Consider the following 57671-nt stretch of genomic DNA (forward strand, 5'->3'; position numbering starts at 1 on the left):
GAGGCTACGGCCTGGCAATATCGTTTCTTTACCCCGCATGACGTATATGGATTGACCCAGTTGTCCGGAGGCCGGGAGGCGTTCATCGCTGATCTGGATAGCTTATTTATGGTTACCTCCGAGGTAGTCGGCGATCTGGTAGACGTTACAGGATTGGTTGGTCAATATGCGCATGGCAACGAGCCTAGCCACCACATGGCTTACCTATATAGCTATGTGGGCCAGCCCTGGAAGACACAGGAATGGACCCGTCGCTTGCTGGACGAGATGTACCAGCCCACGCCGGAAGGTATCATCGGCAATGAGGATTGCGGCCAGATGTCCGCTTGGTATATCTTGAGCAGCCTCGGCTTCTACTCCGTATGTCCGGGTAGCAACCAGTTTATCCTAACGACCCCGTTGTTCGATAAGGCGAACATGAAGCTGGGCAATGGCAAGACATTGGTCATTACCGCCAACCAGCCGGATAAGAACAAGTATATCACGAAGGTTACCTTAAACGGCGAGGAGATATCGCATTGCTACATCACCTACGACCAGTTGATGCAAGGAGGCACACTGGACTTTACGCTCTCGGCGACACCGGACAAGCGTTGGGGAACCGCTCCCGAGTACGCTCCCTATTCCTATACGGAGCAACCTACCGTCTCTATCCCTTACATAGCGAATGATCTGGATTTATTTGAAGGAGAGATTACGGCGGAACTAAAATCCACGACACCCGAGGCGGTTATCCATTACACGCTTGACGGATCGGAACCGGATGAGAACGCTCCGGTATACAGCGAGCCATTCGTCTTAAAAGAGACCACGATTATCAAGGCCAAAGGATATAAAAAGGGATTCGTACCCAGCCGTACGTACTCGATCCAAGCGACAAAAGCCGTATTACGCCCCGCGTTATCCATACAGCCTACGAAGCATGGGGTAGCTTATACTTATTACGAAGGAGAGTTCCAATGGGTAGCCGATCTGCAAAAGGCGAAGGAGGTCGAGAGCGGAACAATACCTGAGCCTTCTATCCTGAACGCTAAATTGCCGGATCATTTCGGTTATATCTTCACCGGATATATATACGCCCCGGAAGATGGAGTCTATGAGTTCAGTACCCGCTCGGATGACGGTAGCGTCCTCTATATCGGCAAAGAAAAGGTAGTGGACAATGATGCCTCCCACGCCGCCATCGACGCGATGGGACGCATCCCCTTACAAAAAGGCTACCACCCCTTCGCCTTGCATTATTTCGAGGATTACGAGGGTGAGTACCTAGGCTGGAGCTGGCGTACGCCAAGCATGTCCAAACTAGACGCGATCCCAACAGAGAACCTTTATATAAATTGATAATATTAAATACTGAATCATATGAGAAGAACAACTCTATCCGTGCTATCCGCCTTAGCCATCCTGCTATCCGGCATGATCGTTCCAGAGGCTGCGGCACAAAGTCGCCGAGACAAAGAACAAACGTATGTATTAGAGAAACCTTACGAGGTCAAGAAACTAGTCCCCCCTACCGGAAAGAAAATAAAGAACGTGATCCTCATGATCGGCGACGGCATGAGCCTTATGCACATGTATTCCGCTTGGACCGCCAACCGGGGCAAGCTCTGGCTGGACAACTCCCAATACACCGGCCTCTCGAAAACCTATTGCGCCAACCGCCTCATCACCGACTCCGGAGCCGGAGGTACCGCACTGGCCACCGGCCATAAAACGAACTACCATATGGTAGGCGTAGATCCGGAAGGCAAGCCCTTGGAATCTTTGGCTACCTTGGCGAATAAGAAAGGCCTGTCAAGCGGCATCGCCGTTACCTGTCGCCTATGGGACGCTACGCCCGCCGACTTCTGCTGCCACAATACGGATCGCGACGCCGAGGCCGAGATCGTAGCGGATTACGTGAACTGTGGCGTCGATTACGTATTCGGCGGCGGCTCCAAGCTATTCGAGAACCGTGCGGACGGTCGCGATTTGTTCAAGGAATTAAGGGAGAAAGGTTACCAAACTCCCCGTAGCTGGGAGGAACTGGCGAAGATTCAAAAAGGCAAGGTATTCTGCGTTACCGATACCGTAGACACCCCGCTTCCCGCCGAGCGAGGCGATCTCTTGGCTCGTGCCTCAATGAAAGCGATCGATCTGCTGGGACAAAACCCGGAAGGTTTCTTCCTGATGGTAGAAGGTTCCCAATTGGATGATTACGGGCATTTCAACGATATCGACCTGTTGATGCAAGAGACACATGATTTCGACCGTACGATCGGACGTATCTTCGAATGGGCCGCCCAAGACGGTGAGACATTGGTTGTCGTAACCGCCGATCACGAGACCGGTGGCCTTACCTTGGTGGACGGGGATCTGAACGAGGGCCGTATCGTTTGTAAATTCTCCACCGGAGGGCATAGCGGCGTGATGGTTCCCGTTTACGCTTTCGGCCCGGGTGCCGAGAACTTCACGGGTATTTTCGAGAATACGGATATCTTCTGGAAGATCAAAAAGCTCCTGAATCTATAATCAAACAGTATTCATCCGATGGAGAGTATAACAGACCGCTATCCCGCTAGTCAAGTACCGCAGTACCCCTGCCCAAGTACCGCAGTACTTTGGCTGAGAGGACAGCGGTACTTGACTAGCAGGACAGCAGTACTTGACTAGCAGTACTACGGTACCCGACTGGGAGGACTGTGTTCACCGACTGAGACGCACCTTCTCCCTCTCTCCCCCAATAAATATCATAAAGAATGACAACAAGACGAAACTTCTTAAAGCAATCCCTTCTTGCGGCAGGCGCGGCCTCCGTTCCCGCCGGGAACCTTTTAGCGCAAGAGAAAATGGAAGAGAAACGACCCAAGTACAATCTTCCTTACAAGAACACCTACCTGAAGGAACCCTTCGTGACCGAGAACGAGTTCCGGACAGCGAAACCGGAGACCATCACGCCCGGAACCTTCGAGGAGGCCAAGCAAATCCTCCCGGACCCGACTTGGAGCGGACACGAGAAGGAAATCGAGATGTACTGGAAGGCTTGGCAAATCGGCATCGGCAACATCAAGGCCCCGGAACCGGATTCCGGTTTCGTATGCAGTTACCTCGATGTCGCCTACAACGGCAATATCTTCATGTGGGACTCCGCCTTCATGATGATGTTCGCCCGTTTCGGTACCCGTTTCTTCCCTTTCCAGCGTACGTTAGATAATTTCTACGCCAAACAACATCCGGACGGTTTCATCTGCCGGGAGATCAAGGCGGACGGAGCGGATTGTTTCGAGCGTTACGACCCGACCAGTACCGGACCGAACATCCTCCCTTGGAGCGAGATCGTCTATTATAAGCAGTTCGGCGATATAGACCGCCTACACAAGATATTCCCCGCCCTTTGCGCTTATTATAAATGGTTGAAGCTAAACCATACGTGGCGTAACGGTACGTATTGGACCTGCGGTTGGGGTACCGGCATGGACAACATGCCCCGGGTGGAACCGAAATACAATCCGATATACAGCCACGGCCATATGATCTGGCTGGACGTTTGCTTGCAACAATACTTCACCGCCGGGCATCTGCTTGAGATGGGTTTCTATCTGGAGCGTTGGCAGGAGATCGAGGAGTTCGAGGACGAGCAGAAGATGCTAAAGAAGTATATCAACGAGAACCTATGGGACGAGAAGGAGCATTTCCTTTTCGATCAATACGCCGACGGAAGCCTTTCCTCCACCAAGGGAATCTACGCGTACTGGGCCTTATTGACCGATGTCCTGTCCAAGGAACGCATGGATGCTTTCGTGGCCGAGCTGGATAACAAGGAGACATTCAACCGCCTGCACCGCGTCCCTTCCCTTGCCGCCAACCATCCTAAATACAAGGATAACGGCCGCTACTGGCAGGGTGGCGTATGGCCGGGAGCGAACTATATGGTGATTACCGGCCTATTGCAACAAGGCTATCGTAAATTGGCTTACGAGATCGCACGCAACCATTACGATAACGTCCTAAAGGTGTATAAGAATACCGGTACGTTCTGGGAATACTACGCTCCGGAACATGAGGAGCCGGGCTTCATGGCTCGCCCGAATTTCGTGGGCTGGGGCGGACTGGCACCGATCTCCGGCTTGATCGAGCAAATCTTCGGCATCCGCTCCAATGTGTACGAGAAGAAATTGACCGTAGACGTGAACTTGACGGAGGCTTATGGTATCGACCGTTATCCTTTCGGCCTCGACGGTCTGGTAGCGATCAAAGTCAAGTCCCGTTCTTCCGCTACCCAAGAGCCGCAGGTAGAAATTACCAGCGACGTCCCCTTGGAACTAACCGTCCTTTGGGGCGACAAACAGAAGACGGCTAACGTAAAACCCGGCACGCAAACCGTATAAAACAGTAAATCCATCAAACATCCAGTTGTAGAGACGGGGCACGCCCCGTCTCTACAACTAGACTCAAAAAACAATTAGTATATGAAACAGATTCTATCCTTATTTATCACCTCCCTCGCCCTCTGTACGGCTTGCTCCTCCCCGAAGGGATCGGACACAGTTCAAGTGGCGGAGACAACCACGGAGCAGACGATTCAGAAAGCCTCCTCCGCAATTCATTACAACGCCTTCTCGCACAATGATTACTGGCGGGAGAGACCTCTGCTGGACGCCTTGTCCTTCCGCTTCAACTGCGTGGAGGCCGATCTGTGGCTGATCGATGACGAGCTATACGTTTCCCATGACCGCCCGGAACCCAATCCGGCAATTACCTTCGAGAACCTATACCTCAAGCCGCTCGTGGCCCGCATACAAGCGAATGGAGGTAAGGTCTATCCCGGTAGCGATCGTCCTTTCTACCTGATGGTGGATTGCAAGGCACAAGGCGAAGAGATGTACAAGCTATTAAAGAAACAGATGGAACCTTACAAGGAATATTTCTGTTCCGTCGATAACGGCGAATATAAAGAAGGTGCCGTCCTCTTCTTCCTTTCCGGCGACCGTCCGAAGAACAGCCTGCCGAAAGAGAACAGCCGCTTCACCTTCCTCGACGGACAAATAAAGGATCTGGGACAGGGCATCCCTGCTTCCCTCGCTCCGGTCATAAGCGATAATTACTCCGATTTCTTCACATGGAAAGGCGAAGGTGAGATGCCCGCCGACCAACTACAGAAGATGCGTGAGATCATCCGGAAAGTCCACGATGAGGGAAAACTATTCCGTTGGTGGGGCGCCCCGGATACCGAGCAGTTCAAACGCTTCTTCATCAAAGAAGGCGTAGACTTGGTAGGTGCCGATGACCTGAATGGGTTATACAACGTATTGAACGAGCGTTAAACGAGAAAATTACAATAGGCATTATAAGGTTGTTACAATGGGCATTCTAGCATCTTTACAACAGGCATCGTAACAGCCTTATAATGCCCATCATAGTTTTAACATATCACAACCGCTTTTATTCCAACCAAGGCTGCGGATTCAGCTTCGTCTTTTCCTTCCACAATTGGAAATGGAGGATCGTGGAATTACCGTCCTCCGGATCCGAATAGATCCTTCCGATCGCTTGACGGGTAGAGACCCGGTCGCCCGCTTTTACATATACCTGACTCAAATTGCTATAAACCGTCAAGTAGTTACCATGACGAACGATTACGGAATTATTATACCCCGGCACCACGAACACACGCGTCACCTCCCCATTGAATACCGCACGGGCATCCGCCCCGGGTGAGGTCTGGATATCGATACCACTATTACTGGTACGAACATATTTCAACTCCTGATGCTGTTGCTCGCCGAATGTAGCGACGATCGTATGTCTTCCGGCCACCGGATACGGCAAACGTCCCCGGTTATTGGCGAAGTTATCGGACAATTGCTTCTCCGCCTTTGTCATCGCATAGCCCCCTTTCGTATCCGCCACACGTTCCTCACGGATCGGCTCTTTTTTACTTTCCGGTACGGGTTTACCCTTAGCGGCAGCTTGTTCACGAGCACGACGCTCACGTTCCGCACGTTCACGGGCGGCTTTCGCCTCGGCCTCGGCACGGGCGATCTCCTCGGCGATCTGCTTCTCTATCTGTCGGTTTAAAGCCTCGGCTTGACGACGCTTCTTTTGGAGATCCGCCTTCAAATCCTTTTGTCTCTTATTCAATAGCTGGACTTCCTCTTTCTGAGAAGCTTCCTCACTTTCTAGCTTCTTACTCTCTTCTTGACGAGTTCCTAAAAGGGCACGTTTCTCGGCACGGGTCTTCTCCATCTCAGCTTGCTTACGGCTGATCTCGGCCTGCTTTTCAACGATGTCATTCGCTTGCCGCTTCTGCCAATCCGCATATTCCCGCAAATACCGCATACGCCGCATGGATTGAGAGAAACTCTCGGCGGATAGGATAAACAACAATTTATCTTGCGAGCTATGGCGTTTATAAAGCCCTCGCATCGATTTACCGTAATTCGTCTGCTTATCGCCCAGTTCCCGTTTTAAGGTGCGCAACTGGCCTTGGATATTCAAGATATCTTTCTCGATCTCATCCAGCTCTTGATTCAATAAACTGATGACTTTCTTACGGGAAAGAATTTGTTTGGAGAGTAGATTCAAACGGTTCAGGGAAGTTTTAGCAGTCTGGGCCGTCTCTTGCAATAATTTATTCGTCTCCTCGATATCGGCCAACGCCTCCTTGCGCTGCTGCTCCAACTGACGGACAGCGGCGGATTTCTGACCGTAAACCACGGTAGATAAAGACAATGCCAATAGAACGATCCAGACGTGCCTCATGATAGATTATTGATTCAGATTCGTAATCGTTTTCAATACTTGCGCAAAGGTAATACGCTTATATTTAGAAGGAACCGAAAAATCCAACTTGAGCGGCTCGTCCAGTTGGATACGGGAGTAATGGATCTTCACCCCACCCTCGGGATTCCCGTTCTTCAACACCTGCACATCCATCAACATCGGGAACGGCTGCCGATCCACCAAGCGAAAATCCTCGTACAGCCATTGCAAGGCATAACGATCGGAAGGATCCGCTACATAGGTAGAGAGAAGTTTCTCCTCGCCATCCGCCTTAAAGGTATAGAAAAGCCCCATGGCATCCTTGGTCTTGATCTCGGCTACCGGGCCTTCTTGATTCAGCTTAAAACGATTATAATGCTTACGGGAAACGCCCTGCTCCCCCGGGATAAACAGATGATTCGTGAAAAGAGCCTGCAAATTGTAGAAGTTGAACTCGATCGGAGTCTGCCCTTGCAAATTGGAATAATTCTCGATCATATAGCGTTTATTCATGCGGTCTACCACCTTGATCGTATCCCGGCTCAACTCGATACGGAAGATCTCGATCCCGAGAAAAGGTTGTACCGACAGTTGGAAAGCACTATCCTTGACCATCTTCATATCCACCCGAGAGCTCATTTGCTTACCAGGGATATCCAGATCCACGTTCAACCGGGCCGTCAAGGTACGGAACTGGAAGGATTGATCCTCCACCGACTGGAAGAACTCATTATGAGCCTTCACGCTAGCGGATTCCACCGTCCCGACTTTCTTGGACGATTTACAGCCTGTCAACATCGAAAGTAAAAGACCTCCACATAACAGGAAGGTCAAGAAATAGTCTCTTTTCATTTCGCGTTCTCGTCTTCTATATATTGTTGCTCGGCGATCTTACGGTTCAAGATCTCGGAATCCTTCCCCATCTCTTTCGCCTTTTTCCATTGCTCCACCGCTTTTTCCTTATCACCGTTCATGAAAAGGATGTCCCCATAATGATCCACGAGTTCGGCGCTCTTTGTCTTATCTTTCTCCAAAGCGCTCTCGATATAGATTTTCGCCAAGGTATAGTTTCCTTGTACGAAGAAGATCCAAGCGTAGGTATCCAGATACGTGGCGTTGTCCGGTTCCAGCTTGATACATTGGGCGCTCATACGTTCCGCCTTTTTCAAGTCTTTCTTCTCCAAAGAAAGGAAGTAACTGTAGTTGTTCAGTACGACCACGTTCTTGTCATTATACTTCAACGCCTCATCGTACGCTTTATACGCTTGATCCAATTGCCCCATCTGGTAATAAATATCACCGATCTGACCGTAGAAATCCGATTTCAGCGGCAGGTTCTCCTTCGGAATGATATTCAAGCCCGCATAATAGGTATTCAAGGCTTCTTGATATTTCTGTTGTTGGTAGTAAGCGATACCCAGATAGAAGTAATATTCCGGCGACTCGGGGAAAAGCTCCATACAAGCCGTACAGATACGGATGACCTCCGGGATATCCTCCCCTTTCAAAGCCAGATTCAGCAATTGCTGCCAAGCCCCGGCGTTACCCGGTTCCATCTCTGTTACCAACTGGAACTGGAATTTCGCCTCCTCTGTCTTTCCTTGGGCCATCAAGAGACCGCCATACATCAGTTTTAAGTCGATATCCTCCGGATGTTGCTCCAAAAGAGTTTGGAATAAATGGTTCGCATTCTCAGTTCCTTGCTTCGTTTGTTGCAGTTTCAAGATATACCGGGAAAGGATGTTCACTTTCGTCTCCACGTCCAGCTTCTCGTTTACCAAAGCGCTGCGGATTTGTTGCTCGGCGGCCTCCTTATCCCCTTTCGCCTCGTAGTAATTGGCCATAGAGACGATATAATAAGGGTCGGTCGGATCAATCTCATTCGCTTTTTGATAGCAAGCCAAAGCCTTGTCCATCTCCCCGTTTTCCAAATGAAGATCGCCCAATACGATCTGGTAACGGGCCTCCATAGGATATTTAGCCGCTAGCTTCTCGATCTCCTTGAAAGCCTCTTCCGGTTTCTCCAACTGGACGTACAGTTTGTATTTCTGCATGGAGATCGCCTCGTTCATACCCATAACCGACTCCAACGCATCATAAGCCTCGATCGCCTTCCCGATCTCGCCGGCTTGCGTCAAGGCATCGGCCAGATAATAATTCAGCTCCTCCTTCTCCGGATAATCACGAACCAATTCCTCGTACTCCTCGGCGGCTTCGCCATACATGCCCAGATTCCGGGTGATAGACGCCAATGCCATTTTATACGTGAAATTATCCTTGCTGTTGGCCACGGCTCTTTTCAACATCTCGACCGCTTTCTCCGGACGGTTCAACTGTACATAAAAAGAAGAAAGCTCATACAAGACCGGAGCCGCCGTAGAGTCAATCTCCAAGCAATGGTTGAAGGCATCATAAGCGGCGTCGAATTTCCCGGCGTTCTTCAAGTTCAAGCCCTCATAAAAGAAGTAATCGAACTTACGTTGATCCTTCTCCGTTTCTGTAGCACCAGCCGGGAGCACAGCGACCAACGAGAGGAAAGAGATGAGATATATCAGTTGCTTAAACATCCTATTATTCTTGTTAACCTTATTATTCTTATTCTTTTCCGGTATGACCGAATCCCCCGGCTCCCCGCTCCGTATCATCCAACGTCTCCACGGGTTCCCAATCCACATGGCTATGAGCGGCTATAACCATTTGGCAGATACGCTCACCATCATTCACCGTAAAAGGCTCGGAAGATAGATTCACGAGAATGATACCGATCTCCCCCCGATAATCGGCGTCGATCGTACCCGGCGTATTCAGCAGGGTTATCCCATGCTTTAAAGCCAGCCCGCTACGCGGACGCATCTGGGCCTCATAGCCTTCCGGCAGCGAGATATAAAGTCCGGTCGGGATTAATTTACGTTCCAACGGTTTCAACACAACCGATTCCGACAAATTCGCCCGGATATCCATCCCGGCAGATAAAGGAGTCGCATAACCCGGCAGCGGGTGATGCGATTTATTGATAATTCTTACTTTCATACTTGCAAAGATAAACAAATTGTCAATAGTCAATCAATTAACCCAATCCCCGTTCTCTTTTATTAACTGAACTAAACGTTCTACAGCGTCTTCCTCGGGGATATTCTTGAGGACACATTCCTTACCTTTATACAGGCTGATTTGTCCACGTCCGGCACCCACATAACCATAGTCGGCATCGGCCATCTCGCCGGGACCATTCACGATACAGCCCATGATACCGATCTTCAAGCCTTTTAAATGGGAAGTAGCCTCCTTGATACGGGCGATCGTTGTTTGCAGGTCGTACAAGGTACGTCCGCAACTCGGACAAGAGATATATTCCGTCTTACTGATACGGGTTCTTGTAGCCTGCAAGATCCCGAACATACAGCGATCCGAGACAACCGCCTCGCATCCCTCATTGTGCAGCATCAAGCCATCCCCGAAACCATCCAGCAAAAGCGTTCCGAAATCGGCGGCGGATTTCAGTTGCAACAACTCCACATCCGTCTCCCGGAAATCACGATGCAAGACAACCGGCACGTCACAACCCGCCATCAGCAATTTATGCATAGCCGCACGTTGCGAGCCAACCCCATTCCGATGATGTGTACTTAATAAGACCACCACGGTCTTATCCGCTTTCAAGATCTCCAACATACGATCCGTAAGATCCATATACGTCAGACGGATAAACTTAAGCGGACAATCGTAATCCTTTAACTCCTCCGCCTCCGAGGCGATGAAGCAAGGAAAAGCATTCGGACGCTCTTTCCAAAAATGAGCGTCTACCAATAAACGGAAATTATCCGGCAAATTATCCGGATCTTCCTTTCCTATATATATATAGTCCGGCAAGGACAAATAATCAAACTCAAAATCCCCGCTACTACGATCGGAGATCACGACTGGCGAGAAAGTACCTCCGATACCTTCCACCACACGGCTTATACGACGGCTTGTCGCCACCGTATCGAAACCGGGAGCCATCGAAGCCTCGATAGGACGATGATTTTCCCGTTCCCTAATATAATCCACCAATTTACGCGCTACCGGCATTTCCGCCTCGGGGTCCTCACTCAAGGAAACCCGGATCGTATCACCGATACCGTCACATAGAAGCGTACCGATTCCAACAGCGCTCTTGATACGCCCGTCCTCACCGTCACCCGCCTCCGTTACCCCAAGGTGCAAGGGGTAATGCATATTCTCGGCCTCCATCGTACGAACCAACAACCGCACGGTCCTTACCATGACAACGGTATTGGAAGCCTTAATCGAAATAACCACATCCGGGAAATTCTCCTCCCGGCAAATGCGAAGAAACTCCATACAACTCGCTACCATCCCCTCGGGCGTATCACCATAACGGCTCATGATACGATCGGAGAGCGAGCCATGATTCACACCGATACGAATAGCGGTGCCATGTGCCTTACAAATATTCAAGAAAGGGACGAACCGCTCGCGGATCTTCTCGATCTCGGCGGCATATTCCTCATCCGTATATTCAAGATGGCTGAATGTCTTTACCTTATCTACATAGTTTCCCGGATTGATACGTACCTTTTCCACCTCACCGGCGGCGGCATCAGCCGCTCTAGGATTAAAATGGATATCAGCGACCAAAGGAGTCGTATACCCTTGCTCATTCAATTGTTTACGAATCTCGCCCAAGTTTCGGGCTTCCCGTTCCCCCTGTGCCGTAAAACGCACATACTCAGCTCCCGCCTCGATCATACGGATCGCTTGAGCTACCGCCGCCTCCGTATCCATCGTTGATACATTAGCCATGGATTGAATACGGATAGGATTCTCACCTCCCATGGGTGTGTCACCGATTTGGGCAACGGATGATTTACGGCGGTTGTAATTAAAGTAAGCCATTGTTCATTGAAAATTGAGAATTGAAAATTGAGAATGAGTGTTGAGAACTGAAAACCTAAAGAGAGACTTTCTCCTTAATTTTCAATTCTCAACTTTCAACTTTCAATTAATTAGTTTTGTATTTAAAAGAAACCTTAGCCAACTCCTCGTTAGCCTTCACGATTTTCTTCTTCAAATCCTCCTTATAAGCGGATAGCTTCTCCTGAAGTTGCTCGTCGCCGACGGCAAGCATCTGCACCGCAAGGATACCAGCGTTCAAAGCGCCATTGATGCCGACAGTAGCCACAGGGATTCCCGGAGGCATCTGTACGATAGCCAACAAGGCATCCATACCGTCCAGCGTAGAGTTAATAGGCACGCCGATCACGGGAACCGTCGTCATGGAAGCGATCACACCGCAAAGATGAGCGGCCATTCCGGCAGCGGCGATGATAACCTTGATTCCACGTCCTTTAGCTCCTTTGGCGAAAGCCTCCACCTCAGCGGGAGTACGGTGTGCGGATAGAGCATGCATCTCGAACGGGATCTCCATCTCATCCAAGAACTTAGCCGCCTTCTCCATAACGGGTAGATCCGAGGTACTACCCATGATAATACTTACAACAGGTGTCATTCTTATTTAGCGATTAATTTTTGATAGTCTTCAGCGGATAATAGTTCCTCCAACTCAGAAGCGTCCGTAAGAGAAATCTTGATTAACCAACCTTTACCATAAGCGTCTTCATTAACCAATTCAGGAGTGTCTTCCAATTCAGCGTTTACTTCCAAAACCTCTCCGCTAACCGGCATGAAAAGATCGGAAACAGTCTTAACAGCTTCAATCGTACCGAACACCTCTTCTTTAGCGACGGTCTCCCCCTCTGTCGTAATGTCTACATAAACGATCTCACCTAGCTCGCCTTGAGCGTAATCAGTAATACCAACATAAGCTACGTCACCTTCTACACGAATCCACTCATGGTCTTTTGTGTACTTTAAATCTGCAGGAAAATTCATAATTTTAGTGTTTTTATTAGATGAATAAATAGATATAACTCATTAATGAGGCTACAAAGGTACATATAAATCCCAGACAAAACCCCGCATATACCTGCATTGGTGTATGTCTTTTTAAAAAGATGCGCGAGGTACCTAATAAACCGGCCACGATCAACACGACTATAAAAGCCCAGTAGGGATTTATCATATGGATACGCGCCACTCCCATAATAGCGCCCAGTAACCCGCCGATACCAATAGCATGCGCGCTAATCTTCCAAGCGAAATTGACGCATAAGGCGATTACCAAGGCTACGCAAGCCCCGATCAGCATCGCCAACAACCAAAACGGCATCAGCATCTTATACAGGAAAAAGATACAGACCAAGATGGAAGTGATAAAAATCAGATAAGGAACCACTCGTTCCTTCCGGTCGGAAAGCTCTATATCGCCGGCCGCGCCATTTTTCACCAATAAGAAAATGAAAAGTCCGGGAACTATCGCTGTCGAAATAAAGGTGCCTCCGGCAATCAGCAGCTTCACAGGTAACGGGTAAATGGCGAGGAATGTAAACATCAACGCCAACACGATCCCATAGGTCACCATAAGCAACGGATGGAACACGAAGGATATTATATTCGAGAATAGCTTCATACGCTTTTATATTTCTTTTCTCAGACGAGCTACCGGAATCCCCAGTTGCTCCCTGTATTTCGCTACCGTACGCCGGGCGATGACATATCCTTTTTCTTTCAGGATCGTAGCCAACTCCTCATCGGTCAACGGTTTTCGTTTATCTTCGGCATCTACATGCTCTTTCATGATCTTTTTCACCTCACGGGTCGAGATCTCCTCGCCGGTATCGGTCTGCATAGACTCGGAGAAAAAGTATTTCAACGGATAAATACCGAAATTCGTTTGCACATATTTACTGTTACTTACCCGGGAAATAGTGGAGATATCATATCCCGCACGCTCCGCTACGTCTTTCAAGATCATGGGATGGAGGGTAGCCTCATCGCCTGTCAAGAAAAAGTCCCGTTGTAAATAGATAATCGCCTCCATGGTACGCTGCAAGGTCTCATTACGTTGCTTGATAGCGTCGATGAACCACTGGGCGGAATCCAACTTTTGTTTCACGAACTGTACGGCATCCCGCCTCTCAGCGGTTTGGTTCGCCTTATTCGCCGTATAATCCTGAAACATCTCGGCATACTCCCGGTTGATACGCATATCCGGTACCCCCCGGTTATTCATGCTCAAGATAAGCTCTCCATTATGCGCTTCCACCACGAAATCCGGGATGATCTGGCTCATCGCCACTTCCATAGAACCACCCCAACTACTTCCGGGTTTCGGATTTAACATAGTAATCTCGTGAATGACCTTCTTTAACGTTTCCTCATCGATATCGAGACCTCGTAAGATCTTATCGTAATGTTTGCGGGTGAACTCCTCGAAATATTCGGTCAAAACACGAATCGCCAAATTTGTAACCGGAGTATTCTCCTTCTTATCCAGCTGGATCAACAGACATTCTTTCAAGTCACGGGCACCTACCCCGGCAGGCTCAAAATCTTGGATGATATTCAAGATAGACTCGATCTCCTTCTCATCTACCTCTTGTCCGGCTTGGAAGATCAAATCGTCTGCTATCGCCGAAAGGTCCCGTCTCAAATAACCGTCATCATCGATATTTCCAATGATATACTCCGCTATTTTCATTTGCTTATCCGGTAAATCCCTTAACCCGAGCTGCTGTAACAGAAACTCATTCAAGGATTGGCTTACGGAGAAGGGGACATCCTCTTTCCGTTCCGCACGCTCGGTCATTTCCCGTAGCTTATAATCAGGTATATCGTCTTCCGTTAAATAATCTCCCAAAGAAAGGTCGGTCTCAGTATCAACAGAAGGGATCTCTTCTCCCCCCTCCTCGCTTTCAGTTCGTTCAAAATCATCAACAGGCTCTTTTCCTTCCTCCAAGGCTGGGTTATCTTCCAGCTCATGCTTCACACGTTCTTCCAACTCGATCGCGGGAAGCTCCAGAAGCCGTATCAACTGTATCTGCTGAGGGGATAGCTTTTGCTGTAACTTTTGTTGTAACTGTTGCTTTAACATAATCTAAATCATTGCACTGTAAGGGCAGGACAATCACCCGCCCTCTTATTTATCAACATGCAAATATAAGTTTTTAGTTTTAACAGTACAGCTATTAAACTATAATAGTTCTAAACAAGGTGCATGATGGACCCTAGCGACTTTAAAATCCTTCCTTCACGATCCGTTTTATCGGCAGGAAGAATCGTTCGATCAGGCGTAATTCTTCCGTTACGATCTCTGCGGAGGCTTGCGTCTCGGGCGAGACGGGCAGGTCGATACCGTAATTGGTTCTCAGCCCCTCTGGAAAATCGATATCCGCCGTATAGTACTCGTCGGTGGGGACCAATGAGATATTCGATACCACGCCGTTTACCACTCCAAACTCCTGATCCGGGAAATTGGAGAAACGGACGATCGCCCGCTGGCCTCTCCGGACTTTTCCCGAGCGTGCTATCGGTATGCGCACCTTCCCCACCAGCCGGCCCTCGCCTTGCGGCACGACGGTGAAAGCCACCTCTCCGGATGGGATATATTGGTTCTCATTCCAGTACTTGGTGAAAGTCACGACACCCCCTACCGGGGCGATGAGGCAATAACGCAACCTCCACTCGTTCATGCTGTTCAGCAATTGTTCCCGGGCGGTCTGTAATTCCTGCCGTAGCGTAAATTCTTTCTCGCTCCGCTCCAGCGTCAGATCCAGCAAGGATTGCTCTTGCTCCCCGATCTGTATCCGGAGATTCTCGGCCGAGGCTGACGCCCCTTCCAGCGAATAACGGCTTTGCAGCAGGGAAGCCCGTGCGGTCTCATGCTCGTAGGAGGAAATCACGGACCGGCTATACAATAATGAATCCCGGGCGTATTGCCGCCTTGTCAAGGCGAATTGCTCCGAGAGGGTCTTCCGCTGCCGTTCGGTCTCGTTATAGTAAGCCTTATACAACGCTATCTGTTTGCGGATGGAGGCCATTTTTTGCGGATAATAATCGATCTCCCTGTAATTGACGCAGGCATGGAGCGCCGACAGTAGTCCCGAGTAAGCCGCTTGCATATCACCCAGTGACAGTTCCTTATATCGCAATAATGCCTTGTCTAGGCTATCCACGTCCATCCCGGATCGTTCCAACGCCTTCTCTAGGTATATAGCATCCTCCATGCTGGCGTGGTTCTCTATGACCGCCAACCAATCCCCCTCCTTTACCGGACGATTATCCCTCACGAGCAGCTCCTGTATCTTTCCCGCCGCCCGTGTCACCACCGCCGTGGCGGGATGTTGCCCCGTCAATGTCATGTCAGCCGTGATCACGTCAGGATATTTGAAGAAACAGCTCCCCACCAGCAACGCCACTACCACGAGGAACAACAGCGTTATCCCCCACCGTACGATCCAGGCCGGGATTTGCCCCATCACCTCCTGTACCTCCTCGCTACGCAGCTCTATATCTTTCCTTTCATTTTCCATCTCTAATACTATCTTTTCCCCTCTCTGAGAGGGGGTAGGGGGTGTGTTACCCTCTTAGCTTCCCAATTCCAGCTGGTTTTTCACCAACTTATAATAAGTTCCCCGCAAGGCCGTGAGTTCCTGATGCGTCCCTTCCTCCACGATGCGTCCCTTGTCCAGCACCACGATCTTGTCCGCGTCACGTACCGTGCTTAGCCGATGCGCCACGACCACCACCGTCCGTCCTTTGTAGAAGGCGTGCAACTGCTCCATGATCTCCCGCTCGTTGTTGGCGTCCAAGGCGTTCGTGGCCTCGTCCAGGAAGATGAAGTCGGGATTCTTGTACACCGCCCGGGCGATCAGGATACGCTGTCTCTGCCCTTGGCTCACTCCGTTCCCCTCCATGCCGATCTTCGTATTATATCCCAGCGGGAGAGAATCGATGAAATCCCGGATATTCGCCACCCTCACGGCATGGAGCAGGCGTTCCTTGTCCACCATCTCTTCGCCGGGGGCTATATTGTTAGCTATCGTATCCGAGAAGATAAAACCATCCTGCATAACCGAACCCGTCTTGCTACGCCATACGTGCGGGTTCAGGTTCTTTAGGGAGGTATCGCCGATCCTCACATCCCCCTTGTTGGGGTTATAAAAACCGAGCAGGAGTTTTACTATAGTCGTTTTTCCGCTTCCGCTGGCCCCCACGATGGCGGTCACCCTGTTATGGGGTATCGTCAGGTTTATATCCTCCAGCACGTAATCCCGGTCCGCGCCGTCATAGCTGAAGCTGAGGTTTTCCAGCCGTAGCGTCCTGTCATCGGGGAGAACATTCAGCCTTATCCCGCCTGTCTGTTCCTCGTCCTCCTTCCCGTGTATCTCGCCGAGCCGCTCCAAACTGATCTTCGCGTCCTGCAAGGATCGTGAGAAATCGATCAATTGCTCGATCGGTGAGGAGAGCTGCCCCACGATGTAGGTCACCGACATCATCATACCCAGCGTCATATCCCCTTGCACGACGGCCCGTGCTGCGATGAAGGAGATGAGTATGTTGGTGGTCTGGTTGAAAAAGACCGCCCCGAGTTGCTGATATTGTTGTAGCGCCAACCCCTTGATCCCTATCTTGAAAAGTTTTACCTGTATCCGTTCCCATTTCCATCGCATCTTGGTCTCGCAATTATTCAGCTTGATCTCCTGCATTCCGGTGATGAGCTGGAAGAGGTTGCTCTGCTCCCCGGCGGCCTGGTTGAAACGTTTGATGTCCAGCTCCCTCCTCCATCTCATGAAGGCGAGTACCCACGCCACGTATAACCCGTTACCTACCAAGAAGAGTCCCAGTATCGTCCAGTCGTAATAGGCCAGCACGAACCCGAACACGATGAAGTTAACGAAAGAGAAGAGCGTATTGATGGATGTCCCGGTCATGAAAGCCTCGATGCGGTCATGGTCTCCGATGCGCTGCATGATATCGCCCACCATCTTGGTATCGAAGAAATGCAGGGGCAGGCGCATCAGCTTGGCGAGGAAATCGGAGATCAAGGCGATATTGATCCTCGTGTTTACGTGCAGCAATATCCAGCTCCGTATGAAGTCCACGGATAGCTTGGCGATAAAGATCACCAATTGCGATATAAGGATCAAGGTTATGAAACTTAGGTTGTTGTCCCGTATTCCGGTATCCACCAGGCTCTGCGTGAGGAAAGGCAGGATGAGTTGCAGTATGCTGGCGGTCAGCATGCCCAGCACGAGCTGTGCCATCTCACGCCTGTAGGGCGATATATATCGGAAAAAGAATCCGAGGTTACGTTTCCTGTCTCTCCCCTCGTCCTCCATCCCGTAGAACTCCGGCCCCGGTTCCAGCAAGAGCGCCGTCCCGGTATCCTGCCCGTCCACCTTGGTACTGACCCAGCACCGCTTGAATTCCTCCTTAGTATAGGTGATAAGTCCCGCCGCCGGGTCCGCTATGTAGAACTTCCCTTTCCTTATCTTGTAGCAAACCACGAAATGCCATTGGTTCCAGTGCAGTATGCAGGGTAGGGGACATTCCTTTTCCAATTCCTCCACCGTGATCCGCACGCCCTGTGTTCGGAACCCGATCGCCTCCGCCGCCTCGCTGATACCGAGCATAGAGACCCCTTCCCGTGTGATGAAGGCTTTCTCCCGTAAGTTCTGGATCGAGTACACACGACCATAGAACTTGGCGATCATACGGAGGCAGCTAGGACCACAGTCCTTTGCGTCTAGTTGACGATATATAGGGAACTCTAAAATCACAAAACAAATCTATTATAAAATTCTTGCATACAAGAACTAAATATTTCAGACGTATAATATCTCTCATAGCGTAGACGAGAATTTTTAGCCATTTCTTTTCGCATAGAAGAATCTTTTAATAATATTAAAAGTTTAGATTGTAATTCATAGGTATTTAAATCTGTGTGATTCTCATATTCAATGATTGGTATATGATATCCTGAAACTCCATCCTCTATCATTTCTGATAAACCTGTAGATGTACTTGCAACAAGAGGTATCCCATACATCATCATTTCAATTGCCACATAACTACATTGTTCATGGAATGATGGTAATACACCAATATCTGCGATTTGGTATAATTTGTATAAGTCTTCTTTATTTAGTTTTCCAGTAAATGTAATCTTATTCCATGTTGGATTGCAAGAATTTAAATAGTAAGAATAAAACCCATCTCCTACAATAACTAAATGGCAATAAGGGTCAATTTGCAGTAGTTTTTTGAAAGTAAAAATTAATTCTCCCAGCCCTTTTATTTCATCTAAACGACCAACAAAAAGAATAATTTTTTCTTCTTTACTAAAAAGAAAATTCTTTTTAAGATTCAATCGTTTATCGCTATTCAATAATATAGATTCATCTTTAAGACCATTATATAAAATACAAAATTTGTTTATAGGTAAATCATATATTTTACTCAATAGATTTTGTGTACTATTTGACAAGCAAATAATCTTATCAACTTGTTCAAATACATTTTTTTCTTTTTCGCATATTTCTTTGATATTTTTTTCAAAAGGATTTTTGATACTGTCTAATTCTTTGTAAAGAATACTTTTTAAATAAGAATAATTTCCTTTTATTTTAAAGCACCAATCCATATAATGAATAGTAAAGCAACATCGTCCTTTAGAAAAAAAAGCACGAAATGTATTTAACAGATGAATGTGCTGATAATAATTGATATGTAATATGATATTCTCTTTACTATGCGAGCTAAAGTAAGGAAATATTAGATACCATATATTCTTATAATAAGTTTTTATTCTAATTTCTGGATCATTATTTTGTATCGTATCAGGTATATGATAATAATCTATATCTCCTTTGCGTTCTATATAAAAATCATTTTTTGTTGAACGACAACATATCACGCTAAGATGAATCCCTTGCTTCTGTGAAAGAATTAAACAAAGTTGCTTTATATATGTGCCAATTCCATATTGGGATGCTCTGGATTCTTCATTAACAAGAATAATCTGTATCATATGCTTGTCCTATTTTATTTTGTTTTCAACTTCCCTATAAAAACGATACAATTGTCATCATCAGTAATTTGATTATTCAACTTCTTCACTTTACTCAATACTTCTGGGAATAATTTTTGAGTGGAAGTCAGAACCTTTTCCAATTGCTCTTTTAATGCGTAAGGTTCCATGATCGCAGTGAAATAACCTCGATTGAAGGACGGATTGGTAGGCCCATCTATATTCCCTAGCATATTCCATTTCAAATTCACGAAACAACCTTTAAGGCTTTGTTTGTCTACTAGGATTTTCGGGAAACGGGGTAACTCATTATTCCAAGAGGTTTGCGTATACCAAGTGACTAGAAAGTGATTGGGCAGCTCCGTGAAATAATGGCAGATCGGCTCATGACCCGTATGCATCGTAAAAGCAGGGTGTAGCGTATTTGAGTCTATGTCATAATGATAAAGTGTGTCTTGCGAGGCTATACAATTATGAAGATAGAAGTCGGAAGCGGTGGTATTCAAAGATTCTCGTACCTCATAATCGTAAGTGCTTGGGATCAACATGAATTGGTCGGAGACCGGATATTCTTGGATGATATTGCCTTCGAAATCCTGCGTCCAGATCAATGCGGTGGGAGTTCCCTGAAAAGGTATGCACATGACGGTTACTGTTTTTTTCTCGGCATTGATGACGAACCGGCCTTTATGGGTTATATAGGCCAGAGGAATGTGTTTTTGTGGCTGCCCGTCGAAGTCAAACACTAATATCTTAGAGGCACGAATCTCCATTAGATAGATTTTATTATTACTTTCATCTAAATACTGATCATAAATAAATAGGTTATATTCATCCGGCCCTTGTCCTTGGGAGGAGATCTTTCTGATGAAATCCCCATTACGGTTATAGAGCTTACATGAAGAGCCTGCCCTAAAAGATTTCACTAAAATATAATGGTCACTCACGGCTATATGGGTATCTTGCCCTGCGGCGGTCAATGCGTCTTCCGAGTTTTCTAGGCGAATAACTTGAAAGGAAGAAAGCAAGGAGCTTAGCGATAAATTGAATGTATCCTTTACGGAAGAAAAGTCTAAACTAGTCACCGGATCTCCTTGCAGATTAATAACCTGTGCTATGACTGGGCAATTATCCAAGGTCAACTTTCTGGATACATTTGTCTCTTTATTTCCGCATGAGGAAACAACCGTTAGTAACGTGATCGATACGTAATATATGATTCTATTCATGACCTTATTGATTTAAATAACACATATTATATTCATTGGCTACTATTTCATAATTAGATATAGAAGGACATAGATACTTGTTTACGCAGTTTTTGCATGAAACATAATCTCTTGTAAAGAACCAAGGTTTAAAATAGTTTTCTATTTCAGAATAAACAATTTCAGACAATTTTTGATCTTGAATATTTCCAATCGTAGGAAAGTTTACGTTAGAATACACTTCTCCTGTAGGGAAAATGGTTAATTTGCCAAAAAGATTATCATTCAGTATTTGTTTTCTGAAAATATGCTGTTTTGTGTTTTTTTGTTCTATAATATCTTTAAAATCATTATAAATATATTCTTTGAAGAAATCCATGTTATCTCCTGTATACCAAGGTATATAATCAACATTTGTGAATTTCCCGAGGTTGTTTTTAGATAAAAAAATAACGTCATTCTTATTAGAAGCGATTAGACTCCAAGTGATATTATATTCATTAAATAAGTTTATATAACTATTTAACTCTTCATAATCTACAGGTAAATGAACCATTATCATTATTGAAAATTGCGGATTTATTAACAATTGTTTCAAATCTTCTTTGTTGTATTTTTTATATGGTAATATTATCTGTGTTTTAATACTGTACTGGCGGGAGAGTGATAACAGATAGGAAAAAAGCTCTTTTTTTTCTATTGTAGCTGGTATGATATTTATTTTATCTATTTGACAAATAGATAATTGTTCTATTATCTCTAGATATTTTGCATGTGATAATTTTTGTTTTTCTGTATATGTGGGATATAAGAATTGCTTATAGCAATCTTTATACATTGGATTTAAATCAAAACCTTGATTTTCTAAATAAAAGGTCACTTCATGGAGATGAAATAGTGCATTTTCTCCCAGTAAATTGTATTCTTTTGTCTTTGGATTATTAGGATGATGAAGAATCCGTAAAATAGGCTTAGAGATAAAAGGTGGAATACCTCTAATGTTTTTGATTATATCACCTGAAAATGTATTCCTTATCTTTTTTATGAATTCTGTAAATTGCGAATCTCTTAATTGATACTCATAAATACCTACACAATAGGTTTTATTTGTATTATGAAGAATTGATAAGACTGTATTTATTGTCTTTCCATATAGGGAACAATCAATATAAGTTGAATTTAATGTATTGTATATTACATATTGATTTTTACTGTAAAAAAGAAATGTGTAAGATTCTAAATAGAACCAATGAGTATAATTTTCCATGTTCAATCTATTAATATTTCGTTTTCTATTCTATCTAATAAATCAGGATGCTTTTCTAAAGCGTATATGTAGGTGGAAAAATATCGATTGACATCTTCATTTCCAAGATAATAAGGACATACGGTTTGACCTTCCTCATCTTTGGGTAAATAAAACACGCAGATCTCACAATTTTTCCACAACAAGCATTTTTTGCATTTATCAACTATAGGAGTATAAAGTTTCAAATACAGTTGTTTAACTTCCTTGCTATCCAAATTTATTTTACCATCTCTCACATAGCCTAGCGGATACTGTTGTCCAACCTTCTCGCAAGGTAATATTTTCCCTTGTACTGTCAAAAATATCTTTTTAGAAAAAGGTACACAGGTGCTTGTTGGAAAATATTTGATATCTTTATCTTGGAAAAATAGGTCTGGGATGGTTTTGTAAGTATTGCCAAAATACGATTGCATGAAAATATCTAATTGCACAATATGGGAATCATCTGCAATCTCCTTCAAATAGCTACTTCCACAGTTTACCGCTTGCTTTATGCTGTCTTCTTTAGAATGAAACATTCTATTAAATTCTTCTTTCTTGTCTTCAGCAATTCCATTTCTATTCAATTCAGATATATAAGGTGTTTTGTCAAAGTTAGTCTTTATGTAGCTATAAATTTGATCAACAGAGTTTTTATCGTGCAATACAGAGTTGAAATTTACATTGGAATCAAAATAATTAGGATGATTATCTTTTAATTTTTTGATATTAGCAAATACAATATCGAAAGACTCTTTCCCTTCCTTTTTTACCCGATATATATTATTCTGTTTGGATCCATCAATGCTTATCAATAAATGCACATCATTCTCGACAAGATAATTCATATATTTAGGCAATAATATCGCATTTGTCGTTAAATTATATACAAATGTTATCCCCTTTATCTTCACTGCATTTAAGTAGTTAATTATTTTTTCAATTAATATCATATTGACTAAAGGTTCTCCTCCAAAAAATCCTATGTTTATGGTATTATTGAATGATATATTACGATATGATTTCCATAGTGATATTAAATAGTCAATTAGAATTTTAACATTATTAAATTCTTGTTTGCCTCTATTGCGTTCATCTTGATTTGAATATAAGTCTCCATAACTACAGTATTTGCAAGATAAATTACATTCATCCGTTACCTCAATAAGTAATTGATTTAGGTTTGCTAACTCTGATTCTATACAAGAGGTATCATATTCAATCTCCATATTGGGGATTTTTTTCTCGAAAAAATTATTCTCTCTCAAGAAGAAATCTTTTTGTTTATAATATTCATATGCATTCTTGTCCATATCTATATCAACATATTCATTTTCAGAGGGAGACAATAATATGCTATTTATATATGAACTATAAATATATGTATATCCGGATTTTGATATAACTGGTTGTATCATAATTTATTATTTAATTAGCTTTTGATATCACTAGCATTTCGCACATATTGAAATTGGTATAATAGTTAATTGACATTCAATATCTATCTTAGTGGAAGTAAGAACTTCTTATTTCTTATTAAAGAAATAAGAAGTTCTTTAAAGTGACAGATATCCGCTATAAGATACATCTTATAACAGAAAAATCTTATCTTACTTCAGAAAAGGTTAGTAACCCCATCCATATCCACCACCCGGAGAATAAAGATCTCCTGAATGATTTGCGCTAGCATTAGCTGAGCCGCCTCCACCTCCGCAAATGCAGCATCCACCGCCTTTGAGTTTTTTTAGCTCTTTTTTTTCTAACTCATTTTTGCTGAGTTGAGAAAGTTTCAATTTACGTACTTGTTTCATAACGATAAATTTAAATTGTTTATAAATATGAAATTAGCCAGAATAGACTGGTGTTTCTTCTAATATCCATCTAAGTCCATATCCTGAACTTCCTTGATGTAGACCAAATTCCCATGAATGGATATCCTCATTTTTGGGAAATGATCCTATAATTTGCAATATAGCTTGTTTTTTATCCAATATTATCTTATTATTACAAATAAGATTCCATTCTAATAAAAATAGATCATCGAAATTTGTATGAATTGCTGTTATATCTGCGTTGTTAATTCGTATATTTATATAACTAGATATTCCCATTAGTCCTGTCTCCAAACTAAGATCTTTTATTCTTCGTAAATCCCGCTCCATGACTTTTTTATCGATTTCTGTAAGGATTTCATTGGAATCCCCTTCCATGAACCCATTTTGAATTAGATATTCGATTCCCCAGCCGATTCCACATAATCCAGTCTCCAGATTTATAGGCAATGTCTCTGGAATATTCTCGCAGATTTCTTCGAGCAGTTCCCCTGCAAAGTCATCATATATAGCTGAGTCTGTATATCTTGCGTAGTGCGCAAAGAATAGCACAACTCCCATCTTTCCATGGAATAAACCAATATCCTCTATGTCGATTGAATGCAAAATCAGATGATTCGCTATTCTTCGTAATAATATGTCTTTTTCTGTATTCATCTTACCAACACTCAATTTTAGTATTTAAATCTTTTGCAAAGCCTAGCAATAATTCTTTTTGATAAGTTTTGCTTGATGTCAAACAAACAACCTTACTTGGGTTTAAGATTCGTAAAATCGTCTCAAACGTATTTGCGTATAAGAACAGTCTAGGAAAATTTTGTTCAATGCTATCATTCTCAAATACCTTTTGTTCGGAAAATTCAACTTGTACAGCTGTAACTGTTTCCGGTAGTTCTGTATCATCTGGAATCTCATATTCAGATAATAATAGAATTGGAATCTCTTCTTTTTGTAAAAAAGTCGATATATGAGCCAATTCTTCCTTGTCCACTAGGTAAACCAAGCAACATCTTTTATATGGAGATAAAAGCTTTGTCCAAAGATGATTATCTATATTAAAGTTATTTGTGGTATTCCTTTTCTTTTCTATCCATTCAAAATGATTCAAGAAATTAGAGATGTTGTGAATAGACTCCTCGATAGATTTTCCGGCGATACGGGAACGTATATAATCCATTTGTTCTTTCGAAATGAAAGACAGTATATATACGAACAATGCGTTTTTTATGGAATGGTTGCCAAGCATGAGTCTTAGGGTATCCCGGACCTCATATTCTTGAATAGCTGTTCTTATATATTCTTGTATGATTGTATCAAACTCGATTTTGTATTTTCCCAAATCCAGCGAACTCATCTTTTCTTGAGACTCCTCTTGTCTCCAATTTTCCAATGTGCGCCAAGGAATTGAATGACGTTGCGCAGAATAGAAATAAGAAAACATGGATTCAAAGCGTGAACGTATGAATAAATTTTTCCTTCTTTTCAGCTTTGAATAATTACATTTCTTGAATTTCTCTACAGGAATGAACCGATCCTCCGCTTTTTCATACCAATATTGATAAGTTTCAGTGTGCTTTTGAAGACATGGACGTAAATGAAACCATATCAGACCACCATCAAATAGCTTTTTATTGTGAAACATTACTTCCAGAACTTGATTGTAGCCGGGAGCTTTTGGCAAATAACAAGCTTGGTAGGTCATTTCTTCAGAGACCTCGAAAAAGAAAAGATCTCGCACTCCGTTGAATGGGCATAGAATGTCCCGGTAGGTTGTGTCTATCTTTTCGTCTCCTAAAAAAGTAAGCCATTCTCCGTTTTTTTGTAACACATTGATACCAGAGAGGGATACCAATATTTTATCTTGCTTGATTCTTTTTTTCAAATAGGAAAAATAGAAAGGAACCATCTTTATCGCTAACCAGTCTTGCCATTTTCTTTTTGGACTTTTGTCCTTTTTAAAATTATGCAGGTAAGATGTATATAGCTTATAAGCAATTTGTTCCAAAGGGTTGATCCGGACTTTTTGCTCGGTGCGGTAGGCATCACAATATTTTTTGAATGATTCGGAAAAAAATAGCTGATCTGAATCTATCTTGATCGCATAGCGATATGTTACTTTTGAAATCGCATAATTCGTGTATCCGGAAAGGAGATGAATTGAATCCTTCGGCAGATTCATGGTCTCTTGGAATTGTTCATCCGTTAAATCTATAGGATAGATATAGGGTTGGTATTCAAAGATTTTGATCTTGTAGGGGTATTTGCTCTGTTTTCTTTTAAGTATATTAGCTGTCTCATCTGTACAATTGTGATATACCGCAATCAGCTCATCTAATCCTTCAATACAGGACTCTATGCAAGCGTCTAGGAAATCCGCGCTGTTTTGGCAGCGCAATATACCCGTTACCCCTAAAGGGCGTTCTTTTGTCAATTGTGATAAATCGACAGTGTATTCGGTATAGTCCTGTTGCTTAGAGCTCATGGTAATTAAATTATTGATTCATTTCTAATTGATTTTGAGAAAAACAAGTTTCCCAAATTTTTTTCTGTATATAGCTCTCTTTATAAGGACTATATGGCAAATCTCTTTGTGCATCTTCTCCTATGTACTCTTTTCTAAACATTAAATATGTATGATAATCTTTTAGTGTATCGTCATTCAAAATTTCTGTTTCTTGTATCTTTATATCTATATCCGATAATACATCTTTGATCTCACCGGTAATAAAACGTTCTCTTAATAGATAGGTGATTCCCCATCCAATGCCACATAATCCATCTGACAAATCAAGAGATAAATCATCCGGAAGCTCCATTATAGATTCTAATATCTCGTCCGCGAATTGTTCATATAAAGCATCTCCACTATAACGACTGTATTCATAAAATAGGATAGTCATGCCTAGCTTACCGTTATACAATCCGGTATGCTCTAGAGCCTCTGTTTTCAGTACCCCGTAACGGAGTAGGTCTTTTAGTATGCCTTTGTATTGAATGAATAACTCTTTCATATCGTTCATTAATTGTAAAATGAAAAATTCGTACCCCAGCTACCAAAAAAATAATGAGAACAATATGCTTCCTTTATTTTTTCATGGAATGAGGCGGTCTCTCCCTGATAGATATATGAACCCATGTCATCTTTCGTCACAGGCGTTACTTTTGAATAAGGGAAAAGAGTAACCTTGTATCTTTTCTTCAAGGTATTAAATATCCGTGATATCATCAATGGGCCTGTTGTATGCATCACCTTTTGTGCTGGATAGTCCCGTAACATTGCATCAGTAATTTCTTTTAAAATGTCTATCCATCCTCCGCATCTTGGCTCAGAAACCATAAATGCATTTCCTATTAGGGTGGACATACTTGAGTTGAAATTATGCTCCGGGGGCTCTTCGCCAAATCCTATCATCACGTCTTCTAATAATGGCTCGATAGGCTTAAAACATTCCGTATCCAAATCCGTATAGACTCCCCCATATACATATAATATCATATAGCGAATCGTGTCCCAACGTTGTACATTGTATGGAAAACTTCTATACATGGAAAGATACTCCGGAAAATGTTTTTCTACCAACTCATCCATTTCCTCTCCGTTCCAAAGGTGATATTCCCAATCTGGATTCTGCTCTCGCCAAGTTCTTGCCAAGATTTGTAAGCGGGTGGGCATACATGGTTCTGTACGCCCCTCCCAGACTTGATGTATGATTTTAGGGATTGCCATACGGTTTATTGATTTTCAAATTCACCCACTAGCCATCCTAACTTATAGGTCAGGATAACTTGATATGTCCCTGTTCGCATCCCGTTCACTGGAATGTCGATTATATCGCCCATCGCACCGGAAAATGTATTCTCATATATTATATTACTATTCTCATCCGTAATATGAATTGTCAGGTTATCCAGAGCATCCTTGAACTCTATGCTCAGTATATTGTTATCTATGGACAATGTGGGTGGCAACGCCGTGATGGAACGATAATCCTCATCATCCCATCTTCCTTGTGTAGGAATGTCATCCCCGTACGCCAATGAAATGGAGAAAAAAGAACCTAAAAAGATACAGAAGGTCAACAAATTTGTTTTCATGCTCTAATATTGTTTAATTACTGGTTGTATTTTAATCGTTTACGAAATATCAGTAAAAAAACAATAAGCGAATGAACAAAAATGAACAATGCGAAAAAATATTTTTTCGTCCTATTCTCGCTTTTGTTCATTTTTGTTCGTTTTTATTAATTTTAAATCCTGCATAAATTATTATATATCAGATATATATTTATCAAAATCCTTCGCTGCTCCTTCCTTCTTGGTGAGCTTCTCATACAATCTTTTTCGATAAACGGATACGTTTCCCTTACCCAGCAAGATTTCGATCGCCCCGGGTTTTACTCCTATTTTACTTAGATAACAGATTTTCCTCTCCGATTCGTTTAAGGAGGTGGATTTTTGCAAGGTGGTCACCATCTTTGGGTAAAGTTTGTCCACCGAGATGAAAAGTTTATGCCAATCCGTATCCGTGGGTTCCCAGCCAGCGGGGGAACGGAATTTATCATATAGGCGTTCGTTTTGCAGTCGCTCTGATTCCTCTATTTTTTTCCGCTCTTCTTCTCTTGCTTGTTCCCGTTTCTTTAAGTTTGAGTTCTCACTCCGAAGGGTGAGCAAATTTTTCTCTAATTCATCTTTGGTATGAGACAATTTCTCTAATTGCATGATTTTTTGCCTAATCTCCTCGTTTGTCCGCTTTAGTTGCTCATCTTTTTCCTTGGAAAGTTGTCGCTCTGTCGTTTTGTAAATTTGGATCTCGTTCTGTAGGCTATCCTTTACGTCAGATATATTTTTCAGGGTCTGCTCATTTCTTTGAATTTGTTCCTCATTGGCTTTTAACCGTTGTAACAGGTTTTTTCGTTCTCGCCTGTAATGGATGAAACGCAGTAGGGCTACTGTTAATAAAAACAGGCAAGCCGTTATGAGTAAAGAATAAAAGGACTTCTGTTTAGAGGCGTAAAGCCGTGCCTCCCATAAATCCTGTTCGATTTCGTTATATGAATAGAACGCTTGTACGTTCCGGATGGATTCAGCATTCTTTCCTTGCTCTATAGAATCTTTTAATAATTCGTATTGCTTAGATAATAACGCCGCTTGTTCCCATTGCCCTTTCTCCAAGGCTATTTCTTTCAAATGGAAAAGTCCTCCGGCACGTGTCTCGGGTAAAGGTGCAGAATTTATACAGGCTTGTAAGTAAAAGCGAGCCGAGTCGATTTGACCGCTTTTCTTATAAAGTTCCCCAAGCACTAGATATACGGGATATTTGGCTTGTGGTTTTGCTACGTTTTGTAAAGATGTCCGCAATAATCCATGTGCTTCCTCCATGCGTTGTCTGTCTATATAGAGACCTGCTAATTCCGTATAAACCGAAGGAATAATTCTCTTCCTCATTAAAGCGATCGCTTTTTGGTTGCAAATAATGGAGCTGTCTTGAAGGCCCAGCATCAAGAAGGTACGCCCTAAGTCCCGCAATGCGAACACCTGTCCTGTACTGTCATTTATTAGATGAAAATTCTCCACCGCTTTTTTCTGGAAAGGCAATGCCTTCTCATAAACCTTCTGGTAGGCATAGAGCATACCTATATGATTATGGATCCTACCAAGCAAGGCATGATCCTCTATCTTTTCCTCATCCCGAAGAGCTTTGAGGTAATATTCCTGCGCTTTTAGCGGGTGCCCCAAGTCTTGATTGATTCTTCCTTTATAATACCAAGCTTTCGCTTTTCTTCCCAAGTCGTCTGTTTTCTCGTAATAATCCGCGGCGATCGAGATCAGGGAGTCGGTGGTATGCGTAACGTACGTCTTGTCTTCCGCTTCCGTCAGCAGCAAAGAATAATGTGCCTTATCTTTTCGGGATAGGTTTTCTTTGTTCTCTATTTGTTCAAGGAGCATTAACGCGCTATCCGGATGTTGAGGCATAAGGTTCTCTACTTTCCGGAAGTCTATGGTTTGATGCCCCATCCCATCGCAAGAGATCCATATAATAGGTATTAGAATTAACAGGAAAACAATGTTTTTCTTCATTTGCGTGTTATTTGTTGAGGGTAAAAATAATACAAAAAGACGAGAATATCTTGGCTGGAAATCCCGACTTTTTGGATCTATTTTTATTACCATTAAAACATATTGAATAACAGACGGTTACACTAGAAGCAAGTCATCCGTTTATGGCTTGACAAGTGAATAACTAACGGCTTGTCAAGTGAATAACTAACGAGTAGGGGTAGCCGTCAGTTAACGGCTTGGGAAGTGATCAGTTATTCACTTGAGAAGCCTTTTCCCAGAGAAGATATACTTACTTTGCCGATGAAGTATATCTTCTCCGGGCATAGAATATATACTGCGTTGGCCAAGTAAGTATATATGGATAAAAATAGGACTTTTTCACCCTACCAGCCACCTCTCGATATTCCGGGTCTCGGAGGAGAAATTCGCGCCGATCTTTAAGACCTCCCGGTCGTCTCCGGCGAAGGGTAGGGCATAACCTTTCTCCTCGATCTGCCGCAGAGCCTCCTCTGCGGTTCCGTTCAGCTTGAACTCCATAATATAGACGTAGCGGTCGGTTTGTAGGACGAGGTCGATGCGTCCATTCGAGGTGTGGTATTCCACTTGCGTGTACAGTCCGACCAGCTTGAAGACGATGAAGAGCACGTTGCGGTAATGCAGCTCCGTGTCCCGTTCCGGGTTCCGGCCAATAATCGCCTCGTAAGAGGTATCGGCGAAGAAGCTTTGTAGGCGGTGGAAGAAGGCGTCGTAGTCTCCTGCCCGTACCTCTCTCACAAAGCGGCCTATCTCGAAAGGAGACTTCGAGGCTTGAATGTTCGTATAGAACGGCAGTAAGTATTTCATGAAACCCTCCTCTACCTCTTGGTTGGGGAAACCTAAGCGATAGATCTTGAATTCCGGCTCGTAATCCTTGATCGTGAGGTATCCGCTTTGGTAGATGACGGGGATGGGATTGTTCGAAGCGGAGTCGATGCTGTTCAACACATCAGCGTCGGTCTCGGTGTTGGCCATGTCGTACAGGTCGTAATTCGTTCGTTTCAGCAACTCCACCAAGTAAGTGGGCGTGCCCGTCTCGAACCAATAATCGCTGAGCCGCATATACTTGAAGGTATTCAGCAGGCTGAAAGGGTTATAAATGCCCGGTCCCCCGGCCACGAAATGATAGCCGTCGTACCGTTTCCGTAGCAAGGATCGGGCCTCCTCGTATGTCCGCTCAAGGGCAGAGGCCAACGTATGGATGTCCTCATCGAAATGCGTACGCAGCTCCGTTTCCGTGATGCCGCAAATGGCGGCGTAAGGCTCCCGCATGGATATATCGTCCAGATTGTTGAGGTCGCTGAAGACGCTTACCTTCCCGAACTTGGTCACGCCGGTCAGTAGGGCGAAGCGTATAGCCCTGTCCATAGTCTTCAACACACCGTAGAAGGGTTTGAGCATGTTCCGGAACCGGTTTTGCATCTCTTCGTCGTGCAAGTTCTGTAGCAAGGGCTTGTCGTACTCGTCGATCAGGATCACGGCCCGCTGTCCGGTTTTGCGGTAGGCCCGGTCGATGATTCCGGCGAAGCGGAGGGGCAGGGTCTCCTCGGTAGGCCGTGTCCCATACTCCTCCTCATATCTGGACAAGGTATCATTTAATATCTTATACAAGCTGTCAGGGGCGTCGTAGTGGGAGATATTCAAGTCGAAATGCAAGATCGGATACTTGGTCCACTCTTTCTCCAGCTTCTCCATGGCCAGTCCCTCGAACAGCTCCTTTTTCCCTTGGAAATAGGCCTCCAGCGTGGATAGCAGCAGACTCTTCCCGAATCGACGCGGGCGGCTGAGGAAATAGTAGCTTCCTGTTTTCACCAATTGATAGATCAAGGCGGTCTTATCAATGTAGAGATAGCCGTCCTTGCGGATCTTCTCGAAGTTCTGTATGCCGATGGGGTAAATAGTCTGGTTCATATCGTCTTGTGTTTAATGTGACTCATAGACAAAGATATGAAAAAAACACGTACATGTTTTCAAAAAAAGACGTACATGTTTTCGGAAAAACACGTACGTCTTTTTTTAAAGGCTTTATAGAGTATGATTCTACCTAGTACTTGAAGCTTCCTCCCCCCAAGAATTCACGGAGCAAGGAAGTTCCGGGAAGTTCCTCCGTCGGGATGTAATTAAAGTAGCGGAGGAAACGGAGCAAACGATACGCCTCCGCATTCGCCTTACTACTCTCCGGCACTTGCGCGAGGATCGGTTCCGCAAATTTGCGCAAGGCGGCCAGCTCATACAACATGGCGCTGTTAAACATAGCGTCCGCATTCTCCTGATACGGAAAGATCCATTTATCCTCACCCCGGCGAACGCTCGGCCAACGGTTGATCGTATCTTCCGCCGAATATCCCCTAAAGCGATAATCCCGGATGATACGGCGCAGCAGACGATTATCCGTCGTCGGTATCCAATTATGGTTATCCAAAGAGATAGAGGTCAAGACCGAGACATATACCCGATATTTATATTTATCATCGATAAACTCCGTCAGCTCCGGATTCAAGGCATGGATACCTTCTATCACCAAGATCGAGTTCTCACGAAGCTTAAGCTTCTTCCCTTTGAAAACCCGTTGGCCGGTCTCGAAATTAAAAGTCGGCAAATCGATCTCTTCCCCGGATAACAACTTCTTCAAATCCTTATTAAAATAGGGTAAATCCAGCGCATACAAGGATTCAAAATCATACTCGCCATGCTCATCCTTCGGTGTATCTTCCCGGTTCAAGAAATAATCATCCAAGGAAATTCCTACCGGATGAAGCAGGTTAGTTGTTAATTGCACTTGCAAACGCTTGCAAAACGTAGTCTTTCCCGAAGAAGAAGGGCCAGAGATCAAGACGATACGGATGCCCTCTTTATATCCATCGGCGATCTTTTCGGCGATCTTAGCAACCTGTTTTTCCTGCATCGCCTCAGAGACAAGGATTATATCCTGAGAGCGGCCTTTCTCTATCGCTAAATTCAAATCCCCCACATTATCTAAGCCGACAGTCCGCTGCAATGTAAGGTGTTCCTTATAAGCCTCGAACATCTTATCCTGCTTGATGACAGGCTGCAATTCCATCGGATCGGTCTGCTTCGGAATACGGAGCAAAACGCCATCCATATACGGTTCCAAGTCAAACAATTGGATATAGCCGGTCGAAGGGGTTAAACAGCCATAAAAGAAGTTGATATAACCTTCCAACTCATAATAAGAGGTATAAGGCAATCCCGCCGTCTCTATTAAGCGAGCCTTATCATTCATACCCCGCTCCCTGAACAATACGGCGGCATCCACCGTACGGACACTCTTATGGAGGAAAGGAAGATCCGCGTCAATCAACTCCCACATACGTTTCTTGATCCTCTCGATCGTCTCCAGATCGATGTTCTTGCCGTTATGGATCACGCAATAGTAACCTTTCGACACCGGATGTTCCAGATTTAAGGTCGCCGTCGGCCAAATATCATACACCGCCTTGGAAAATATATGGCAAAGCGAGCGGACATAGGTTCTCAATCCGGATAATTGAGTATAGTCGATAAATTCGATATCCTTCGGTTGCCAGCAACGGAAGTTCAAGCTTTCCGTCTTATTATTCACTTGCGCGTTCATCGGCCTGTACCGAAGCGGAGCGCCAAGCGCCGTATAAATGTCCAACAACGAAGAACCAATGGGTACATCCTTGTAGGTATTATTATTTTTGCAGTAAATTGTTATTGTCTCAGACATACTATCTCAGTTATTATTTGTAAATTCGCCCCCTAAAGTTAGGAATATTAATCGGATATACAATCCACTTAAACGTAATTTAAATGGACTATTCTTTTTTTGATTTTCTCCGGCTGATCGGCTCCTTGGCGCTGTTCTTGTACGGAATGAAGATCATGAGTGAAGGGTTACAAAAATTTGCGGGTGACAGTTTACGTCGAATACTAACCGCGATGACCACAAACAGAGTGACCGGTGTGCTCACCGGCGTGTTAATAACGGCTCTCATCCAATCCTCATCGGCTACGACGGTTATGGTCGTGAGTTTCGTGAATGCCGGACTCTTGACATTGACCCAATCCATCGGAGTCATTATGGGTGCCAACATCGGAACCACGGTAACGGCATGGCTTATCTCCGCCCTCGGTTTCAAGGTCGATATCGCCGCATTCGCCCTTCCCCTTTTAGCTTTCGCTCTCCCACTCTTCTTCTCAGGAAAAAGCTCTCGTAAATCAATTGGTGAATTTGTCTTTGGTTTCGCGTTCCTGTTCATGGGGCTTCAAAGCTTAAAGGCAAACGCCCCGGACCTCGGAGCGAATCCGGAGATGCTGGCTTTCGTGCAGAATTATACGGATATGGGATTTTTCTCCATCATCTTGTTCTTATTTATCGGAGCGATCTTAACCATGATCGTACAAGCCTCCGCTGCCACGATGGCTATTACATTGATTATGTGCGCCAACGGCTGGATCGATTATCATTTGGGAGTCGCTTTGGTATTAGGCGAGAATATCGGAACCACGATTACGGCCAACTTAGCCGCATTAACCGGAAACACACAAGCACGACGAGCCGCGTTAGCGCACCTTGTTTTCAACGTTTTCGGTGTCATGTGGGTTTTGGTGCTCTTCTACCCTTTCACGAATGCCGTCTCATGGTTTGTTACCCATGTAATGAAGGTCAGTGATCCGGCTGTGGCGGTATCCTTTAAACTGGCAGCGTTCCACACAGCATTCAATATCAGTAATACTTTCATTATGATCTGGTTCGTAAGCTTGATCGAAAAGACCGTATGTACGCTTATCAAGCCCAAGGTGGAAGACGAGGAATACCGCCTTCGCTATATCACGGGAGGTATGTTATCCACCGCCGAGCTTTCTATCCTGCAAGCGCATAAAGAAATCTCATTATTCGCCGAGCGTACGGCTAGGATGTTTAATATGGTGAAAGAATTATTCTACGAGAAGAATGAGGAGACCTTCCTCAAGACTTATAGCCGCATCGAGAAATACGAGAATATCAGCGACCGCATGGAGATCGAGATCGCAAATTACTTGACTGAAGTATCGGAAGGCCGTTTGAGTTCTGAAAGTAAGGAAGAAATCCGTATCATGCTACGTGCCGTCTCGGAAATCGAGAGTATAGCGGATTCTTGTAATAACCTTGCCCGAAGTATCAAACGCAGAAACGAGTTCAAATCCGAATTCACGGAGGAGCAAAACAAGCACTTGGATCATATGTTCGAGCTGGTATCCGGGGCGTTAAATCGCATGAACCTAATTTTGCATAAACCGGAACTCGTACATGATGATATCAATCCTTCTTATAACATAGAGAACGAGATCAACAACTACCGTAACCAGTTGAAGAGCCGGAATATCGAAGATATCAACAATAAGCTGTACCAATATCAAGATGGCGTTTATTACATGGACATGGTTAGTGAAAGTGAAAAGCTGGGCGATTATGTATTAAATGTTGTTCAAGCGGTTATCGAGAAGAAAATATAGCGTATATTTGTCCTTAACAATATCAACAGCCCTTTTCCGTTATTGAGAGAAGGGCTGTTTTTAATATATATCCACTATGAATTATAAGTATTATACGATCGTTATCCTTGGCCTTTTAGCATTCTCCGCTTGCGAGAAAGATGATATCGATATTCCGGCAACCGACAATGAAGTAAATCAATGGATCGAGCAAACGATGCGAGAGAATTATCTTTGGTATTCCGAGTTCCCGGATAAAAGTTCCTTGGACTTTAGTCTTGATCCGGAGAGCTTCTTCAAGGGCCTGTTATCCGATAAAGACGGGAAAGAGCTTTCTGATGGCCATCATTACTTCTCCCAATTAGAGAAAGCGACCGTAACAAAGAGCATTTACGACGCGAACAACTCATACGGATTCGATTTCGCGACTTCCAACCTTAAAGACGGAGGCAGGACCTATAAAATAGCCATTGTCCTTTATGTATTAAAGGATTCACCCGCCGAAGAAGCCGGATTGAAACGGGGAGACTGGATACTTGGCGTAAACGGCTCCTTGGGTTCTATCCAAGACTATGATGTGTTGAGAAGCGGAGGCAGCGTATCCCTCCAACTAGGAAAAGAAACAGGAAACACCAAGGGATTCGTCTCCACCCGAAGAGTTACCTTGAACGCATCCCGAACGGTAGAAGACACCCCATTCCTAAAAGATTCCGTATACACATATGGCAATAAGCGAATCGGCTATTTGATGTACAACCATTTCGCCTCCGGACCGAATGAATACGATTATAGCGACACTAGTTATAATCTTTATTTGCAACAACTCTTCGAAAAATTCAAAAGTCGCAACGTCAATGAGTTCGTACTTGATTTACGCTATAATGGGGGTGGGCTTGTCAATTGCGCCCAATTACTGGCTTCGCTATTAGTCCGTGAAAACGTTTTAGGAGAACCTTTATGTATCATGGAGTATAACGATAAAAACTCCAATAAAAATGAGACCTTACCTTTGCTCAAAACGACCGAGGTCATGGCGGGAAACTTAAACCTACAACGGCTATTTGTTTTGACAGGTTCAACTACGGCTTCTGCCTCCGAACTTATCATTAACTCGCTACGATCTTATCTAGACGTTCGGGTTATCGGTAAGCAGACTTTTGGCAAGACCGTCGGTATGACGATCTACAATGAATCTAAAAAATATGGCTGGATACTTTCTCCCGTCACTTTCCATATTTATAATAAGGATCGGGAAGCTGATTATGAAGACGGATTTCATCCCGATGTAGCTATCGATGAATTCAAGAGTGATCTAGCTGAATTCGGAGATTTGAAGGATCCTTTATTAGGACAAGCTATTTACGAGATAACCGGCCAGTCACCGCTCTTACGATCCGCTACCCCGAGGGGCAACCGGGAAATCCAATATAATCCCCCGTTGTCCTATAAGGATAACTTATTACTGATTCCAAAAGACTAAAAACAAGATATATGGAAAGCGCATTTCTTAAAATCATAAACGCAAAAGTATTAACTCCTTCGGGTCTCCTACCAAACGGGCAAATCATCATCTCGGATGGGAAAATAGTGGAGATCACCGGGCAAAACCGGGAGATTCCTCATGCGGAGATCATCGACGCAAAAGGATATTATGTGGCTCCCGGCTGTATCGACACGCATGTACACGGCGGCAACGGACATGATTTCACGGAAGCTACCCCGAAAGCGTTCTATGCGATCACAAGAGCACATGCTTTACAGGGAACAACGGCTTTATATCCTACATTGGCAGCTGCCCCTATCGATACCTTCCGGGAAGCGATCAAGACCTGCGAGCACATCATGAACCACCCGGAACAGGGAGCCCGCATCATGGGATTACATCTCGAAGGCAACTATTTGAATATGGCTATGAAAGGCGGACAAGACCCTAATTATATTTACCCGCCCGATCCCCAAGAATATAAGGAATTACTAAACAGTACCCAATGTGTTAAACGCTGGAGCGCCGCCCCCGAGCTTGACGGGGCTTTGGAATTCGGTAAATATGCGTCAGCTCATGGTGTGTTGGTTTCACTAGCCCACACCACAGCCGATTATCTCCAAGTGAAAAAAGCATACGAAGCCGGATTCACCCATGCTACCCACTTCTACAATGCCATGACTTCCGTCCATAAAGACCGTGAGTATAAACATGAAGGAACAGTAGAAGGTATTTATCTCATGAAAGATATGACCGTTGAAGTTGTAGCCGATGGTATCCACGTACCGCCGGCAATCTTAAAGTTGGTATATCAAATCAAAGGGGTAGAACGTACGTCCTTAATCACGGACGCAATGGCCGCCGCCGCTTGCGATAACGGTACGGAACATTTTCCGGACTCCCGGGTAATTATCGAGGAAGGCGTATGTAAATTAGCCGATCGCTCAGCTATCGCGGGAAGTATAGCTACCGGAATCCGTTTGATCCGTACCCTAGTCGAGAAAGCGGAAATTCCATTGCACGACGCTGTTCGTATGGCTTCCGAAAGCCCAGCCCGCCTAATGGGTCTTTTAGACCGTAAAGGAACATTGGAGAAAGGAAAGGATGCCGATATCATCATTTTCAACAACGATATAGAGATTCAAGAGACCTTCATCGAAGGTAAACGGCTCTCCAAAGAATAAGAAATCCAATAAACAATGACTTCTCCTATCTTGTTTTTAGATAAATAAGGGCATGAATGTATATGGAAAACGTAAAAGAACATTACTGGAGATACTCATTGATCACCATTATATTAGGACTAGGGGTAATTCTATTTTTTAAGATTACCCCGTTTCTTGGAGGTATACTTGGAGCATTCACCATCTATATATTGCTGCGTGGACAGATGTTCCATCTGACAGAAAAGCTAAATATGAGACCGGCTTTTGCAGCTTTACTGTTACTGGGGGAAACAATCTTATGTTTCTTAATCCCAATCACATTGGCGATCTGGTTGGTAATCAACAAAACTCAAAATATTAATTTAGACCCGACTGTACTGCTAAATACAGGCCAACATATAGCGGATCTAGTTCAGGAAAAGACCGGGTTTGATGTACTGGATAGAGGAAACTTATTAAAAGTGGCCTCTATACTCCCACAAATCGGACAGTTTTTAGTGGGTAGCATAAGCAGTTTCGCCGTAAATGTCGTCGTCTTGATTTTCATTCTGTACTTCATGTTGATAGGCGGAAGAAAAATGGAAAACTATCTATACACCTTATTCCCCTTCAGTGATCAAAACAAGGATGAGGTACTCAACGAGATCAATATGATCGTAAAATCAAACGCCATAGGTATCCCTCTTTTGGCGGTTATACAAGGTATCGTAGCGGTGATCGGTTACTTTATCTTTCAGACTCCCGATCCGCTGTTATTTGGGTTTCTCACTTGTATCGCTACGATCATTCCCATTGTAGGGACCGCATTGGTCTGGGTTCCGTTGGCGGCTTATATGGCTTTAAACGGAGATTGGGTACATGCCTTGGGATTGGCTATTTATGCCTTGCTTGTCATTACGAACGTCGATAATCTGATTCGTTTTATCCTACAAAAGAAGTTGGCGGATATACATCCGTTAATCACCGTCTTCGGAGTCGTAATCGGGTTGTCCTTATTCGGATTTATGGGGATCATCTTCGGGCCGTTGTTATTATCCTTATTCCTTCTTTGTATAGATATCTTCAAGAAGAGCTATTTGGATAAATAAAGAGTATCTACAGGACAGGGTATCTTAAAAAGTCATACCTTTACACTACATTTTGAGTAAAATGAATTAATATGTCACGTAGAACAGTAAACAATTGGAAGCCTATCAAGGGGCAACCTCTCACCGAATTAGACAAGAAAATCCTATATATCCAAAATAAAGGACATTTAGTACCCACCCGCAAGCTTATCAAGACTCCAGAGCAGATTGAAGGCATCCGCAGAAGTAGCGTGATCAATACAGGGGTGCTGGACTTAATCCAGAAGGAGATTAAAGAAGGTATGTCTACAGCTGTTATCGATAAATTGGTGTATGATTATACGGTAGGGCATGGAGCGATTCCAGCCCCCTTAAACTATGAGGGGTTCCCTAAAAGTGTATGTACCTCTATCAACGAGGTCGTTTGTCACGGTATTCCCAGTGAGAAGGAGATCCTAAGAGACGGTGATATTATTAATGTGGATGTCTCAACGATTTTAGATGGTTATTATTCGGATGCGTCCCGCATGTTCATGATCGGGAACGTATCTCCGGAAAAGCAGAAATTGGTACAGGTCGCCAAGGAATGTCTGGAGATCGGTATGAAAGCGGCGAAGCCGTTCGGATTCGTCGGTGATATAGGCAACGCTATTCAAAAGCATGCGGAGAAAAACGGATTCTCTGTCGTACGGGATTTATGCGGACATGGCGTCGGTCTGGAATTCCATGAGGAACCGGAAGTTTGTCATTTCGGACGAAAAGGAACTGGGATGCTTTTAGTTCCGGGTATGGTCTTTACGATCGAGCCTATGATTAACATGGGTACTTGGAAAGTATTTATCGACGAGGAAGACGGTTGGACGGTCATCACCGAGGATGAACTACCCTCCGCCCAATGGGAACATACCTTCTTGATGACAGAGACAGGATTGGAAATTCTTACCTATTAATATCTAATGCAATTAACGCTTCCGGGCCTTTTCCCGGGCTACCTTTTCCTTTTCCCGCAAGGCTTCCTTGCGGGCTTTTTCCTTCTCTTTCAATTTTTGCTTGTATAAGCGTTCCTTCTCCTTGCGCTCTTTTTCCTTCTGTTTCAAGCGTTGCTTATAAGCACGTTCTTTTTCCTTACGAAGGTCCTCACGAGCTTTCAGTTTCGCCTTACGGTCGGCTTCCGCTTGTTTCAGCTTGGCTTTGCGGTCAGCTTCCAGCTGTTTCTCTCGATCAGCCTTCGCTTTCAACAGGGCACGTTCTTCCTCCGCTTGCTTCTTGAGAAGTTCTTCCTGTTCTTTCGCTTTCTGCTCACGTAATTCCTTATCCGCCTTTTGCTGGGCCTCGAAAGCCTTACGAGCCTCTTCCTTGCGGGCTTCTTCTTCGGCAGCTTCCCGTTTACGGATCTCTTGGATTTCTTTCAAGGTCATGCCTTGATCCTCAACCGCCGGCTGAACAACAGGAACCGTATCCTTACGAAGGGTATCGACAGGCTGGATTTCCGGTTTGTCAAACGCAGGGACCTCAATCGTATCCGGGACGACTGGCATAGCAAGCTGTCGGACAGGTTCTTGAACAGACCGTTGTTCCTCCTCCGGCTCTGTAACAGGTTGTTTTTCTGGTTCAACTTCTGGTTTCAATTCATCTGCCTTTTCCGGCACTTCGGCTTCTTCCTCCGTGATCATTTCATCTTCAGTCGCCTCCTCCTCCTTAGCGGCTTCCATACGGGCTTTCCAACGACCTGCCAGATCCGGTAATTCCTCACCGAAGCTCTCATCGAAGAAGGTGATATATTCATCCAAGGTCTTGCCACGCATCAAGGTCTCATAATTATCATCAGAGATCGGTAACACGGCAACCGCTTTATTCAAGGCCGTAGCATAACCATCCTTACCGTATATCATCTTATAATATTGGATAATCTCATCAAAACTAATAAATCCTTTAATCGCCAGCATACTGATCGGGCCGGCCTGCTCCAAAGCCAAATCAAACTCTTTCACCATGAAGTTCGCAAAGTTATAAGCGGCGACAGCGAATAGCAACTGATTCTGATCTACGCTACCCGTAGGATATACCAAAAGCATCTGATAAGGCGTATTCCGTTCCGGATTAAATACACGGGCCGAATCCTCGGCAGATAACATACCATCCTCGCCCAAACCGAATCGTAAGTTCCAACTCATACCTTTCACACCGCCCTGCACCAAGGCACGTCCCCGAAGAACACCTTTCAACATCTCCCCGGCCAGTTCCGTGACATCCGCGTTCGGATACTTCTCGACCAGCGCTTTCAAGGCATTCTTAAAGCCTTCCGCATCCCCGGCCTGCACATATGATAACGCATCCAAGAACATGAATTTAGGCATCAATGTAGCCAATGGATATTTCTCGCTTACGTACCGGAAACTCTTACGTACATACGCTGTATCGCTCTCCAGATAACGGTCGTAAGTAGCTTGATAGATCGAGTCTTGTACCACATCCATCATGCGGATATTATACTCGTAATTCGGATCAGCCACAGCTACCGCATAATCGCTTTTCGGGAAGGCGTTCATTAGTTTATTCTTATACTCGGTAGCCAACACTGTATTTCCAGTTTTCAGGGCCATCAAATATACTTGATAATAGCTCTCCAAACGGTGCTCATTATCCGGGAAACGGCGTTCCAAATTCTCGAATGCCTCGACAGATAAGGGGATATCCTCCAACTTATCCTTATAGATCATCGCCATATTGTAAAGACCGTCTATAATAATAATGTTAGAAGCGTCTATATCCTCTTGCGTGAAAGGTAGCTGCTGTAGGTAATACTCACGGGTATGCGGATCATCGGCGGCAACAGCCGACAGGTCACCGCCTATCGAATCGGTCGGCAACGGCTCACCGTCCGGCCCTACCATTTGGGTGGAATCTCCCTCGGCCAGCATCTCCTCATCCAGATTCTCATTAAAGGTAGAGAGTTCCTTCTTACGGCGGCGCCAGTGATCTTCCAACGGACGACGTCCCCATTTACGCTGGAACTGTGTCTTTCCTTGCGCTACGGTCTGAGGATTATAGAAATAGAAAGACGCTCCACCGGACGCATTCGGCAAGACAACAGCATTGGTTTCCGTACCGGGACGGTCGATTCCGGTGCCTTTCGCTTCCTGCTCGGCCAGATAAGCCTCCTTCTCAGCCAAGGCTTTCGCCTCTTCCTCCTCTTTCTTTACCTCCTCAATCTTCTTATCGATAATCGCTAACCGCTCCGCTTCCGGTAATTTAGCCAAGGCTTGCAAACTGTCTTGAAGATGGACCGCTTCTACATGCACGACCAATTCATCCAGAATCGCCGACAATTTAGAAACCCGTTCATAATCCCTGTATTCCTTTTGAATTCCGGCTAAGGCTCCGCTAAAGCAAGGTTGCGCTTTCACGTAATCCCGCATCGTAAAATAGATATCTCCCAGCTTTATCTGGCAGATCGCCTTATCCATTCCATTCAATGTACTCTTATCGATACCGAGTTGATAGTTCTTTATGGCATTCACCGTATCTTCCCGGCTGAGGTATACATTTCCTAAAGCATAGTATACTTGATCCAGATAATCCTTATTCTTCTGGCTTTTCGCCATTTTCTCGAGCATCTTCACCACTTTCAAGTAATTCGTACCCGAGAATACTTCTGTCTGACGGATACGTGAGGCAAATTCCAACTCATACGGAGGATTCGAACGGGCTACCTCACCAAAGGTCTTATAAGCCAAGCCATCTAATTCTTGATCCGCATAGATTTGTCCCAAAAGATACTTCATCCGGGTACGTTGCTTCCGGTTTTTCTCCGCCTTGATAGCGGTCTTCAGATAAGGGATGGCATCCTCGAACTGCCCGTTCTTGATCAAATAATCGGCATACACCGCCGCATATTGCTTCAAGGCGGAAGCAGGAATACCGTTCTTGTTCATCTTATCCAAGATATCCTCGGATTCATAGAACCAACCCATCTCGGAATAACAACGGGCTTGCCACAAACGGGCCTCGGCCACGACCTCCTCGTCCTTCGCGTAATGACGGGCTATATAGGAAAAGGTAGCGGAGGCTTGCAGGAAATCGGCATTGTAGAATTGCGCCTGTCCCATGATCAGCCAACTATTCTTTAAGAAAGGGTTATACTCCTCTTGTTCTTGGATAGCACGTAGTTTGGGATTATTCCGCCAGCCCGGTTTCTTGGCCGGTTTCGCTTTTATGGAGTGTAGTTTAATAGCTTTATTACTTTTCTCGATCGTCCGGTCGAAAGGGCCGCCCGGCTCGGCTTTGTCTTTAGGCTGGGCGCTGATCGGATACATATAGATCCTGTCGGAATAGTTCTCTTTATATCCGTCCTGTTGGCTTTTCAGTGCCTCGTCAAACGCCTGTTTTCCATTGAAATAAATATTATAACGGGTCGTAAAGGCATGATAAAAACGGCTCGCTTTCGTGTTCTTCTTCGTGCTGCACGACCAAAGCAAGAGTACCGTTAATAACGCCACTATGTAATAAAACCCTTTTTTCATTCTTTAATTAACGCCGTAACAACGGTTTTATTGCTTTCAAGGCCAAAAAGAGGACCACCAAAAACAAGATGATAAACGCACCGGAAGGCACGTTCAGGAAATAAGAAAGAACCAGTCCGGACACGCAACCCAGAAAGCCGATCGCGATACTTCCCCACATGATCTTCTTGAAGTCGGAAGTAAACAGGTTCACCGTTATTTGAGGCAAGGTCAGCAAACTCATCAATAGCATAATCCCTACCAACCGGATCGAAAGAACAATTGTCATGGCAATAAAGCACATCATCGTATACTCGATCCATTTTACCGGTAGGCCTTGCGTGACAGCGAAGTCACGATCGAACGCCACGTAAACAATCTCACGGAGGAAAAGGGAGAATATGAGTATCAACAATACCACCAACCCTAAAATCCATAAGATATCGGCCGTAGAGATGGTCAAGATATTACCGAACAAATAAGCGGACAGATTCGGGGCGTACCCCGGCGTAAGGAAGATAAAGATCACGCCCAAAGCCATACCCAGCGACCATACGCCCGCTATGGCGGAATCCTCCCTTACGTTTTGCGTCTTGCTCGCCCACTCCACGCCAAAGGCAGAGAGGATCGAAAACAACATCGCCATCAAGATCGGGTTTGTTCCCAGATAAAAACCCAAGCCCAAACCTCCGAACGAAGCATGCGTGATCCCTCCGCTGATAAATACCAACCGGCGGGATACGATGTAAGTCCCGACAATCCCACAAGCGATAGCGGTTAGCAAGCTCCCGATCAAGGCATTCTGAAAAAAGGCATATTGCAATAAATCCATATGATTCGTTTCCTAAATTAATGAGTACGGCGTTCGCCAATGATCAGGAATGCCTCATCCTTCAAGGCATCCGGCAAATTGATCCCTCGCAATTGCAGGCTACGGAGCCAACCGGCCACCTCCACTTCCCGGAGGGTATAAAGCACTTCACTAAACTCCTCAACGGCTTCCTCATCGTAAGCGTCCGCTTCCACTCCTTGGAACCGATCCAGTTCCTCATCGTTATAATATTCGATTTTCTTGCTGACGGCGGCTAATAAACTATCCCGCTCGCAAGTCTCATGTTGTCCGCAGCAAACCTCCGGAATCTCCTGTGCCTCGGGGATCTCCGAGATCTCCCCCCGTTCCAGCATCTTCTGAAGTTTCTTATTCCGGAAATACCCGGCGATAGCGGCTACGACACCCAGACCTATAAGACTTATGACAATGTACCACATAATTCAATTGAAAGTTGAGAATTGAAAACTGAAAATTAAAGGGCTGATTCCCTAATAGAGAAACCAGCGGCCTTAAGATCTTCCCAATAATGGGGATAACTCTTGCTGACCACTTGCGGGTGGGCGATCTCTATCCCCTCGGGACGTACCAAAGCGGCGGGAGCGAATGACAAAGCCATCCGATGATCCTCGTAAGTGGCGATTACCGGATGCGACTCCGGTTCCCTGCGTTCACCGTTCCACTCCAAGATGCTATCATTGCGATCCGTCAACACATAACCTAATTTACGAAGCTCTGTCTTCAATGCCTCGATCCGATCCGTCTCCTTGATCTTCAATGATTGAAGTCCCGTAAAGCGGAAAGGGATATTTAATAACACGCAAGTCACCACAAAGGTTTGAGCCAAATCCGGTTCATTCACGAAGTTATAAACCAACTTCTCACAGATATTTCCAGTATGCTTTAACACTACTCCACGTTTCGTATAAGTAGTGCCCACTCCCAATTGAGCGAACAACTTCGCTCCGGCGGCATCTCCCTGCAAGCTATTCTTGAATAAACCTAACAATTCGATCTCAGCATTTTTCGATAACGCCATGATCTCATACCAATAAGAAGCGGCACTCCAATCGGATTCCACCGTAAAACGAATCGGCTTATACTCTTGGGGAAGTACTTTGATCGTATTCTCCGTCCAAGAGGCTCTCACTCCATATTGCTCCATCAATTGCAAGGTGATATGGATATAGGGCCTAGAGATAATAGCGCCCTCCAAATGCAACGTAACCCCATTTTCTGTTAACGGGGCGATCATCAAGATAGCGGATATATATTGAGAGCTAACATTTCCCGGTAGCGAGATCTCTCCGCCTTGCAAGGCGCTTCCGAAAATACGCAAAGGGGGATAACCCTCCTTCTCCATGTACTCGATCCGGGCGCCTAAAGCGTTCAGCGCATCCACCAACACCTTGATCGGACGGTTCTTCATGCGTTCGGTTCCCGTAATCGTCCATTCGCCCACCACCTTCGAGAGGAAAGCAGTAAGGAAACGCATCGTCGTACCCGCCGCACCCACATTAAAATCCCGATCGTTCGAGTTTAATGCCTTTACCATCAAATTTGTATCATCGCAATCGGATAAGTTCTCCACATCGTATGCGCTATAACTTAGCGCATTCAAGATCAATGCCCTGTTACTGATACTTTTAGAAGCGGGAAGCTTTACGGTAGTCCGGATAGCGGAACCCGGAGCATCTATCTGATAATTCATCGCTTTCGTATATTCAAGATTCAAGAAGCAAAAGTACGAAAATTAGCGTACATATGGAGTATAACAGCGGGAAACTTTCTTTATGCTTCTTTTCGAATGCGAATCGTGACAAGGCATTCGTTTGAATCGCCCCAACCAGTAGACGTAAGGGGCAATAAAACGCCCTTTTAAGTGAGAGTATTCCCGTTTTTAGGCACGAAAGGCGACAAAAGCCTACACGTATAGTCGCGTTGGGCGACACCAATACTGCCGTTAGGCATTATAAACAGTCACGAATAGGGTTGTCAGTAGTCGTGAATAGGCATCGTAACCCGGTTAGAACCCAGTCGTAACCCTATCGGATAGCCCGAAGAAGTCAATGGATATGAATTAGGATGAATTATTTTCGCTAGAATGAAAGGCGGTTTTTCGGTATTGTATTATCAATGAACGAATTATTGTTTTATCCTTGCGTATTTGGCAATGAGTCGTACATAGTCCCGGAAAAATCGGTTCTCCGGGACTTTAGTTTACAAAATGTCAGAATGTCAAATCGCCAAACGGTCTTATCACAAGGCCTTCATCTTCAAGAAATGCTTCCAGAAAAAGAGGATCTGGTAATCAATAGAATTATTCCAGTATTGTGAATCATGATTACCCGGACGAGTGATAAAGTCGTGGTCGATGCCTTGTTTTAATAACGCCTCGTGGTAGTTCTTATTCACCTCCAAAAAGAAATCGCTGTCACCGCAATCGAAGATCAAAGCGATCTGGTCTTTCCTCAAGGTTGGAACCAAATTGATAACCGTGTACTTCTCCCAGTTTTCCGGATATTTCGCCTTCTCACCTATTTGCACGCTCATCTCCCAGTTTTTCGGGAAAGGGCGGATATCCACGCCACCGCTAGTACTTCCCGCAGCGGAGAAAACATCGCTATGACGAAGGCCATTCCACATAGCGCCATGTCCACCCATGCTCAAGCCGGTAATAGCACGTCCCTTACGATCGGCCACGGTCTTATAATGGGAATCCACGTATTTCACCAACTCATCCGAGATGAAAGTCTCATACCGTACATCAGCGTTCAAAGGGCTATCCCAATACCACGTATTCTTACCATCCGGGCATACGAAAAAGATACCCTTCTCATCAGCGATCTTAGATAGATCCGGCTTGATACCGACCCATGTACGAGCGTTACCGCCATAGCCATGTAACAAATAAATCACCGGACACGCTTTCGTCGCAGCCACATCCGGACTTACCACGACTACCTCTATACTTTTATTCATCGAAGGACTTTTCACTTGCAAAGTATCTACCTTCGCCGCCTGTAAACCGAGCGGAAGCAAACAAACCAACGCTACCGCTACCTTTTTCATCCAATTCATATCAGTGAACATTAATGATTAATTCCCCGTAGCCTTGTTTTCAAGGAACTACGGGGACAAATATACAGATTTTACAGCCAAAAACTTATTTACTTAACGAGAAAGGACGATCCTCTTTCGCGGTTCCTCTCGTCTTCTCCGGTTGATTGCCCATTTGAAGCTCCAGCACGCCCCCATTCACGATATCGCTGTAATGGATATAATTACGTGTATGTCTCTTCCCGTTCAAGGTAGCGTTTTGGATATATACGTTATCCTTACTATTCCCTTTCGCCTCGATCACGAACTTCTTGCCATCCTCCATCGTAATCGTAGCTTTCCGGAATTTCGGGCTACCCAATACATACTCATCCGTCCCCGGGCAAACACTGTAGATTCCCAACGCGCTCAATACGTACCAAGAAGACATACCGCCTTGATCCTCATCACCCGGATAACCATTTTCCGAGCTATTATATAACCGATCCATCACCTGACGAATCCAATATTGCGTCTTCCAAGGCTGGCCTGCGTAACTATACAAGTAAATCATATGCTGGATCGGTTGATTACCTTGGGCGTACTGTCCCATCTTCGCCAATTCCATCTCCAGCATCTCATGAATTTTCGTTCCGTATGTTCCATATTTCACGATACCGGGTAAAGCGAAAACAGAGTCGATCTTCGCCACGAAACGCTCATCACCTCCTGTCAAATCGATCAACCCTTGGACATCATGGAAAACCGACCAATTGTAATGCCAAGCATTCCCCTCGCAATAAGGACCGCCCCATTCGAAAGCATCGAAATCCGCCCAACTACCATCCAATTTACGACCTCTCATAAAACCGACAGATGGATCGTACACATTCTTGTAATTATAAATCTGGCGGGCAAAGACCTCCTCATAAAACTTATTCCCAGTCATTTTCGCCAACTGATACGCACAAAAGTCATCATAGCAATATTCCAACGTCTGTGCCGTAGATCCCATGGATTCCGGATAAGGTATATATCCCAACTGATAATAATCCTTCCAACGAACCCATCCGTTGGCACCGCCCCAAGGTCCCTTATTCATCGCCTCATGCGCATACGCTTTCAAGGCTTTCTCCGGATCGAAAGTGCGGATACCCTTCACCCAAGCATCCGTCAATAAAGAGATCGAGTGATTCCCTACCATCCCGCCGGTCTCACTCGGGAACGACCAAGAAGGTAACCATCCACATTGCTCCTGAGCGTCTAGCAAGGCTTGCATATATTGCCCCTGCATCGTAGGGTGCAAGATATTGGTCAGCGGGAACTGGGAACGGAAAGTGTCCCAAAAACCATTATCGGTAAACATATATCCATCATGAATCTTCTCATCGTACGGACTATAGTAGTAAGGAGAACCATCCTCTTTCTCCTCATAAAACTTATGGGAAAACAAATTGGCACGGAACATGCAGGAGTAGAAGGTTTTCATATCCTCCTCGGTTCCACCTTCCACCAACACACGATTCAATAGCTGGTTCCATACATCAGCAGCCGCTTGCTTCGTCACTTCTACCGATGAGTGCTTACCTAGCTCACGAGTCATCGTAACCTCCGCTTGCTCCGGACTGATATAAGAGGTAGAGACCTTGGCCTGTACCTTAGAGCCTTTCGCAAATTGTACATAGGCACCGATACCTTCCCCTTCCCGGCTCAAATTATTCTTCTGGATCGTATTCTTACGATTCTCCCATGTACCATAGCTAACGAAAGGTTTATCAAATTGAATGATAAAATAATTCTTATGTGTCTTCGGAGAGAAAGCCCCATTGTGTACATAGCCGGTGATCCGGTGGTTCGCTACATCGATTTGTACCTGACTGGTTTTCGTATAGCCATCCAGTACGAGAAAAGCGTCTCCCTTCGCGGGAAAGGAAAAACGGAAATGAGCGGAACGGGTAGTTGGCGAGAACTCCGTGGTAATACCATTCTCCAACGTAACCTTATAATAATGAGGCTTGGCAATTTCTTTATCATGAGAGAACGGAGTCGCCCGTTTGGACTCATCAACAACCAATTCCGATACAGGCATCAAAGAAAATACCCCGTAATCTCCCACCCAAGGGCTACATTGATGCGTCGGTTGGAAACCCCGGATCGTAGTGGCCGAGTATTGGTATTTCCAACCATCACCATTCTTCCCGGTCTGTGGAGACCAGCTATTCATGGGATAGGGAACCGCCGTAGTCGGGTAGGTATTTCCCCAACTCAATTCGTAAGTCGAGTTTGTTCCTTGCAAAGTATTTACGTATTGTACCAAGTCTTTCTCCGCAAAAACAGGGAAAGAGAGGGTTAAACAGAGGGCTAAAGCCGCCCCCTGTTTATAAAAAGTATTGAGTTTCATGTTATTTTATTTACTGATTAATTATTCACGCCCCAATTTGTATTCGGCTCGGGGCCCATCTCCAATTCTAGTACGCCACCTTTCATGATATCCCTATAATCAAGATAGCATCTCGTATAATCCGTCCCGTTTAATTTAGCGGATTGGATATAGGTGTTTTCCGGGGTATTTCGGTTGGCTCGTATGATAAATGTATTCCCTTCGCCAACCTGAATCTCAGTCTTCTCAAAAACCGGGCTGGATATCTCATAGCGAGTATCTCCCGGACAAACCGGATACAAACCACATGCCGCCAATACATACCAAGCGGACATCTGACCGACATCCTCGTTTCCAACCAAGCCTTCTACCTTATTCTTATACGCCTTATCGCAAATGAAACGAGACCATTTCTGGGTTTTCCACGGCTGTCCCAAATGATTATACAAGAAAGGCACATGATGAACCGGCTCGTTCGCATGATTGTAATAAGCGTTCCACAGGAAATCTGTTGGTGTCTTGTCGAACATCGTATCCAGATCGGCGATCACCCGTTCCGTTCCTCCCATCAGTTCCACCATACCCGGAATATCATGAGGCACAAACCACCCCTGTTGCAGCTCATTGCATTCCATACAGCCGTACCATTCCTTCAGCTTACCCTCTTCCGGCCAAGCCTCAAACCGGCCATTCGCTTCTCTCGGGCGGAAGCTATGTTTCTCCGCATCATATAAATTCCGGTAAGACTGAGCCAACTTCGCATAATAAACCGCATCCTCCTGTTTTCCTAATGATTTCGCCAACTGAGACATACACCATTCCGTATACGCATACTCCAAGGTTTTGGAGATACTCTGCGGATTCGGGGTATAGCCCAACTCCGCATTCCCGAACATTCTCGAGGTTTTATCCGCATACCGATAAGCCTTTTCCATATCCAAGCTACAAATACCTTTCGCATAGGCATCCGCCAAGACCGATATAGCCGGATTTCCTAACATACAACCGCTATAGGCGTTCAACAACTCCCAGCGCTCATAGTACTCACGGCCACTCTCCTCTGCCATCGTTGTCAATGACTTCAACAAATCGTTCACCAATACCGGATTAATAATCGTTTGCAAAGGCATCTGACTACGGAACACGTCCCAACCGCTAAAGATCGTACGTTTCGTGAACGTATCCGACTTATGCGCTTTTCCGTCCGCGCCCATATATTGACCATCCACATCCGTGTAAATCCTCGGATCGATCATTGTATGATACAAGGAGGTATAGAAGATCACCTTCTGCTCATCCGTTCCACCGCTGACATCCATCTTAGCCAAAGCCGTATCCCATAACGAGCGGGCACGAGAACGTACCGCATCAAAATCCCAATCCTTGATCTCCGCTTTCAAGTTCTTTTCCGCACCCTCCAAGCTTACAAAGGAAATACCAGCCTTGAAAAGAACCTCCTCATTCGCCTCAGTCTCAAACTCCGTAAAGAACCCGAGGTGCTCGCCCTCATATGCCTTTGGTCTCTCCGAAATCTTTGCGTTCGCTGTCAATATCTGGAAAGCCGGACTCTCCACGAATTCCCGATGCCGATCCTGCCCTGCCGGGATATCCACGCTCCATACACCATAATCTTTCAACGGTTTGGAAAACTGCGCATAAAAATACACGGTGTATCGGGAAGAACCTTCACCATTCCCCCAGCCTCCACCTTCCGGCGTACATTCCATTCGTCCGGCGATCGTATGGTCATCTATCACTTGAACCGCCTGATACGTAGAAGTACCTCCTACACGACGGGCTAAGTCCAACTGGATGCGGGACTGCTTATTCTCGGGGAAAACGAATCTCAGCATACCGCTATGAGGAGCCGCTGTCGCCTCCGCTTGTATCTGGTAATCGCTCAGCAATACCTTATAATATCCAGCCTTGGCCTCCTCGGAAGATTTATCATACCGGGAACGATACCCGGCTACGCCCCCCTCTTTTCCTGAGTTCGTGCGCAGATCGCCCACGGTAGGCATTACCAATAAATTACCCAGATCACCATACCAGCCGATACCACTCATCTGCGTAAAAGCGAATCCCTCGATCGTCTCATGCTCGTAGCTATATCCGGAACCATTGTCGCCCCCCGTAATCGTATTCGGACTTACCTGTACCATACCGAAAGGGGTAGTCGCACCGGGGAAGGTCTTCCCCAAGCCATGGTAAGCACCGGCCGCCTCCGTATTCGTACTCGCCCCGATAAAGGGATTTACATAATCAGAGAAATGAACCTCCTCGATAGTCCGGGTCGGACCGGAACAGGCAGTTCCCACCAACGCAAGCGATAACGCCGTGGTCGTTATCCATCTTAAATTTCTTACTAGTCGTATCATTTTTTTATAAGTTCTATTCTACGTACCTTCGGTTGGGCGATCTGATACATACGATCCACCAACATATCGATTTGTTGGCTCCAAGCCTCCCGGATCTCCGGATACATCATCTTGGAGTAGTTATCCAGATGGCCGGCCAAGAAGATATTCGTATGAAGGTTCGCCCTTAACGTATCCATAGCGGCGATATTATCCTGAAATAACATGCCCTTCCGCTTCAAGATATAAAATTCCGTCCACGCATATTCCCTAAAACGTTTCTCGATATTCCAACGTTCCTCATTCAAATGCATGACCCGAACGGCCTGCTGATATTGCGGTGTGTTCGTTAACGCCGCTAAGTTAATACCTTTTGCCAAATCCTCGGCCGAAAACGTAGAAATTGAATCCCCGTCTATCTCCAACCTATACGAACCTTTCAATCCATCCACCCGCAATACCTCTTGATTAAGATCCTCCATAATCGGAGCGTACAAGGTCGCCTCATATTGCGTATGCTTCTTCTCCCAACCCCGAGAGATCGTATCCATCGGATAAGGTAAAGACTTCGCTAAATAGGTAAAAGAGATCGTACCCTTGTCTGATACTTTCAATTCATTCACGAAACAATTCTCGTTCGCCAACACCATACGTCGGGAAGCATCGATATCAACTTTGGCGACCGGTTTACCCGCCAATCCCTGAGACTTCAAGAAGAAATAGGCCATCAACATATTACCGTGGTTATCCGGATGAATCCGATCTCCTTGCATTAAGGTAAACCGCGGATCTTTCGCTTGTTGTACCCTGTTCACCTCTAATACCGGGTTGTGGAAATCCACGAACGCCCAGTCATTCTTCACGGCCGCCTCTCTTTGCAGACGGATGATTTTCTGGATCGTAGCGTTCTTTCCAAGAAAAGGCTTATTTTTCTCATTTTGCCAAGTCTCGTCGTACGGCGTGCCACCGATCATGATCACCCTTGTATCTTTGTGAGATTTCATGATCTTCTGCATCGCCTGAAAGGTCGTATCTACCCGATACATTTGCCGCTCCACGAAAGCCGTAGGATTATCGCCGTTATATTCGAAATAACCACTATCGTTCATACCGAAAGTAGCCGTAACCACCGTCGGATTTTTACCATATACATCCTCCTCGATCCGTTCCAACATATCCCAAGAACTGTCACCACCGGTACCGGCGCTATACATCCGCATCCGCATATCCGGGAAATGAGTGATATAGTACAACCATATATAAGAATGATAATGTCCACCCTCTGTTATGCTATTGCCTAAAAAAACAACCCGGTCACCCCTTTGAAAAGGGGAAGGAGTTTTCTGCGCATTGCCACACACAAACACAGAAAGCATACACGCCAAACTAAAAAGCCATCGATTAGTTCTCATCTTATTTACTTTTGGACACTTAGAAGTTCAATTGTTTATCCGATACGGCCACAGCCACGAATGAATCAGCACAGCCATAATACAGATACCATTTATTCCGGTAATAGACCAGACCTTCCACGAATACGGTACCCGCAGGGTATTGACCGCTTTTTTCAAAATCATCCGTCGGTTGCAAGAAAGGCTTATCCAAACGACCGATCAATTTTGTCGGGTTATTTACATCGAACAATGCTTGTCCGGCACAATAAGAGTTCGCAGGATAAGCGGTATCCCCTTTTTCTCCCGGTTCGTTTTTACCATTATACAACAGAACGATGCCATCCTTTGTCAAGATAGCGGGAGGTCCACATTCGGTCAACTGGCTATCGAAATAGCCGGAACGGGGAGAGAACAATTTAAGCAACTCACCATTCTCGTCCAACAGTGGGTCCCAATCTGTTAAATTATCGGAGGTAGCCGCATATACATTCTTCTCCCCCCAGTACATGAAATACTTGCCATTCACTTTCGCAATGACCTGCTTATCTCCCTTTAAAGTCGTGACTAACGATGCGGATTTGGTCGCCTCATCCTTGAATTTGCCATTATAGGCTTTCTCAAAAGCCGGACCGAACTTCGTCCAGTGTTTCAAATCCTTTGAGGTCGCCACCGCCAGACGAGGCACCTTGCGGTTCCATTGCGTATATAGCAAGACATACGTACCATCCTCGGTCATAGCGATACGAGGATCTTCCGTACCTCCGGGACATTCGTTCTCTGCTTGATTATCTTTAGCCGGATAAAAAGCAGGCTTCGTATCCCTCTCGAAATGGATACCGTCAGTAGAGGTCGCATATCCCAAACGGGAAGTCCGGGAACCAATTCCCTGAGCGGAGTTATCTTCCGCACGGTACATCACCACGATCTTCCCATCGTAAATCGTAGCCGCCGGATTAAATGTGTCACTCTCCTCCCATGCTACAGAATCTTCCCGCATCGGGCAATAAAACTTAGTTGGTAACGGCTTAATTACCGGATTCACTCCTGTCGGACGCTCAAATCCGTCCAAGCACCAAGCTGTTTCCGATACAGCTTCCGCCGTCTGGTCTTTCTTTTGAGAGCCGCAAGCTACGGTAACCAATCCCAATAAGCCGAAAGTAGAGACTAATAATGTTTCTTTAATCATGTTATTCGTAGTATTAAGTTATATTTATTTTCCATATGAAGGGGGAGCTATCCGAGTTCCCCACGTCTTATCCGGCTTCCCGGATAATTTATATTCCAAGGTCGCCCCCCGATATAAATCCGACCAATCGATCCAAGTGCCCTCCATCTTCTTTCCATCAAGACTTAAGGAATGGATATACTCTTTTTTCTCATCTCCCCCCTTGATAATCACGTCTCCCTCGGGCAAATGTAAAACAATCTTACGGAATACCGGACTATTCACAGAGAAACCTCCCACTCCGGGAATCTCTGGAAACAAACCGATACTGGCAAAGACATACCATGCTCCCATCGATCCTAAATCGTCGTTGCCCGGCAAACCGTTCACACGGCTACTATATTGTTCGTTCAGTATACGCCGGATCACTTGTTGCGCCTTATAAGGAGCCCCCGCCCAATTATAAATCCAAGGGATTTGGAAACTAGGCTCGTTACCGGAGGCGAACCATTCATCTCCATAACTAGCGTCCAAACGTCGGAACATCTCATCCAAACGCTTCTCCGCCGCTTCCTTTCCTCCTATACTATCGATCAACCCTTGCAAATCATAAGGTACCATCCAGAAATAATTCTTATATGTCGATTCCCGCCAATCCGCATCATAACGTTTCCACGAGCCATCCTCGTTTCGGGACTGCAACCAACCGGTCTCCTTATTAAAAAGATTCTTCCAGTTCATCGCCCGTTGCGTATACCAATTACAAACCGGCTCATCATTGCAGGCTTGCAAGGCGAAACGGCCAATCGCAAAATCAGAAGATGTATATTCCAGTAAGATCGAAGCGTCGTAATACCCTTTCTCCAAATACTGTTCCAAGCCCGGTCGAGTCAAAACACCTTGGGAATTAGCCCCCGGCACTTCTGCTCCATAACGCATAGTCCGCAGTAAAGTTCGAGGATCATAGGTGCGAGCTCCAAACGCATACGCATTGGCTACAAGAATCGGAGTCGGGTCCCCCTGCATAACACCTGTCTCTATATTCGCCAGTACCCAACGGGGGAAGCCACCACCGGATTGCTCGGCAAATAAGTAATGAGACATAACGATATCCGAGGTCTCCTCGGGAGCTAGCATAGCGATCAAAGCAGTCTGCGTACGATACGTATCCCAATTACTGAAAGAGGTATAGAATTTTCGGGCTGTCTTATGCACTTGGCTATCCGCCCCCATATATTCCCCATTCACGTCGCTACAAACATTCGGATGGATTAATGAACGATATAGATGCGTATAGAATTGCATCTGGCGATCCTCGTTATCTCCCTCTACCTCTATCTTCCCGAGGTATTCATTCCATTTATCTTGCGTCGCCTGACGGACCGCAGAGAAGTCCCAAGCGGGATTCTCAACCCTCAAATTCTCTCGGGCATTCTCCACCGAGACATAAGAAACACCGATCTTATACTGCACCGCCTGATTCCCCTCTTTCAACGGAAAAGTAAAATACACCCCCGAGTGACTGCCTTCCGCAAACGTATGATTCGCATGTAGTCGCTCCTCCTTCCATGTACCAAAACTCTCCGCATCCGCATCGAACTCAGCCACAAAGTAAACCTTATAGGGAGTTGGGATTCCACAGAAAGCACCACCCTCCGCATATCCCTCGCAACTATGAGGACCCGTAATCTTAATAGCGGCTACTTGGATAGGGGTAGCGGCTACTCCTCCTCCGATAATCACGGTACCCTGCTTTTCCTTGGAAGAAAACGTATAACGAGCCATACCCGTACGTTCCGTAACGGTTAATTCCGCACGTATAGAATGATCTACGGTGGCTGCGTAATAACCGGCCGTTCCGATCTCCTTGCCGACCGGAGTCTGCATATTCAAGATACTATCCGGAGAAACCCGTAAAGCTCCGGCAATCGGAAGCGTAGGGAAATTTCCCATATGATCGCATCCCGCACCACTCAATTGATTGATGACAAAGCCTAGTTGTTTCGTGAAATAAGTCGGGGTAAACTGTACCATACCGAAGGGATAGGTAGCCCCCGGATACAAATATCCGGAAGCCCACCCATTACCTTGAGTCCCTATCAGGGTATTGGTCTTAGAAACGAGATTTGACGCATTTACCAAACCTCCACACAACAAGAAAACATAGCTAACCACACATATTCGCCTTAAAAGCTGTTTACATTTAAACATGGTAATAGATCCTTTTTATTATTTAGCCTTTTATACTATATACCCTTCAATAGAATAAAACACTTACGGCGTAATAATTAAAAAACAGCTATTAACATAAGTCAACAAAAAGGGAATCATATGATTCCTATTCCGCAGGCAGCGATAGCGTGTGTTTTCCACTTTCCAACAGGATCGAACCCGCCGATATTTCTACATTATTCCCATCTAACACACAATTCGATACGTTAAATGGAGCGATAAAGGTCGCCATACTATTCGCCGGTATCTCCAGATCGAGGGAAAGCGATCGGTTCTCCATAGTCCAAGACACACGTGCCGTACCGTAAGGGGTCTCTCTCGCCGCCCTCGCCCACGTCACGCCATTCGGTATCTGAGGTTTGATAAAGAAATGTTTATAGCCCGGCTCATCCTCATCCGGCAAGATCCCTCCGACCGCCTGACAGAACCAAGCGCCAATGCCATTGAAACAATTATGAACCTTACTACGTTCTCCCGACCAGTATTCCCAAGTCGTAG

The 57671-nt window shown here is 45.1% G+C and carries 44 protein-coding genes (2 of these 44 running past the window's edge); 9 read left to right on the plus strand and 35 right to left on the minus strand.

The annotated features are described in order from the left end of the window. From NBH07_RS11450 to NBH07_RS11465, 4 genes are all read left to right on the plus strand, one after another. Nucleotides 1-1341 carry the 3' end of a GH92 family glycosyl hydrolase gene (locus NBH07_RS11450; RefSeq protein WP_039848522.1) on the plus strand. The gene continues 1533 nt to the left of window position 1, outside the view, so only the last 1341 of its 2874 coding nucleotides appear in the window; its start codon lies beyond the left edge, outside the window; it ends in the stop codon at nt 1339-1341. 21 nt (nt 1342-1362) lie between these two features. Continuing rightward, on the plus strand, nt 1363-2511 hold the full coding sequence (locus tag NBH07_RS11455; RefSeq protein WP_005860025.1) for an alkaline phosphatase: 1149 nt from the start codon (nt 1363-1365) through the stop codon (nt 2509-2511). A gap of 227 nt (nt 2512-2738) precedes the next feature. Further along, nucleotides 2739-4367 carry an MGH1-like glycoside hydrolase domain-containing protein gene (locus tag NBH07_RS11460; RefSeq protein ID WP_005860027.1) on the plus strand — a complete coding sequence of 543 codons (1629 nt, stop codon included), beginning with the start codon at nt 2739-2741 and terminating at the stop codon, nt 4365-4367. A gap of 81 nt (nt 4368-4448) precedes the next feature. Next, nucleotides 4449-5303 (plus strand): phosphatidylinositol-specific phospholipase C/glycerophosphodiester phosphodiesterase family protein, encoded by an 855-nt coding sequence (locus tag NBH07_RS11465; RefSeq protein ID WP_005860028.1) that lies wholly within the window; start codon nt 4449-4451, stop codon nt 5301-5303. 118 nt (nt 5304-5421) lie between these two features. Here NBH07_RS11465 and NBH07_RS11470 read toward each other — a convergent pair whose 3' ends face one another. The 24 genes from NBH07_RS11470 to NBH07_RS11585 all read right to left on the minus strand — a co-directional run bounded on the left by NBH07_RS11470 (nt 5422) and on the right by NBH07_RS11585 (nt 33811). Next, the gene (locus NBH07_RS11470; protein WP_008773044.1) at nt 5422-6741 is read right to left on the minus strand and encodes a murein hydrolase activator EnvC family protein; all 1320 of its coding nucleotides are present in this window, start codon (nt 6739-6741) and stop codon (nt 5422-5424) included. A gap of 6 nt (nt 6742-6747) precedes the next feature. Next, nucleotides 6748-7593 carry a lipoprotein insertase outer membrane protein LolB1 gene (lolB1, locus tag NBH07_RS11475; protein ID WP_005860032.1) on the minus strand — a complete coding sequence of 282 codons (846 nt, stop codon included), beginning with the start codon at nt 7591-7593 and terminating at the stop codon, nt 6748-6750. Further along, a complete protein-coding gene (locus NBH07_RS11480; protein WP_005860034.1) occupies nt 7590-9308 on the minus strand; it encodes a tetratricopeptide repeat protein in 1719 nt (572 codons plus the stop codon). Before NBH07_RS11480 ends, lolB1 begins: the two co-directional genes overlap by 4 nt. A 28-nt stretch (nt 9309-9336) precedes the next feature. Beyond that, a complete protein-coding gene (gene dut, locus NBH07_RS11485; RefSeq protein WP_005860037.1) occupies nt 9337-9771 on the minus strand; it encodes a dUTP diphosphatase in 435 nt (144 codons plus the stop codon). Nucleotides 9772-9804: 33 nt separating this feature from the next. Next, nucleotides 9805-11640 carry a 4-hydroxy-3-methylbut-2-en-1-yl diphosphate synthase gene (locus tag NBH07_RS11490; protein WP_005860039.1) on the minus strand — a complete coding sequence of 612 codons (1836 nt, stop codon included), beginning with the start codon at nt 11638-11640 and terminating at the stop codon, nt 9805-9807. A 106-nt stretch (nt 11641-11746) separates the two neighbouring features. Beyond that, nucleotides 11747-12253 (minus strand): 5-(carboxyamino)imidazole ribonucleotide mutase, encoded by a 507-nt coding sequence (purE, locus tag NBH07_RS11495; protein ID WP_005860041.1) that lies wholly within the window; start codon nt 12251-12253, stop codon nt 11747-11749. 2 nt (nt 12254-12255) lie between these two features. Beyond that, a complete protein-coding gene (gcvH, locus tag NBH07_RS11500) occupies nt 12256-12636 on the minus strand; it encodes a glycine cleavage system protein GcvH (RefSeq protein ID WP_005860043.1) in 381 nt (126 codons plus the stop codon). Nucleotides 12637-12652: 16 nt separating this feature from the next. Beyond that, nucleotides 12653-13273 (minus strand): phosphatase PAP2 family protein, encoded by a 621-nt coding sequence (locus NBH07_RS11505; protein WP_005860045.1) that lies wholly within the window; start codon nt 13271-13273, stop codon nt 12653-12655. Nucleotides 13274-13279: 6 nt separating this feature from the next. Continuing rightward, nucleotides 13280-14737: an RNA polymerase factor sigma-54 gene (gene rpoN / locus NBH07_RS11510; RefSeq protein ID WP_005860047.1), complete on the minus strand. Its 1458-nt coding sequence runs from the start codon at nt 14735-14737 to the stop codon at nt 13280-13282. Nucleotides 14738-14879: 142 nt separating this feature from the next. Then, nucleotides 14880-16175 (minus strand): HlyD family secretion protein, encoded by a 1296-nt coding sequence (locus tag NBH07_RS11515; protein WP_005860049.1) that lies wholly within the window; start codon nt 16173-16175, stop codon nt 14880-14882. Nucleotides 16176-16229: 54 nt separating this feature from the next. Further along, the gene (locus NBH07_RS11520; RefSeq protein WP_057319826.1) at nt 16230-18425 is read right to left on the minus strand and encodes a peptidase domain-containing ABC transporter; all 2196 of its coding nucleotides are present in this window, start codon (nt 18423-18425) and stop codon (nt 16230-16232) included. Beyond that, nucleotides 18422-19675, minus strand: coding sequence for a TIGR04157 family glycosyltransferase (locus NBH07_RS11525; RefSeq protein WP_005860058.1), 1254 nt, complete (start codon nt 19673-19675; stop codon nt 18422-18424). The genes NBH07_RS11520 and NBH07_RS11525 overlap by 4 nt, the downstream gene beginning before the upstream one ends. A 14-nt stretch (nt 19676-19689) precedes the next feature. Continuing rightward, nucleotides 19690-20904, minus strand: coding sequence for a DUF4934 domain-containing protein (locus NBH07_RS11530; protein ID WP_005860060.1), 1215 nt, complete (start codon nt 20902-20904; stop codon nt 19690-19692). 4 nt (nt 20905-20908) lie between these two features. Further along, on the minus strand, nt 20909-22150 hold the full coding sequence (locus NBH07_RS11535; RefSeq protein ID WP_005860062.1) for a TIGR04150 pseudo-rSAM protein: 1242 nt from the start codon (nt 22148-22150) through the stop codon (nt 20909-20911). A gap of 2 nt (nt 22151-22152) precedes the next feature. Continuing rightward, nucleotides 22153-23589, minus strand: coding sequence for a radical SAM peptide maturase (locus NBH07_RS11540; RefSeq protein WP_009016696.1), 1437 nt, complete (start codon nt 23587-23589; stop codon nt 22153-22155). A 207-nt stretch (nt 23590-23796) separates the two neighbouring features. After that, nucleotides 23797-23982 (minus strand): TIGR04149 family rSAM-modified RiPP, encoded by a 186-nt coding sequence (locus tag NBH07_RS11545; protein ID WP_005860066.1) that lies wholly within the window; start codon nt 23980-23982, stop codon nt 23797-23799. A 33-nt stretch (nt 23983-24015) separates the two neighbouring features. Further along, nucleotides 24016-24660 (minus strand): lanthionine synthetase LanC family protein, encoded by a 645-nt coding sequence (locus tag NBH07_RS11550; RefSeq protein ID WP_005860068.1) that lies wholly within the window; start codon nt 24658-24660, stop codon nt 24016-24018. A 1-nt stretch (nt 24661) separates the two neighbouring features. Beyond that, nucleotides 24662-26485, minus strand: coding sequence for a glycosyltransferase family protein (locus NBH07_RS11555; protein ID WP_005860070.1), 1824 nt, complete (start codon nt 26483-26485; stop codon nt 24662-24664). A 10-nt stretch (nt 26486-26495) separates the two neighbouring features. Next, nucleotides 26496-27014: a glycoside hydrolase family protein gene (locus NBH07_RS11560; RefSeq protein ID WP_227211346.1), complete on the minus strand. Its 519-nt coding sequence runs from the start codon at nt 27012-27014 to the stop codon at nt 26496-26498. Nucleotides 27015-27022: 8 nt separating this feature from the next. Continuing rightward, the gene (locus tag NBH07_RS11565; protein ID WP_005860074.1) at nt 27023-27730 is read right to left on the minus strand and encodes a glycosyltransferase family 32 protein; all 708 of its coding nucleotides are present in this window, start codon (nt 27728-27730) and stop codon (nt 27023-27025) included. A gap of 5 nt (nt 27731-27735) precedes the next feature. Beyond that, nucleotides 27736-28098, minus strand: a complete 363-nt coding sequence (locus NBH07_RS11570; RefSeq protein ID WP_250833511.1) for a DUF3244 domain-containing protein — start codon at nt 28096-28098, stop codon at nt 27736-27738. 171 nt (nt 28099-28269) lie between these two features. Beyond that, nucleotides 28270-30081 (minus strand): tetratricopeptide repeat protein, encoded by a 1812-nt coding sequence (locus tag NBH07_RS11575; RefSeq protein WP_005860079.1) that lies wholly within the window; start codon nt 30079-30081, stop codon nt 28270-28272. 360 nt (nt 30082-30441) lie between these two features. Further along, entirely contained in the window at nt 30442-32010 is a 1569-nt protein-coding gene (locus tag NBH07_RS11580) for a PD-(D/E)XK nuclease domain-containing ATP-binding protein (RefSeq protein ID WP_005860081.1), read from the minus strand. A gap of 133 nt (nt 32011-32143) precedes the next feature. Continuing rightward, the gene (locus NBH07_RS11585) at nt 32144-33811 is read right to left on the minus strand and encodes a nucleoside kinase (RefSeq protein ID WP_005860083.1); all 1668 of its coding nucleotides are present in this window, start codon (nt 33809-33811) and stop codon (nt 32144-32146) included. An 83-nt stretch (nt 33812-33894) separates the two neighbouring features. Between NBH07_RS11585 and NBH07_RS11590 the strand changes: the two genes are divergently transcribed. The 5 genes from NBH07_RS11590 (at nt 33895) to map (ending at nt 40225) form a co-directional block, all read left to right on the plus strand. Further along, nucleotides 33895-35580, plus strand: coding sequence for a Na/Pi cotransporter family protein (locus tag NBH07_RS11590; protein ID WP_005860085.1), 1686 nt, complete (start codon nt 33895-33897; stop codon nt 35578-35580). A 76-nt stretch (nt 35581-35656) separates the two neighbouring features. After that, nucleotides 35657-37039, plus strand: coding sequence for a S41 family peptidase (locus NBH07_RS11595; protein WP_009275212.1), 1383 nt, complete (start codon nt 35657-35659; stop codon nt 37037-37039). An 11-nt stretch (nt 37040-37050) separates the two neighbouring features. Then, on the plus strand, nt 37051-38226 hold the full coding sequence (gene nagA / locus NBH07_RS11600) for an N-acetylglucosamine-6-phosphate deacetylase (RefSeq protein ID WP_005860089.1): 1176 nt from the start codon (nt 37051-37053) through the stop codon (nt 38224-38226). A 56-nt stretch (nt 38227-38282) separates the two neighbouring features. Continuing rightward, complete coding sequence (locus NBH07_RS11605; RefSeq protein ID WP_005860091.1) at nt 38283-39296, plus strand: AI-2E family transporter; 1014 nt, start codon at nt 38283-38285, stop codon at nt 39294-39296. A gap of 71 nt (nt 39297-39367) precedes the next feature. Continuing rightward, nucleotides 39368-40225: a type I methionyl aminopeptidase gene (gene map / locus NBH07_RS11610; RefSeq protein ID WP_005860093.1), complete on the plus strand. Its 858-nt coding sequence runs from the start codon at nt 39368-39370 to the stop codon at nt 40223-40225. 12 nt (nt 40226-40237) lie between these two features. On the opposite strand, the gene porW is transcribed toward map, so the two are convergent. From porW to NBH07_RS11665, 11 genes are all read right to left on the minus strand, one after another. After that, nucleotides 40238-43798: a type IX secretion system periplasmic lipoprotein PorW/SprE gene (porW, locus tag NBH07_RS11615; protein ID WP_156682569.1), complete on the minus strand. Its 3561-nt coding sequence runs from the start codon at nt 43796-43798 to the stop codon at nt 40238-40240. Between the two features lie 7 nt (nt 43799-43805). Then, nucleotides 43806-44609: a metal ABC transporter permease gene (locus tag NBH07_RS11620; RefSeq protein WP_005860097.1), complete on the minus strand. Its 804-nt coding sequence runs from the start codon at nt 44607-44609 to the stop codon at nt 43806-43808. Between the two features lie 17 nt (nt 44610-44626). Continuing rightward, nucleotides 44627-45046: a hypothetical protein gene (locus tag NBH07_RS11625; RefSeq protein WP_005860099.1), complete on the minus strand. Its 420-nt coding sequence runs from the start codon at nt 45044-45046 to the stop codon at nt 44627-44629. 35 nt (nt 45047-45081) lie between these two features. After that, on the minus strand, nt 45082-46317 hold the full coding sequence (locus NBH07_RS11630; RefSeq protein ID WP_009275210.1) for a 3-phosphoshikimate 1-carboxyvinyltransferase: 1236 nt from the start codon (nt 46315-46317) through the stop codon (nt 45082-45084). Nucleotides 46318-46865: 548 nt separating this feature from the next. Next, nucleotides 46866-47687 carry an alpha/beta hydrolase gene (locus NBH07_RS11635; RefSeq protein ID WP_009275209.1) on the minus strand — a complete coding sequence of 274 codons (822 nt, stop codon included), beginning with the start codon at nt 47685-47687 and terminating at the stop codon, nt 46866-46868. 85 nt (nt 47688-47772) lie between these two features. Continuing rightward, nucleotides 47773-50046, minus strand: a complete 2274-nt coding sequence (locus tag NBH07_RS11640) for a GH92 family glycosyl hydrolase (protein ID WP_156682570.1) — start codon at nt 50044-50046, stop codon at nt 47773-47775. Between the two features lie 17 nt (nt 50047-50063). Continuing rightward, nucleotides 50064-52403: a GH92 family glycosyl hydrolase gene (locus tag NBH07_RS11645; RefSeq protein WP_009275207.1), complete on the minus strand. Its 2340-nt coding sequence runs from the start codon at nt 52401-52403 to the stop codon at nt 50064-50066. Next, entirely contained in the window at nt 52400-53794 is a 1395-nt protein-coding gene (locus tag NBH07_RS11650) for an SGNH/GDSL hydrolase family protein (RefSeq protein WP_121956090.1), read from the minus strand. Before NBH07_RS11650 ends, NBH07_RS11645 begins: the two co-directional genes overlap by 4 nt. A 19-nt stretch (nt 53795-53813) precedes the next feature. Beyond that, nucleotides 53814-54962, minus strand: a complete 1149-nt coding sequence (locus tag NBH07_RS11655; RefSeq protein ID WP_121956091.1) for a beta-1,2-mannosidase — start codon at nt 54960-54962, stop codon at nt 53814-53816. A 24-nt stretch (nt 54963-54986) separates the two neighbouring features. Next, nucleotides 54987-57152 (minus strand): GH92 family glycosyl hydrolase, encoded by a 2166-nt coding sequence (locus NBH07_RS11660; RefSeq protein WP_009275205.1) that lies wholly within the window; start codon nt 57150-57152, stop codon nt 54987-54989. Nucleotides 57153-57279: 127 nt separating this feature from the next. Continuing rightward, nucleotides 57280-57671, minus strand: the 3' portion of a protein-coding gene (locus NBH07_RS11665; protein WP_156682571.1) for an alpha-L-rhamnosidase. 2293 nt of this gene lie beyond the right edge of the window; 392 of the gene's 2685 nt are visible here — the last part of the coding sequence; its start codon lies off the right edge, out of view; its stop codon occupies nt 57280-57282.

This window comes from Parabacteroides sp. B2-S-102 (assembly GCF_023656665.1).
Taxonomy (GTDB): Bacteria; Bacteroidota; Bacteroidia; order Bacteroidales; family Tannerellaceae; genus Parabacteroides; species Parabacteroides distasonis.

Coding starts and splice junctions, on each gene's coding strand:
- NBH07_RS11620 (WP_005860097.1), bottom strand. CDS start 44,609: ATGGATTTATTGCAATATGCCTTTTTTCAGAATGCCTTGATCGGGAGC.
- NBH07_RS11570 (WP_250833511.1), bottom strand. CDS start 28,098: ATGAAAACAAATTTGTTGACCTTCTGTATCTTTTTAGGTTCTTTTTTC.
- gcvH (WP_005860043.1), bottom strand. CDS start 12,636: ATGAATTTTCCTGCAGATTTAAAGTACACAAAAGACCATGAGTGGATT.
- NBH07_RS11585 (WP_005860083.1), bottom strand. CDS start 33,811: ATGTCTGAGACAATAACAATTTACTGCAAAAATAATAATACCTACAAG.
- NBH07_RS11530 (WP_005860060.1), bottom strand. CDS start 20,904: ATGAATAGAATCATATATTACGTATCGATCACGTTACTAACGGTTGTT.
- NBH07_RS11575 (WP_005860079.1), bottom strand. CDS start 30,081: ATGAAGAAAAACATTGTTTTCCTGTTAATTCTAATACCTATTATATGG.
- NBH07_RS11535 (WP_005860062.1), bottom strand. CDS start 22,150: ATGGAAAATTATACTCATTGGTTCTATTTAGAATCTTACACATTTCTT.
- NBH07_RS11550 (WP_005860068.1), bottom strand. CDS start 24,660: ATGAATACAGAAAAAGACATATTATTACGAAGAATAGCGAATCATCTG.
- NBH07_RS11515 (WP_005860049.1), bottom strand. CDS start 16,175: ATGGAAAATGAAAGGAAAGATATAGAGCTGCGTAGCGAGGAGGTACAG.
- NBH07_RS11655 (WP_121956091.1), bottom strand. CDS start 54,962: ATGATTAAAGAAACATTATTAGTCTCTACTTTCGGCTTATTGGGATTG.
- NBH07_RS11605 (WP_005860091.1), top strand. CDS start 38,283: ATGTATATGGAAAACGTAAAAGAACATTACTGGAGATACTCATTGATC.
- NBH07_RS11630 (WP_009275210.1), bottom strand. CDS start 46,317: ATGAATTATCAGATAGATGCTCCGGGTTCCGCTATCCGGACTACCGTA.
- NBH07_RS11540 (WP_009016696.1), bottom strand. CDS start 23,589: ATGATACAACCAGTTATATCAAAATCCGGATATACATATATTTATAGT.
- NBH07_RS11490 (WP_005860039.1), bottom strand. CDS start 11,640: ATGGCTTACTTTAATTACAACCGCCGTAAATCATCCGTTGCCCAAATC.
- NBH07_RS11660 (WP_009275205.1), bottom strand. CDS start 57,152: ATGTTTAAATGTAAACAGCTTTTAAGGCGAATATGTGTGGTTAGCTAT.
- porW (WP_156682569.1), bottom strand. CDS start 43,798: ATGAAAAAAGGGTTTTATTACATAGTGGCGTTATTAACGGTACTCTTG.
- NBH07_RS11460 (WP_005860027.1), top strand. CDS start 2,739: ATGACAACAAGACGAAACTTCTTAAAGCAATCCCTTCTTGCGGCAGGC.
- NBH07_RS11505 (WP_005860045.1), bottom strand. CDS start 13,273: ATGAAGCTATTCTCGAATATAATATCCTTCGTGTTCCATCCGTTGCTT.
- NBH07_RS11635 (WP_009275209.1), bottom strand. CDS start 47,687: ATGAATTGGATGAAAAAGGTAGCGGTAGCGTTGGTTTGTTTGCTTCCG.
- NBH07_RS11555 (WP_005860070.1), bottom strand. CDS start 26,485: ATGAGCTCTAAGCAACAGGACTATACCGAATACACTGTCGATTTATCA.
- NBH07_RS11580 (WP_005860081.1), bottom strand. CDS start 32,010: ATGAACCAGACTATTTACCCCATCGGCATACAGAACTTCGAGAAGATC.
- NBH07_RS11525 (WP_005860058.1), bottom strand. CDS start 19,675: ATGATACAGATTATTCTTGTTAATGAAGAATCCAGAGCATCCCAATAT.
- nagA (WP_005860089.1), top strand. CDS start 37,051: ATGGAAAGCGCATTTCTTAAAATCATAAACGCAAAAGTATTAACTCCT.
- NBH07_RS11625 (WP_005860099.1), bottom strand. CDS start 45,046: ATGTGGTACATTGTCATAAGTCTTATAGGTCTGGGTGTCGTAGCCGCT.
- dut (WP_005860037.1), bottom strand. CDS start 9,771: ATGAAAGTAAGAATTATCAATAAATCGCATCACCCGCTGCCGGGTTAT.
- NBH07_RS11470 (WP_008773044.1), bottom strand. CDS start 6,741: ATGAGGCACGTCTGGATCGTTCTATTGGCATTGTCTTTATCTACCGTG.
- NBH07_RS11645 (WP_009275207.1), bottom strand. CDS start 52,403: ATGATACGACTAGTAAGAAATTTAAGATGGATAACGACCACGGCGTTA.
- NBH07_RS11650 (WP_121956090.1), bottom strand. CDS start 53,794: ATGAGAACTAATCGATGGCTTTTTAGTTTGGCGTGTATGCTTTCTGTG.
- purE (WP_005860041.1), bottom strand. CDS start 12,253: ATGACACCTGTTGTAAGTATTATCATGGGTAGTACCTCGGATCTACCC.
- NBH07_RS11640 (WP_156682570.1), bottom strand. CDS start 50,046: ATGAAACTCAATACTTTTTATAAACAGGGGGCGGCTTTAGCCCTCTGT.
- rpoN (WP_005860047.1), bottom strand. CDS start 14,737: ATGTTAAAGCAACAGTTACAACAAAAGTTACAGCAAAAGCTATCCCCT.
- NBH07_RS11455 (WP_005860025.1), top strand. CDS start 1,363: ATGAGAAGAACAACTCTATCCGTGCTATCCGCCTTAGCCATCCTGCTA.
- NBH07_RS11465 (WP_005860028.1), top strand. CDS start 4,449: ATGAAACAGATTCTATCCTTATTTATCACCTCCCTCGCCCTCTGTACG.
- map (WP_005860093.1), top strand. CDS start 39,368: ATGTCACGTAGAACAGTAAACAATTGGAAGCCTATCAAGGGGCAACCT.
- NBH07_RS11545 (WP_005860066.1), bottom strand. CDS start 23,982: ATGAAACAAGTACGTAAATTGAAACTTTCTCAACTCAGCAAAAATGAG.
- NBH07_RS11560 (WP_227211346.1), bottom strand. CDS start 27,014: ATGAAAGAGTTATTCATTCAATACAAAGGCATACTAAAAGACCTACTC.
- lolB1 (WP_005860032.1), bottom strand. CDS start 7,593: ATGAAAAGAGACTATTTCTTGACCTTCCTGTTATGTGGAGGTCTTTTA.
- NBH07_RS11590 (WP_005860085.1), top strand. CDS start 33,895: ATGGACTATTCTTTTTTTGATTTTCTCCGGCTGATCGGCTCCTTGGCG.
- NBH07_RS11480 (WP_005860034.1), bottom strand. CDS start 9,308: ATGTTTAAGCAACTGATATATCTCATCTCTTTCCTCTCGTTGGTCGCT.
- NBH07_RS11595 (WP_009275212.1), top strand. CDS start 35,657: ATGAATTATAAGTATTATACGATCGTTATCCTTGGCCTTTTAGCATTC.
- NBH07_RS11565 (WP_005860074.1), bottom strand. CDS start 27,730: ATGGCAATCCCTAAAATCATACATCAAGTCTGGGAGGGGCGTACAGAA.